Consider the following 55,866-nt stretch of genomic DNA (forward strand, 5'->3'; position numbering starts at 1 on the left):
AAGTTTTGATGTCACTGGCTCGCCTGGGAGACGGGCGAGACGCGTGTTCGTCGCCAGCGAAGACGGCTGTGGGCCCATGCCGTTACTGCCATGATGTGCCGATGAATACGACACCGGATGGACGGCCCATCCCCCCTGCGCATGCTGACGAGCGCGCCATGCTGGAGGCATGGCTGGACTTTCACCGTGCGACTCTCGCCCTGAAGTGTTCGGGCCTCAAAGATGATCAATTACGGCTTGCCGCAGCGTCACCGTCCTCGATGACGCTGCTCGGTCTCGTCCAACACCTGGCTGAAGTGGAGCGCAACTGGTTCCAGCGTGTATTCGCAGGTCAGGATGTGTCACCGGTCTTCGGGGAGAGCAACCTCGACGGTTTTGGGCTCCGGCCGGAACGAGGAATCGACGAGGCGATGGCTGCCTGGCAAGCAGAGGTCGTCCGAGGCCGTGAGCTGATCGCTGACGCATCGCTGGAGGACTCCGGCCGCCTGTCTGAACAGGAAGCGGGTCACGTCGGCGATCAGGGGGTCTCCTTGCGCTGGATCATGGTGCACATGATCGAGGAATACGCACGTCACAATGGTCATGCCGATCTCATCCGCGAGCAGATCGACGGAGTCACCGGCGCATGAGACGTGCTTGCGCGGTCGGAAGTACCGCGCAAGCACCCGGCTCCCGCTCTCAGCCGGCGGCGGCCTGCTCGGCCAGGGCCTTGGTGTGGGCGAGCCGGTAGGACTCGGTGCCGGTCTGGATGATGGCGCCGTTGAAGGTGAGCCGGTCGACGATGGCCGCGCAGAGCCGGGGGTCGGTGAACGTCTTCGTCCATTCATCTGGGGCTGGCACTTGTTCCCTCACAAGAGTTGCTGCTGCCACCTGGCCGTTTCCTGCCCCTGAGGTCGTCGTTGGTTCTCGCGGTAGCACCCTGGTTTTGAAGGTGCCGCCTTGACCGTTCAGGCCATTGAGCGAGAAACCGACGTGGCCTGACCCGGCTCCAGTTGTTACGCAGGCTCCTCGCCCGGCGGGATGAAGGCGTCGGCGCCATCCGCATCCTCGACATGCCCGTGGACGTCGACCGTGATGGCAGTCGCCCGGCCCTGCGACGTGATGAGCCAGGCCAGCACCTGTTCTGTCAGCGGCGCTCCTCCCGGACCCTCATCGTTCCAGTGCATCCGCCACCCTCCACCAGGGACCGCGGCCACGACCTGCTCGGCCCCGGCTCGCTGGTTTACCGGCAGGGCATCACCGAGGGCGCTCCCAACGCGGTGCAGGTCAGCGACCGGTTCCACCTGTGGCAGGGCTTGTCGAAGCGGGTTGGGGATGTCGCCGCCGCCCATCGCGGCTGTCTGACTGCCGCGGTGCCCGAGCCCGAACCGGCCCTGCCGCCGAGTCCAGCGGCGCCGCCCGACCAGGCTGATACTCCTGCCCGCCGCCACGCGAAGAACCTCTTCGAGGCGGTGCACGCGGTGACCGACACCGGCTGCTCAATCAACGCCGCAGCCCACCAGTTGGGCCTGAACCGGCGCACCGTGCGCAAATACGCCCGAGCCGCTACCTGGCAGGAATGCGTACGCGCGCACTGCCGGGAATTGGACCGAACCCACGGCCTGGTACGTCAGTTCGCCGCCATGCTCGACGCCCGCGACGCCGCCCCGCTGGCGGACTGGCTCGAGCAACTTGCGACCTCCCGTCTCCCGGCTCTGGCCAGCCTGGCCAAGGCCATCCGCGAGGACCAGCCCGCGGTCGTGCAGGGCATCACCACCCCGTTCAACTCCGGCGTCAACGAAGGCCGCATCACCGACCTGAAGCTCCAGAAACGGATCATGGCCGGACGCGCTGGGGTCCCGTTGCTCCGCCACCGCGTCATCCTCATGGCCCTGCTCCGACGCCGCTTCCCGTGACGGAGCGTCACCGGCGCACGGGGGCACACCCCTGCGTCACGGAAACCTTGCCCAGGGCCAGCTTAGGTCGTACGCCGACAGTGATGGGGGAGGCGTCCGCGGAGATGCGCAGCTCGGCACGCTGCGTTCGTCCCATTCCAGGTGCAGGAAGGGCGCCCATGGCGCCATTCCGCGCCTCGGAGACGACACAGAGGCCATGCGGGGGCCAGCGCTGGGGCAGATCGGCGGGCATCCGTTCGCAGTCCTCTCCCCGGTCCGCCCGCCGCCCTCCCCTGAGCAGGCGCAGTCCAAGAACGGTACGGTAAACGCGCGGGGCATGGGTGATCGCCGTATGGCCACAATCCCTTCGGGTGAAGGGGCCTTGACGAAGGCTCCAGCACCTTCGTGCCCTGGCTCAGCCGGTGGCCGAACAGCCGGGCATTGACGGCAACGAGGCCTCGCCCGTCAAAGTGCTGATGCGCCGACGGACCGCCGCGAGCATCTCGGCCCGGTCTTCCCTGATCGGGTAGTCGATCCGGTCGTAGCGCAGTTGGAGAGCGGCGGTGCGATCCGGAGACTTCAAGAGAACCAGGCCGAGGCTCCCTCCGGGCGTAAGGTCGCGGTGACCGCACAGCTCCAGCGGCAGACCATGGCGCGGGTCGGTCAGAGCCTGCACCAGTTCGGCGCGGCGCAGGGCTGTCTCGGAGTCGTGCTCGAGCTGCAGAATCCACCACTCCCCCTCGGTAGGGCCGCGCACATGCCGCGCTTGACCGTGGCGGCGTGGCGTCCGGCGCATGGGGCCGCGTAGTCCCTCGTCGTCGGTCCGTGGGCGCGGCCGACACGTTCGAGGAAATGGATAGGCCCTACCGTCCGGCTTCGGCCCCGAGTTCCGCCAGGCGGGTCAGGACAGGCAGAGCCGCGGCGATCGCCTGTCGCTCCGCGGGCGTCAGCTGGGCGATCAGCGGGATCAGGTGACGGCCCCGGTCCTCGTGCCGGGCCTGGCCGATCTTTCGGCCGTTGTCGGTGATGTGGACGAGGACGGCGCGTCCATCCGTCGGGTCGGGGCGGCGTTCCACGAGACCGTCGCGCTCGAGCCGGGTGACCAGCTGAGTGAGCCCTGGCTGGCTGATCTGCTCGGTTGTGACGAGTTCGGTCAGCCGCTTCGGACCGCTGACGGCCAGCGTGTCCAGCACGGACAGCGTCGTGAACGACAGCTTCTGCACCGCGGGAAGCCGGATGTAGTAGCGGTTGAAGTTCTCGATCGCTCTGGTGAGGTCACCGACATCCAAGTCGGTGTTGCTGTCAGCACGCTGAGTAGAAGTCACCCTGGAAATGTATCGCAGCCTTATATAAGCTCCTGATCGATCGCGTGCCGGAGCCTCGTCCAGGCGCACGGTTTGCATTGCACCGCGGCGCAACGGCGCGTCAGTGGACTTGTAGAGCGCTAGGTGAGGAACACGCCAATGACTGTGCGAATCGGCATCAACGGCTTCGGGCGCATCGGTCGCAACGTCTTCCGTGCGGCGGCCGCGCGGACTTCGGAGCTGGAGATCGTCGCCGTCAACGACCTGGGCGACGTGCCCACGATGGCCCACCTGCTCGCTTATGACTCGATCCTGGGGCGCTTCCCCGAGGAGATCACCGCCGAGCCGGGCGCGATCCGTGTGGGTGAGCGGACGCTCAAGGTCCTCGCCGAGCGCGACCCCGGCGCCCTGCGCTGGGGCGACCTGGGAGTGGACATCGTGATCGAGTCCACCGGCATCTTCACGAGTGCCGAGAAGGCGCGCTCACACGTCGAAGGCGGAGCGAAGAAGGTCATCATCGCCGCTCCGGCCAGCGGCGAGGACATCACGGTTGTCCTCGGTGTCAACGACGGCGCCTACGACCCTGAGCGCCACACCATCATCTCCAATGCCTCCTGCACCACCAACTGTCTCGCCGTGCTGGCCAAGGTGCTGCACGACGCCGTCGGCATCGACTGCGGCATGATGACCACGGTCCACGCCTACACGCAGGACCAGAACCTCCAGGACGCCCCGCACAAGGACCTGCGCCGGGCCCGGGCCGCGGGCCTGAACATCGTGCCCACCTCCAGCGGCGCCGCCAAGGCCATCGGCCTCGTCCTGCCGGAACTCGCCGGCCGACTGGACGCGTTCGCCCTGCGGGTGCCCGTTCCGACCGGCTCGGTCACCGATCTCACGGTCATCACCCGTCGGGGCACCACCGTGGACGAGGTGAAGGAGGCGTACGCGGCGGCGGCCTCGGGACCGTACAAGGGTTTGCTGTCCTACATGGACGCGCCGCTGGTCAGCACCGACATCGTGGGCGACCCGGCCTCCTGTGTCTTCGACGCCGGGCTCACCCGGGTGTCCGGCCCGCAGGTCAAGGTCGTCGGCTGGTACGACAACGAGTGGGGCTACTCAAACCGCCTTATCGACCTGGCACTGCTCATCGGGTCGTCTCTGTAGTTTCTCGCCGACCCGGCGTCCGTACCACGGCGCGCAGTGCACCCGACGCCACCGATGCCGTCGGTGTGCCCGGATGCCCGACGAATCCCCTGCACGACGCCGCGAGGACAGACCAAATGAAGGAACTTCCGACGTTACCGTTCGATAACCCATCCATACTCGGCATCGCGCCCAAGATGCGCGCACTGCAGCAGGAGGGGCCGATCACCAGGGTGCGGACCGCCGGTGAGGATGCCTGGCTGGTCACCCGCTACGACGAAGTGAAGGCACTCCTCTCCGACCGCCGACTCGGTCTCAGCGATCCCAAGCCGGTGCGGGCGGTCAAGAGCACGGCCAGAAGCACCATGATGGCGCTGATGGCCGGGGACGACTACGGCACCGAGGCCACCGAGCATCCGCAGATGCGCGAGCTGCTTGTGCCCCGGTTCTCCACGCGCCGGATGCGCCTGATGAAGACCCGGATCGAGCACCACGTGGACAAGCTGCTCGACCAGTTGGCCGCCAGCACTGCGCCGGCCGACCTGCACCGCGCGCTGTCGTTTCCGTTGCCGACCATGGTGGTCTGCGATCTGCTCGGCGTGCCGTTGGCCGACCGGGAGCGGATCGGGCAGTGGGCGAGAGGCACATTCGACCAGAGCGACAGCCGGCACTCGGTGAACACCTTTCAACAGGTTGTCGACTACATAACGGAACTGGTGGTGCGCAAGCGAACCGAGCCGGGCGACGACATCCTGTCCGAGCTGATCGCCGAGAAAGACGGCACACTGTCCACTGAGTACATCGCCCAATTGGGTTGCGCGGTGCTGTTGTTCGGCTACGAGACCACCATTGTGCGCATCGACATGGGCACCCTGCTGCTGCTGCGCAACCCGGCCCAGCGTGCCCTGCTGGCCGAGAATCCCGAACTCGCGCCGGCCGCGGTCGAGGAGATCCTGCGCCTGGCCGTCGGCGGCAAGGGATCCAACGCGCTGATACCCCGCTACGCGCACAGCGACATCACCGTCGGCGAGACAGTGATCCGGACCGGGGACGCGGTGATGCTGGCCATCGGCGCGGCCAACATCGACGACCGGGCGTTCCCCGCCAGCGACGTGCTCGACCTGACCCGGGACAAGCCCAAGTCGCATATGGCGTTCGGGCACGGCACCCGGCACTGCATTGGCCGCGTGCTGGCCCGGATCGAGCTGACCGCGGTGTTCGAGCGGCTGTTCCGCAGACTGCCAAACCTGCGGCTCGCGGTACCCGAGGAGTCGCTGCGCTGGCAGGAGCACCGGATCACCGGCGGATTCGATGAAATCCCCGTTACGTTCTAGTGGCATTGCATGAGCGAAACACAGCCGTCCACCATTCATGGTCATAGGTGGCACATACCGCAAGATCGAAGCCGTCGGCCCGCCCGGATGCTTGACGCTCCTTCCCCCACGCACAGTCACGAGGACAAGGAACCATGACGGACACTTTCAGTGACTACGTCGACTGCACGCCCCTTCTCGACGACCGTGAGGCCCTCGACCGGTTCTACGACGAGCACGGCTACCTCTATCTGTGCGGCGTTCTGGACCGTGAACTCGTGCGGACCGCCGCCGAGCAGATGCTCGAGGGCCTGATCGCACTCGGCCACGCCGCCCCCGGCACCACGCTCGACACCCTCACCATCGAGTCCTTCGAGGCGGTCGACGAAGTGGCGATGCACGACTACGTCAAGTACGACGACCTGTGGAACCACCCCTCGACCCTCAAGGTCTGGGAGAAGGTCTTCGGCGAGCCCGTCTTCGTCTTCAAGTCGACGACGATCCGCTATTACCCCTCCGCCGCGGGCTCCGCGGAGCCGAGCTTCCTGACGCCGCTCCACCAGGACGGCTTCTACATCGGCCCGAACAAGGATTTCCGCACCGCCTGGATGCCGTTGCTCCCGACGACCCGCGGCATAGGCGGCGTCGCCGTCGCCGACGGCAGCCACAAGAAGGGCCCGCGCGAGCACGTCGTCACCCCGAACTTCCGCCGCTTCGGCCACGCCGTGCGCGGTATCCCGCCGGAGGAGTTCGGCGTGGACGAGCAGCTGCTGTTCTCGCCCATGGAACCGGGCGACGTGATCATCTTCCACGCCTTCATGTGCCACAGGTCCATCCCCAACGTCTCGGCGAACCCGGCCGGCATGCGGATGTCGATGGACACCCGCATCCAGCCCGCCTCCTCGCCCCGCGGGTTCAACTCCCTGACCCCCTGGCCGGAGTCCGCGAAGGACGCCTCCAAGGGAATCCTGTCCAAGATCACCGGCACCCCCACCACCACCGAGTGATGTTGGCACCCCGCATCCGCCCCAACCGTCCCCCACAAACGCCCGGGTAGGCAGCGCATGACGAAACGCGAGGGCCTCCCCCCTCTCAAGGAGCCCAACGCGACCCCGGAGCCCTCGGCCGGTACGGAACCGGCCGTCGAGGGGCTCAGCGGCATCGCCCTCGTGGTGGTGCTCATCGGATACGCCCTGTCCATCGTGGACGCCTCCATCGTCAATGTGGCGCTGGCCTCGATCAGTGACGACCTCCACGGCGGCCCCGCCGCGCTGGAACTGGTGGTGTCCGGCTACGGCCTCACCTACGCCCTCGGCCTGGTGCTGGGCGGACGGCTGGGCGACGCCTACGGCAGACGGCGCCTGTACGCCTACGGGCTCGCGGCGTTCACCGCCACCTCGGCGCTGTGCGGACTCGCCCCGACCATCGAGTTCCTCGTTGTGGCACGCCTGTTGCAGGGTGCGGCCGCCGCCATGCTCGTACCGCAGGTGCTGGCGACGATCCAGGCGGCCACCGTGGGCCAGGCGCGCGCCCGGGCGATCGGCCTGTACGGCGCGACCGCGGCTCTCGGCATGGTCATCGGGCAGATCCTGGGCGGGCTGCTGGTCTCGCTGGACATCGCCGGGATCGGCTGGCGGTCGGTCTTCGCGATCAATGTGCCGATCGGAGTGGCCGCGCTGCTGGCCGTCCGGCGCGTCCCCGCGACCAGGGCCGACGCGAAGCCGGGCTTCGACCCGCGGGGCACCTTGCTGTTCGGTGTCACCATGGTCTGTGTCCTGGCCGTGGTCGTGGCGGGCCCCGACCTGGACTGGCCGCTGTGGCTGTGGTCGCTGCTCGCGGTCGCCGCGGTGGGGGCGCTGGCGCTGGTACGGGCCGAACGCGGGCTGGAGGCGCGGGGCGGCTCACCCCTGCTGTCCCCGTCGGTGCTGTCCCATCAGGGGATGCGCAGGGGGCTGGCGGCGATGGTGCCGTTCTCGGCCGGCTTCGGCGCCTTCCTGTTCGTCTACGCGCTGATCGCGCAGGGGCACTTCGGCTTCGACGGGCTCGAATCCGGCGGAGGGCTGGCGCCATTCGCCGTGGCGTTCTTCGCGGTGACGCTGTTCACCCCGAGGATCGCGGCGGCCCTGGGCGGCCGGATCGTCACCCTGGGCGCCCTCGTCCAGAGCGCGGGCCTGCTGCTGCTCGCGTTGGTGATCTGGCTGGGCTGGCCGCATCCCTCCCTGGCGCTCGTGCTCGTCGGGATCGGCTTCTACGGCGTGGGCGCGGCGCTGACCGGTCCGACGCTGTTCCGGATGATCCTCGCCGACGTACCGCCCGCGCAGGCCGGCATGGGCAGCGGTGTGCTGGTGACCAGCCAGCAGATGGCGACCGCGCTGGGCGCGACCGTCGGCGGAACCCTCTATGTCTCTCTGGCCGGCTCGCTGTCGACGGCGTCGGCGGCCGTGCTCGTTCTCGCCCTGTTGGGGTGTTTCTCGGTGACCGTTCTCGTGATCAGCCTGAAGCTCCCCGACCCCAACTGACACCCGCGCCCCTCGAACGGCGCGATCTGATCCAGACCTTCTCCTTGGCAACGGCGCGCCTTCCTTCGGCGTGCCCGCAGCAGAAGCGGAGACAACCAGGTGCAGTTACGACCAAGAACAGCTGTGGTGACCGGCGCGGCCAGTGGCATCGGCCTCGCCCTGAGCGCCCGCTTCGCGCGGGCCGGCGTCGGTGTGGTCATGACGGACGTCGAGGGCGACGGGGTGCACCGCCGGGCCGCCGAACTCGCCGCACAGGGCGGGGAGATCACGGCGGTGACGGCCGACCTGACCGACCCGGATGCGGTCGAACGGCTCGCAGACATGGCGTTCGACCGGTTCGGCGATGTCGATGTGGTGTGCAACAACGCCGGGGTCCTCGGGCCGGTCGGACAGCCGTTGTGGACGGTGCCGCTGGAGGAGATGCGGCGGGTCTTCGATGTGAACCACTGGGCGCACGTCCTGGTGGCCCGCGCCTTCGTCCCCCGGCTGATCGACAGCGGCCGTCCCGCCCATCTGATCCATACGGCCTCGATGTCCGCCTTCGTCGTCGGCGCGGGCAGCGCCGCCTACGCCGCCTCCAAGCATGCCGACCTGGCGGTCGCCCGCAGTCTGCGCGCGGACCTGCAAGGCACCCCGGTCCGGGTGTCGGTGTTGTGTCCCGGCCGGGTCGACACGCCCATGGTCCAGGGCCTTCAGGCCCCGCGCGGCGCGGGCGGTGACACCACGGTGAGCGCCGAGGAGGTCGCCGGACTCGTGTGGGAGGCCCTCGGGACCGACCGCTTCTACCTGTTCAGCAACTCCGACGCCGCGCTGCGGCTGCGCGACCAGTTCGACGACGTACGGCGTCATGTTTCCCTTCCGCCCCCTTCCCCCGAGGAGGAATTGTGGCCCGCACCGAAAGCGACGACCGTAGCGACGAAACATTAACCATCGACCTGGAAGCGGTGAGGGAGAAATACCGGCAGGAACGCGACAAGCGCAACGTCGGCCGCACCTACCAGTTCGCGCGCGGTGACTTCAGCCGCTACGCACAGGACCCCTGCACCGAGCGGCAGGAGCGCGAGCCGCTCACCGACGAGGTGGACGTCGCGGTGGTCGGCGCCGGTATCGGCGGCCTGCTGACCGGCGCCCATCTGCGCCAGGAGACCGGTCTGGACCGCATCCGGCTGATCGACGCCGCCGGTGACGTCGGCGGGACCTGGTACTGGAACCGCTTCCCCGGCGTCCGGTGCGACGTCGAGAGCTACATCTACATGCCGCTGCTCGAAGAGATCGGCACGGTGCCCACCGAGAAGTACGCGACCGGGCCTGAGATCTTCGCGCACCTCCAGGCGATCGCCCGCACGTACGACCTCTACCGCGACGCCCTCTTCCAGACGTCCGTCACCGAGCTGCGCTGGGACGAGGCCGCCGGGAAGTGGCTGGTGAGCACCGACCGCGGGGATCTGATCCGGGCTCGGTACGTGGCCATGTCGATCGGTCTGATGCACCGCCCCAAACTCCCCGGGCTACCGGGCCTGGAGACGTTCGCCGGGCACTCCTTCCACGCCAGCCGCTGGGACTTCGACTACACCGGCGGCGACAGCACCGGCGGCCTGACCAAGTTGCGGGACAAGAAGGTCGGCGTCATCGGCACCGGCTCGACCACCATCCAACTCGCCCCGCACCTCGCCGAGTGGTCCGAGGAGCTCTACCTCTTCCAGCGCACCCCGGCCACGGTCGACGTGCGCGGCAACCGGCCCACCCCGCCCGACTGGGCGGCGAGCCTGGAACCGGGCTGGCAGCAGCGCCGTATGGAGAACTTCCACGCCCTGACCTCCGGTATCCCGCAGGACGAGGACCTGGTCCAGGACCGCTGGACCCAGACCACGGCCAAACTGGCCGCCGCGATCCTGCCCACCGGCGACACCGGGGGCGACCCGAAGGAGCGGGCGCTGGCTGCCGAGCGGGCGGACTTCCTCAAGATGGAGGAACTGCGCGCCCGCATCGACAGCGTCGTGACCGACCCCGCGACCGCCGCCGCGCTGAAGCCGTACTACCGCGTGTACTGCAAGCGTCCCTGCTTCCACGACGGCTATCTGCACACCTTCAACCGGCCCAATGTGACCCTGGTGGACACCCAGGGGCAGGGCGTGGAGCGGCTCACCCCGGCCGGGGTGGTCGCGAACGGCCGGGAATACCCGGTCGACTGCCTCATCTTCGCCACCGGATTCGAGCACGAATTCTCCGTCCCGTACACCGACCGCGCCGGCTACGACATCGTGGGCCGGGGCGGCATAAAACTGTCGGAGAAATGGGCACAAGGGGCCCGTACTTTCCATGGACTTCAGGTGAACGGCTTCCCCAACTGCTTCATCCTGTCCAAGGTCCAGGCCGGTCGGCACGTCAACATCGCCTACATGCTGGGCGAGCAGACCCGGCACCTCGCGCACATCGTCAAGTGCGTCGAGAAGCGCGGCCATCAGGTCGTGGAGGCCTCGGAGGCGGGCGAGAAGGAATGGTGCGAGGAGATCCTGCGGCTCGCCTCCAACGACCTCGACTTCCTGGAGAACTGCACGCCCGGCCTCTACAACAACGAGGGAAACCCCGGCGAACTGCCCGCGCTCAATTCCAGTTACGGCGGCGGCTCGGTGGAGTTCGTGAACATTCTCAGGCGCTGGCGCGAGGCGGGCGATCTCGCCGGTCTCGAACTGCGCTGACCACCCCCACCCCTCTGCGAAAGGCGTCAACCCCCATGGACGTAACGCCGATACCCGGCGCCGCTCTCGGCGCAGTCGTGCACGGCGCCCAGGTCACCGGCGACATGGACAAGACCCAGTTCGAGGAGATCTGGGCGGCGCTCGACACGCATCTCGTCCTCGTCTTCCGCGGCCACAAGACCCCCTCCTACGAGGAGTTCCTGGCCTTCGGCCGCCGCTTCGGACACATCCCGAAGACCGGTCTGACCAGCGGCGCCCACCCCGAGCACAACGAGATCCTGATCGTCTCCAACCTGGTGGAGAACGGCCGCAAGATCGGCGTCGGCGACGCCGAGTGGATGGGCTGGCACACCGACTACTCCTTCCGCCCCCGCGTCTCCCAGGTCGGTTTCCTGGAGGCCGTGGAAGTGCCGCTCTCCGGCGGCGGGGAGACCCTCTTCACCGACATGTACGCGCTGTACGAGTCGCTGTCGCCCGAGGAGCGTAGGCGTCTGCACTCCTACCGGGTCCGCCACGCTCTGCGCACCGGGTACGAGGAGACCATCGAGGAGGAGCTCCAGGGCGAGGTGTCCCTCGGCGAGAGCACCGAGCCGATCCAGCCCGAGGACGGCACCTCCACCATCCACCCGCTGATCGCCCGCAATCCGCGCACCGGCCGCCAGTCGGTCTACGTCAGCACCCTGAACACCAAACGGATCGTGGACCTCGCCCCCGACGAGAGCCGCAAGCTGCTCGACGAACTGCTGTCGCACGCGGGCAAGCCCCAGTACACCTACGCCCACACCTGGCAGCCCGGGGACATCGTCATGTGGGACCAGCTCGGCACCGTGCACGCCAAACAGGCCTTCGACCCGGCCGAGAGGCGCATCATGCGCCAGGTCGTCAGCATCTTCGACGACCCGACCGAGCCCTGGCGCGCGGAGGTCGCCGCATGAGCACCGCTCCCGCCTGCCTGAGCCACAGTCGGGTCGCGATCACTCCGGCGCTGCGTGCCGCCGTCGACCGGCTCGATCACCGCTCACGTCACCAGGCGGCTTACCACTTCGGCTGGATCACCGCCGGCGGCGCGCCCACCAGCGCCGACGCGGGCAAGGCCGTACGTCCGGCGCTGGCGCTGCTGTCGGCCGAGGCGGTCGGCGCATCGCCGGAGGTCGCCCTGCCCGGCGCCGTCGCCGTGGAGCTCGTGCACAACTTCTCCCTGATCCACGACGATCTGATGGACGGGGACGAGGAGCGCCGTCACCGGCGCACGGTGTGGAAGCTGTGGGGCGCCTCCAGCGCGATCCTGACCGGTGACGCGTTGCTGGCGCTCGCCCAGGAGGTGCTGCTGGACTCCGGGCTGCCGACGGCGGCGCCCGCGGCCCGGCTGCTGGCCCGCACCACCCGGCATCTGATCCGAGGCCAGGTCCAGGACCTGTCCTTCGAACAGCGCTCGCACGTCACGGTCGAGGACTGCGTCGACATGGCCGCCGGCAAGACCGGCGCGCTGCTGTCGGCGAGCGCCGCGATCGGCGCCGTCCTCGCCGGGGCGCCGGAGGCGACGGTGGACGCGCTGGCGCTCTACGGCGACCAGGTGGGCCTGTCCTTCCAGCTCGTCGACGACGTTCTCGGTATCTGGGGTGATCCGGCCGTCACCGGCAAGCCGGTCCACTCCGATCTGCGTTCCCGCAAGAAGTCCCTGCCGGTCAGTCACGCACTCAACCAGGACGGCCCGCTCAGCGTGGAGCTGGCCACCTGGCTCACCACCCCCGGCGAACCCGACGAGGAGGAACTGCGGCGCGTGGCCGACCTGATCGCGGGTGCCGGCGGCCGGGACTGGGCGCTGGCCGAGGCCGCCCGGCGGATGGCACAGGCCGAGGACGCGCTGCGCGGCGTCGAGCTGGACGCCGGTGCGCGGGACGAACTCCTCGCGCTCGGACGGTTCGTCGTCGACCGCGAGGTGTGAGACCGGACCGGACCTGATCCCCGTACCCGTATCCCCTTCCTCCCCCTCATCAGAGCGCTACCCGTTCGGCTCCCACCCCCACCCACGTCAAGGATTCCCCCATGCCCCAGGATGTCGACTTCTACATACCCCTGCCGGGCCGGCAGAGCCCGGACCACGCTCGCGCCGAGGCCGAGCAGCTGGCCTGGCCGCGCTCGCTCGGGCTGATCAGGTCCGAGGCGGCGGCCGAGCGTCATTTGCGCGGCGGCTACGCCGATCTGGCCTCCCGCTTCTATCCGCACGCCACCGGCGCGGATCTGGACCTGGGCGTCGACCTGATGTCGTGGTTCTTCCTCTTCGACGACCTCTTCGACGGGCCCCGCGGCGAGGACCCCGAGGAGGCCAAGAGCCTTACCGACGCAGTGGCGGCCGCGCTGGACGGACCGCTGTCCGCCTCGGCGCCCCCGATCGCGCACGGGTTCGCCGACATCTGGCGGCGCACCTGCGAGGGCATGACACCGGCCTGGTGCGCGCGCAGCGCCCGGCACTGGCGCAACTACTTCAACGGATATGTCGACGAGGCGGAGAGCCGGTTCTGGAACAAGCCGTACGACTCCGCCGCTCAGTACCTCGCCCTGCGGCGGCACACCATCGGCGTGCAGCCGACGGTGGACCTCGCTGAGCGCGCGGGCCGCTTCGAGGTGCCGCACCGGGTCTTCGACAGCGCGGTGCTCTCCGCGATGCTCCAGATCGCCGTCGACGTCAACCTGCTGCTCAACGACATCGCCTCGCTTGAGAAGGAGGAAGCCCGCGGCGAGCAGAACAACATGGTCATGATCCTGCGCCGCGAGCACGGCTGGACCAAGAGCCGCAGCATCGGCCACATCCAGGGCGAGGTGCGTGCCCGGCTGGAGCAGTACCTGCTGCTGGAGTCCTGCCTGCCGAAGGTCGGCGAGATCTACCGACTGGACGCGGCCGAGCGCGAGGCCCTGGAGCGCTACCGCAACGACGCCGTGCGCACCGTGATCCGCGGTTCCTACGACTGGCACCGCTCCTCGGGCCGCTACGACGCCGAGTTCGCGCTCGCCGCCGGCGCCCAGGGCTATCTGGAGGAGCTCGGCAGCACCGCCCACTAGCAGCGCCGTACAGCTGTCAACAGACCAGCAAAGACGGGAAGTTGAGAACCGAATGTCTGACCAGACCACCTTCTCGGCGGGAGCGGCGCCCGGGGGGCTGCCCGTCGTGGGACACGCCCTCCAGATGATGCGTCACCCCGTGAACTTCATGACCTCGCTGTCGGCCCACGGGGACCTGGTCGAGATCAGGATCGGCCCCACCACGGCCTACGTCCCGACCCACCCCGAACTGCTGCGGCATGTGCTGACCAACGACCGCATCTTCGACAAGGGCGGCGTCTTCTACGACCGGGCCCGGGACATCGCCGGCAACGGCCTGGTCACCTGCCCGTTCGCCGACCACCGCCGCCAGCGGCGGCTGATGCAGTCTGCGTTCACCCGCTCCCAGCTCAAGCGGTACGCCGAGGCCATGCACGCGGAGATCGAGGCCACGGCGTCGCGCTGGCACGACGGCATGGTCGTCGACGCCTTCCAGGAGATGTACGGCATGGCCCTGCGCACGGTCGGCCGCACCCTGTACTCCACCCCCGTCAGCCCCGAACTGGCGGCGCAGGTGGAACGTTCCTTCGACGTCGTGCTCAACGGCCTGTTCCGGCAGATGTTCCTGCCGGCCTCGATCCGCCGGCTGCCTCTGCCCTCCCAGCGCCGCTACCGGAGCAACCTGGCCTTCCTGCACCAGACCACCCAGCGGCTGATCGACGACTACCGCAGCTCCGACACCGAGCGCGACGACCTGCTCGCCGCCCTGATCGCCTCCCGCGACGAGGACGGCGGCCGGCTGGGCGACACGGAGATCCACGACCAGGTCATCACCGTCATGGCGGCCGGCACCGAGACCGTCGCCGGCACCCTCACCTGGGTCTTCTACCTGCTCTCCCAGCACCCGGAGATCGAGGCCGCGCTCTACGACGAGATCGACACCGTCCTCGACGGCCGCGCCCCGCAGTGGGACGACCTGCCGCACCTCTCCCTGGCCGACCGGATCATCTCCGAGACGCTGCGCCTGCACCCGCCGGCCTGGCTGTTCACTCGCCTCACCGCCTCGGAGACCGAACTCGCGGGCCGCCGGCTGCCGGCGGGCTCGACCGTCGTCTTCAGCCCCGCCGCGGTCGCCCAGTACGAGGAGGCATTCGACAACCCCACCAAGTTCGACCCCGACCGCTGGCTCCCGGACCGCGTCGCGCCAGCCTCCCGCCACGCTTACGTGCCGTTCGGCACCGGCGCCCGCAAGTGCATCGGCGACCTGTACGCGCGCACCGAGGCCACCCTGGGGCTGGCCACCATCCTCGGCCGCTGGCGGGTGACCTGCGAGCCCGGCATGGACGTCCGCCCGGTCCCGCTGGCCACCGTCTACCACCCGCGCCGGCTGCGCCTGAGGCTGGACGCGCGCACCCCGCGCCGGATGACGTCCGCCGTCCCCGCACCGGCCGGAGGTGACCCGGCATGAGCGCGGGGAACGTCGTCCTGGCCCAGCCGCGCGGCTTCTGCGCGGGCGTACGGCGCGCCATCGGCATCGTCGAGCGGGCGCTGGACCTGCACGGCCCGCCGGTGTATGTGCGCAAGGAGATCGTGCACAACCACTACATCGTCTCGGAGCTGGAGAAACGCGGGGCGGTCTTCGTCGACAGCGAGGACGAGGTCCCGCAGGGCGCGGTCTGCGTCTTCTCCGCGCACGGCGTCTCGCCCGGAGTGCGGTCCGCCGCCGCGGGCCGGCGGCTCGAAGTCATCGACGCCACCTGCCCGCTGGTCTCCAAGGTGCACCAGGAAGCGACGCCACCACCCTGCGGGAGGCCATAGCCTGCGACGACGGCCCGACCGCCCTGCGCTTCCCCAAAGGCGCCGGCGGCGACGACATCCCGGCCGTCGACACCTTCGCGGGGATCGACGTCCTGCACCGCGGCGAGCGGCCCGACCTCCTCCTGGTCTCCGTCGGAGCGATGGCCGCCACCTGCCTGGAGGTCGCCGGCCGACTGGCCGCGCAGGGCCTCGGCGTCACCGTCGTGGACCCCCGCTGGGTCAAGCCGGTCACGCCCGAACTCGTGGGGCTCGCCCTCGAACATCGGCTGGTCGCCACGGTCGAGGACAACGGCCGCGTCGGCGGAGTCGGGGCGCACATCGCCCAGGCACTGAGCGACGCCGGAGCGGCCCTGCCGGTCCGTGTCTTCGGCATCCCCCAGCACTTCCTCGACCACGGCTCACGCTCCGACGTCCTGGAGGCCAGCGGTCTCACCCCCCGCCGTCTCACCCACGCGCTGCTGGAATCCCTGCCCTCCGGATGGCAGGCCCGGCGGGGAGCCACCGACTCCCTCGCCGTCGGCTGACACCGGGCACCCGACGGGCGGTCGGCACCCACCCGCACGGTGAGATCCCGCCGACCGCCCGCCGCCGCGCCCTGTCTCCAGGTGTCCAGCGTTTCCACACCCCTCAACGGCACACGGTCATCAGCCACCACCCGGTCCGCCCGGACCGGCCGACCCTCTTGGGGAACTGCCATGTCTGTCGCTCTCGGAGTGCCGACGGTGCCGCCGAGGCTGGCCCGACGACGTACCAGCCGTCAGATTCACGTAGGGACCGTACCCGTGGGCGGCGACGCCCCGGTCTCGGTCCAGTCCATGACCACGACCCGCACGTCCGACATCGGCGCCACCCTCCAGCAGATCGCCGAACTCACCGCATCCGGCTGCCAGATCGTCCGCGTCGCCTGCCCTACCCAGGACGACGCCGACGCCCTCGCGACCATCGCCCGCAAGTCGCAGATCCCAGTGATCGCGGACATCCACTTCCAGCCGAAGTACGTGTTCGCCGCGATCGAGGCGGGCTGTGCGGCCGTACGCGTCAACCCGGGCAATATCAAGCAGTTCGACGACAAGGTCAAGGAGATCGCGCGGGCCGCCAAGGACCACGGCACCCCGATCCGGATCGGCGTCAACGCGGGCTCCCTGGACCGCCGTCTGCTGGAGAAGTACGGCAGGGCCACCCCGGAGGCGCTGGTCGAGAGCGCGCTGTGGGAGGCGTCCCTCTTCGAGGAGCACGACTTCCCGGACATCAAGATCTCCGTCAAGCACAACGACCCCGTCGTCATGGTCGAGGCGTACAAGCAGCTCGCGGCTCAGTGCGACTACCCCCTGCACCTCGGGGTCACGGAGGCGGGCCCCGCCTTCCAGGGCACCATCAAGTCGGCGGTCGCGTTCGGCGCGCTGCTGTCCCAGGGCATCGGCGACACCATCCGCGTCTCCCTGTCCGCGCCGCCCGCCGAGGAGGTCAAGGTCGGCCTCCAGATCCTGGAGTCCCTCAACCTCAAGCAGCGCGGCCTGGAGATCGTGTCGTGCCCGTCCTGCGGGCGCGCCCAGGTCGACGTCTACAAGCTGGCCGAAGAGGTCACGGCAGGACTTGAAGGCATGGACATCCCCCTGCGCGTCGCGGTCATGGGATGCGTCGTCAACGGCCCCGGCGAGGCGCGCGACGCGGACCTCGGGGTCGCCTCCGGCAACGGCAAGGGGCAGATCTTCGTCAAGGGCAAGGTCGTCAGGACCGTCCCCGAGTCGAAGATCGTCGAGACGCTGATCGAGGAGGCGTTCAAGCTCGCCGAGCAGGACCGCGCCAAGGCGGTGGGCGAGTGAGCACACCGCCCACCGTCAAACAGCTCGACCGGGTCGTGATCCACTTCGCCGGTGACTCCGGCGACGGCATGCAGCTGACCGGCTCACGGCCCAGCCGGCCGGCTTCGGCAACGACCTGTCGACGCTGCCGAACTTCCCCGCCGAGATCCGCGCCCCCGCAGGCACCCTCCCCGGTGTCTCGTCGTTCCAGCTGCACTTCGCCGACCACGACATCCTCACCCCCGGCGACGCCCCGGACATCCTGGTCGCGATGAACCCAGCCGCGCTCCGGGCCAACCTGGCCGATCTGCCGCGCGGCGCCGAGATCATCGTCAACACCGACGAGTTCACCCGGCGCGCCCTGGCGAAGGCGGGCTGGGCCACCAGCCCGCTGCAGGACGGCACGCCGGTGGCGTACCGGGTGCATCCGGTGGCGCTGACCACGCTGACCGTGGAGGCGCTGAAGGACTCGGGGCTCACCCACAAGGACGCGGAGCGGGCGAAGAACATGTTCGCCCTTGGCCTGCTGTCGTGGATGTACCACCGGCCCACCGAGGGCACCGAGAAGTTCCTGCGCACCAAGTTCGCCAGGAAGCCGGAGCTGGCCGAGGCCAATGTGACCGCCTTCCGGGCGGGCTGGAACTACGGCGAGACCACCGAGTCCTTCGCCGTCTCCTACGAAGTCGCCCCGGCGCAGCGCGCCTTCACCCCGGGCCGCCACCGCAACATCTCCGGCAACCTGGCCCTCGCCCTGGGCCTGGTGACCGCCGCCGACCGCGCACAACTGCCGCTGTTCCTGGGCTCGTACCCGATCACCCCGGCCAGCGACATCCTGCACGAGCTGTCGCGGCACAAGAACTTCGGTGTGCGCACCTTCCAGGCCGAGGACGAGATCGCCGGGATCGGCGCGGCCCTCGGCGCCGCCTTCAGCGGATCGCCGGCGGTGACCACCACCTCCGGCCCCGGCGTGGCCCTCAAGTCGGAGACCATCGGCGTCGCCGTCTCCCTCGAACTCCCGCTCCTGGTCGTCGACATCCAGCGCGGCGGACCGTCCACAGGCCTGCCGACCAAGACCGAGCCGGCGGATCTCCTCCAGGCGATGTACGGCCGCAACGGCGAGGCCCCGGTCCCGGTGCTCGCCCCGCACATCCCGGCCGACTGCTTCGACGCGGCCCTGGAGGCGGCCCGGATCGCGCTGACCTACCGCACCCCGGTGTTCCTGCTCTCCGACGGCTACCTGGCCAACGGCTCCGAGCCCTGGCGCATCCCCGACGTGGCCGAACTACCCGATCTGCGCGTGGAGTTCGCCACCACCCCGAACCGCCCCGACGGCTCCTTCTGGCCGTACCTGCGCGACCCCCGGACCCTGGCCCCTCCCTGGGCGATCCCGGGCACGCCGGGCCTGGAACACCGCCTCGGCGGCATCGAGAAACAGGACGGCACGGGCAACATCTCCTACGACCCCGCCAACCACGACGTCATGGTCCGCACCCGGCAGGCCAAGATCGACGGCATCGACGTCCCCGACCTGTCGGTGTGGGTCGTCACCGGCGACGGCGACGCCCGGCTGCTGGTGCTGGGCTGGGGCTCGACGTACGGACCGATCACCGCGGCCGTGCGCGAGGTGCGCGCCGCCGGCGGCCGGGTCGCCACCGCGCATCTGCATCACCTCAACCCCTTCCCCGCCAACCTCGGTACGCTGCTGCGCCGTTACGGCCGGGTCCTGGTCCCGGAGATGAACCTCGGCCAGCTCGCCCTGCTGCTGCGTGCGCGGTTCCTGGTGGACGTGTGCTCCCACACCCAGGTCTCCGGCATACCGTTCAAGGCCGCGCAGCTGGCCGCCGTGATCAAGGAGAACGCAGAAGACACACAAGACGAAGAAGGCACGGAGGCCACCGGTGTCCACTGACCTCACGCTCACCACGAAGGACTTCAAGTCCGACCAGGAGGTGCGCTGGTGCCCCGGCTGCGGCGACTACGCGATCCTCGCCACCGTACAGGGCTTCATGCCACACCTGGGCATCGCGCGCGAGAACATCGTCTTCGTCTCGGGCATCGGCCGCTCCTCCCGCTTCCCGTACGACATGAACACCTACGGCATGCACTCCTTCCACGGCCGCGCCCCCGCCATCGCCACCGGCCTGGCCTGCGCCCGCCCCGACCTGTCGGTGTGGGTCGTCACCGGCGACGGCGACGCCCTGTCGATCCGCGGCAACCACCTCATCCACGCCCTGCGCCGCAACATCAACCTCAAGATCCTGCTGTTCAACAACCAGATCTACGGGCTGACCAAGGGCCAGTACTCGCCCACCAGCGAGCAGGGCAAGGTCACCAAGTCGACGCCGATGGGCGCCCTCGACGAGCCGTTCCGCCCGCTGTCGCTGGCCATCGGCGCGGAGGCGTCCTTCGTCGCCCGCACCCTCGACTCCGACCGCAGGCACCTGACGGACGTCCTGCGCCAGGCCGTCGCCCACCCCACCCCGGCACTGCCCTGGTCTAGATCTACCAGAACTGCAACATCTTCAACGACGGCGCCTTCGACGCCCTCAAGGACCCCGCCACCCCCGACGACGCCCTGCTGCGCCTGGAACACGGCAAGCCCTACCGGCTCTCCCCGGACGCCGACGAGATCGTCCACGACGCCGAGGACCCGGACCCCACCGCCGCCTTCGCTCTCTCCCGGCTCAGCCGCCCCACCCCGATCGGCGTCCTGCGCGACGTGCAGCGCCCTGCGTACGACCGGCTGATGGACGACCAGTTGGAGCAGCCGTCGCTGAGCGGGGCCGGGGCGACCTGGCCGCGCTGCTGGCCGGCAACGACACCTGCACAGTCGGGGCTTGAGCCCCGACGGGAACCGCACACCGACAGCGACACGAACAAAAGGAAGCACCCGTGACCTACGTCATCGCCCAGCCCTGTGTGGACGTCAAGGACAAGGCCTGCATCGAGGAATGCCCCGTCGACTGCATCTATGAGGGCCGGCGGGCCCTGTACATCCACCCGGACGAATGCGTCGACTGCGGCGCCTGCGAACCGGTCTGCCCCGTCGAGGCGATCTTCTACGAGGACGACGTGCCCGTGGAGTGGAAGGATTACCACAAGGCGAACGTCGAGTTCTTCGACGACCTCGGCTCGCCCGGCGGCGCCGGTGGCCTCGGCCCGGTTGAGCGCGACCACCCGCTCGTCGCCGGACAGCCGGTCCGCGCGGCATGAGCCAGGTCGGAGTGGATCGCCGGGCGCGGGTCACCGTCCGTGCGCCGGGCAAGGTCAACCTGACGCTGTCGGTGGGCCCCCGCCGCCCGGACGGACACCACGAACTCACCACCGTCTTCCTGGCAGTCGGCCTCCACGACGTGGGTGCGGATCGCCCCCGCACCATGGCTCACCGTCACCGTCCGGGGCCCCGGCGCCGCCGACATCCCCGCCGGCGACGGCAATCTGGCGGCGCGGGCGGTCCGCCTGATCGCCCGCGCCGCCGGGGTCGAACCGGCCGTCGCCGTCCACATCGACAAACGCATCCCCGTCGCCGGCGGCATGGCCGGAGGCAGCGCCGACGCGGCGGCCGCGCTGGCGGGCTGCGACGCGCTGTGGGGCCTCGGCCTCTCCCGGGAGGAACTGCGCCTCCTGGCCGCCGAACTGGGCAGCGACGTCGGCTTTCCGCTGTACGGCGGGGTCGCGCTGGGCACCGGACGCGGTGAACTCCTCACCCCGCTGGAGACCTCCGGCGCCGGGGCGTTCCACTGGGTCTTCGCGGTGTCCCCGCACGGGCTGGCCACCCCGGCGGTCTTCCAGGAGTACGACCGGCTGAGGCGGACGCGGCCCGCCGACTGCGAGCGGCCCGCGCCGGAGCGGGTGGCGGCGGTGACCGACGCGCTGGACAGCGGCGACGCCGCCCTGCTCGCTGCGGCCGTCAAGGACGCCAACGACCTCCAGGAAGCTGCCCTGTCCCTGCGCCCGGAGCTGGCGGACACCCTGCGGCTGGGACCGGAGCACGGCGCCCTGGCCGGCCTGGTCTCGGACTCGGGGCCGACCTGCGCCTTCCTCACGGAGTCGGCATGCGCGGCGGCGACACTGGCCACCGCCCTGTCCGCGACCGGCCGCTACCGCGACGTCCTCGTCACGGCCGGCCAGGCGGGCGGCTGTACGGCGGTCCCGGACTGAACCGAGGGCTGTCGAGGGCCGTAGCGGAGCGGTCCGGCGGGAATGCCGAGGGGCTGGTACCGGAGAGATCCGAGACCGGCCCCTCGGCGTTCGATGCGAGGCGTAGAGCTCAGGCCGCGGAAACCGCTCCCGCCGCGAACGCCTTGAGAAGCTGAACGGAAAATTCCTCAGGTCACGGGCATGCTGATGCGTTCGTTGGCCAGAGCTTGAGGTGAGCAGACGCTCGTCAGCCGGCGGGTGGAGGGTGACGTCGTGGCCGAGGGCCTTGAGCTGGCGGACCAGGTCGCGGGTGCGGCGGATGGGATCGATCAGGCGCTGGTGGAAGTCGGAACCGAGGTCTCGGTAGTCCGTGTCTGGGTCGTTGATCAGGTGCCAGGCGATGACGAGGATCGAGCGGGCGACGGCGACCAGGGCCTTCTTGCGGCCGCGGCGTTTGACGATGCGTCTGTAGCGGGCGCCGAGGAAGGTGTCGGTGCGTGAAGCGGCGGTGGCTGCCTCGCCGAGGGCACCCTTGAGCCACGGGTTGCCCCGGCCGGTGGGGCTGGCGCCCCGCTTGGCGCCGGACTGGGTTGTGAGCGGGGTGAGCTTGGCCCAGCTGGCGAGGTGGTCGGCGGTGGGGAACACGCCCATGTCCGGGCCGAGTTCGGCCAGCAGGACGTGAGCGATCGTGACGCCGACGCCCGGGATCTGGTCGAGGCGCTCGACCAGCGATGGTCCAGGGCGTGAGGCTTCCTCCGGGCCGGGCAGGTCACGGACAGCGCCGGTGATCTGTTCGGTAAGCCGGGCGATCTGCGCGGTGAGATGGTCGACGCTGTCCAGTAACGTCTGGCAGAGGAAGCCGTGATGGTCCTCGAACTGCCCGGTCAGGGCGTCGGTGAGGGCGGCCTTCTTGCGGACCAGGTTGCCGCGGGCAAGGTCGGCCAGGGCGCGCGGGTCGCGCTCACCGGCGATGAGAGCGGTGAGCATGGACCGGCCCGAGACCCCGGACAGGTCGGTGACTACGCTGGTCAGCTTGATCTGGGCGTCCTCCAGGACCTTCTCGACGCGCTGCTTGTGCCGGGCGCGTTCCTGGTTGAGAACCGTCCGCAGCCGGGTCATGTCGCGCAGTTGCCGCACCGGCTTCGGCGGCACGAACGACGGCCTGAGCATGCCGCGTTCGGTCAGCTTGGCCAGCCAGACCGCGTCCAGCTTGTCCGTCTTGGGTCGGCCCGGGACGTTCTTCACGTCGCGCGCGTTGACCAGCCAACACTCCAGCCGCGGGCCTCCAGGAGGAAGAAGTACGTTTCCAGTACGAGCCGGTCGCCTCCATCACCACCCGCGCGACGCCCTGGCACACCAGGCGGTCGCCCAGTTCCAGGATCGCCGCAGTGGTCGCCGGGACGTTCCACACCTCCTGCACCCGCCGCCCGGCACGACTCTCGTAGGGCAGGCGCATACACACCAATCCCGACGCCTTCGCGACGTCGATTGCCGCGACCCGTTCCACCAGGTCCTCGGCCCTGCCGAGTTCCTCCGGCTCCGGCACCGTCCTCACCTCGCTACCTCGCACGGACAAGCCAGGGTCGCGGCTGCCCGGGAGCGGGAGGGGACGTCGGAAAGCTGAACGGCGTACTGGAAGGCAACAGTGCATGGCCCCTCAGGCCGGCTCCGGCGTCAGACTGTGTCGCGGGATCGCTCCCCCAAGTTTCTGCCGACGTCAACGGACAGCCGCCGACACAATTTTCACGCCTGGCAAGGCGTCACGAGGAGAGATACGGCAACTGTGTCTGAGCCCTGCATGAAAATACGTTGGGGGATTATCGACTGCGTGGAACCTGCCGACGGGGTTGCTGCGTTTTAGTGAGCGTACCGACCCACACAAAGGCTCAAAGGGGGGCACATGAGGGAAACAGGAACGCCGCGTGAGGGACGCCGGGGCTCTTCTGGGGAAGGGGAGTTGCGGAGAGAGTCTCGGGACATCAGCGAGCTTCCCAAGGTCATATATGAAAAGAGCGTTGGGAGCACTCTGTCAGACAAGTACTCAGAAAAGGCGGATGTGGGGAGCATCGTGAAGATGGCCCGTGTGACAGATCGAACTACAGATCTGGCTTACGACGTCCCGCCTCTCGTCAACGAGCGAAGCGTTGTGCGCAGTGCGCTCCGGGAGCTCGCCAAGGAGCCGGTTCCGGTGACCTGCGCGGAAGCCAATGAGCGCGTCAAGCATCTCGCGATCAAGTTCTACCCTGTCGAGGAACAGGGTGAGCAGGTTGCAATCGCTGCTGTTTGTCCGACACGAGGAGACCAGCAGCGAAAAATCCCTGATCTTCCCTGGGATGCGGCGACAGTCGGGCTCACGGCTGAGTTCGGGGGGATTGATGCTGCCGCTATGGATGCCGTGCGAAGGGTGATGGCGGACAGGGAGGACTGGGTGTCCGGGGCCACCCGGTTTCTGGCCGGTTTTGCCCTCGTCTGTTTCATGCCCACGGCTGTTATCGGAATGACCACCAGTCTCATGGGTGATGCAGTCCGCAATTTCGACATGGGGGAAGAGCGGAAGGATACCGAAGAGATGAGGACGGACAAGGCTCGTGCAGATTTCTTCCAGGGGCTCGCGTTCAGTGCATTGCTTGGTCAGTGGGAGGACCTCCTGAAGGCCTGACAGGTCACGCCTCATGCCCGGATGGTGGTTGGAGCGAGGCGTCCTCGCTCCTACGGTGACGGCATGGGCAGGGACGGAGGGCCTCGGCTACGGCTGGTCGTGGTCAGAGGTCACGACTCCGGGCCGCGGTTGTGCCGTGGGTGCGGTGGTCCGCTGATGCCGTCGGCGAAGGTGACGGCCCTGTTCTGTTCGTCCGTTTGCCGGTCGCGGCACTGGCGGCGGATGCGGCGGGCGCGGGCGAGGACCGAGGCGGTGAAGGCTGGCGTGACGGCCAGCTACCCGGAGTGCGGGCGGCCCTGGACGGTTGGGGTCGAGCGCCCTGCCTCGGCAACGTACTGCTCTCCCCGCTGTCGCAAACGGGCCTGGCACAAGCGGCGCACGCAGCCGGGCGGCGTGTGAGACCGCGCATCCGGCTGACATAACGCGCCTCTCCGCACCGGGACGCACACCCTTTCCGGCGGCGCAAGGCGGTCGGATGGTGCGAAGTGACGGGCCGCCAGGGCGACTTGGCGGCATGGGCAGGGTGCCGCACCCGGGCCCGTGAGGGTGGTGTCGGGATGCCCGAGATGATCGGCAGTGTGACCCGGGAACGCTACGACGAGCTGGTCAAGCTGGGACGGGACTGGGTCGCCACGATGAGCGGCGCCCAGTGGCGGATCGGCGATGCGGCCCTGGAGATCGAGCCGATGCGCTCGTATGGGGGTGCGAATCCGTGCGGGAAGGACGACCTGTTCACCGTCAACGAGGCAATCCGGCTGTTCGCCGAGGACATCGGCCTGTCGTACTCCACTGTCCGCGACTACCGGTGGGTGTCCTCGCGTTGGCCGAAGAACGCCGGCGGGCGGACGTCTCGCACACCATCCACAAGATCCTTGCCAGCATCCCCGATGAGCAGGAGAGATTCGAGGCGGTCAACAACCCCCCGCCCAACCCGCGCGGCGGAGAACCGAGGTGGACGCACGACAGCGCGAAGCGCGTGGTGGGATGGAAGGTCGACTCCCCGGAGAGCGTCCAGGAGAAGGTGGAGGCCATCCACGACCTTGCCACCGAAGGCTCAGGAGGGTCACCCAGGCGCGGCGGAGCTGGCGCAGACGTTCGGGTCGATGGCAGTCGCTGCGCGGATGGAGTTCATGCAGTGGTGCATGCGCGTGCTCGGTGACCAGCTCGAAGACGTCAAGGAGTCGATGGACAGTCTCCGCCGCAAACTGCCCGACCGGTGACGTCCACCCGCTGGCATCGAGTGCTCGCCGTGGGGCCGTGGGAGATCAGTGCAAGTTGGTGGACTGGCCCGTCTCCAGGCCCGGGGCTCTTCCGTGACGGCATCAGTCGGGGAACTGGAGGAACGCCATCTGCACGCGCAGCAGATGGGCGTCAGGGGAGGTTTCTTCATAGCGGTCCATGACCTTCTGGTATCGGCTGGCCTCGAAGTCCTCGCAGGCCCTCTCGTGCTCGTCCAGGCCGCAGGCCAGGGCGAGTGCCGCGCCCTCGCGCAGGGCCTCCCGCTTCGTGGCATACACCCACACGTCCAACCGCCCGCCGCCGCTGTAGCCGCGGTGCGCCAGCGTCCAGACCGCGGGAGCCTGTGTGGTCTCCACCTGCCCGCCTGGCCGGTAGGGGCGAGAGGCGACCTGCTGCCTGATGAACCCCGAATAGTCGGCCACTTCGGCACGGTACTGCCTGCACCGTCACGGCTCGGGGATACCTCAGAAGGTTGCGCAGCAAGGGTGGTTCCGCGGCCCGCTGAGTGTCCGGCCGGCAGGCGGGTCCTGGCCCACGGCGGCCTCGTCGTCCGCGACGATCTCCAGGTTGCGGCAGGCACGGCAGACGTTGCCGACGCCGCCCATGCCATACGGCCAGGACCCGGTCCCGCAGTCTGACCGCAAGCCCGCCGATCGCATGGACCAGGGCCACGACGACGTTCTCCGGCGGGTGCGGCTACTTGTGAGGAGAAGCATTGAGCCGGGGTAGAAGAGCCGCACCCGACTCCCTTGACACACAGCACTTGTGGATACGCGCGTAAGCGGAAGTCTGCGCGCAGGCTCCGGGATGTCAGCCGCCTGGGGTCACCTGGTTCATCGGCAGCCACAGTGTGGTGTTCGAGGACGGGCCAGTGTTCGTCTGGCGTAGGCGGGTGAGTTCGGCGTCGGTCAGGGCCCGGTTCCAGACGCGGACCTCATCAATGCCGCCGGTGAAGAAGGCCCGGCTGTCCATGCGCTGGCCGATGTGCACCCCGAACGGCGAGTTGCGGCTGACCGATCCGGACACGTCCGCTGTGCTGAAGCGCCTGCCGTCGAGGAACAGGGTGAGCCGCCCGCCACCGCGGCGCAGGGCGAGGTGGTGCCAGCGGCCGTCATTGTGCGCGGAGGTGGTGCTGACGGAAGCCGACCGTACGATCGTCGCGCCGCTGCGCACCGTCATCACACCGCGCACCCGGTTGCTCGCCGGTTCGCCGCGCAGCCAGAACTGGGGCTGGCTGCCGCCGACGCCGCCCATCCACAGCAGCGGCTGCTCACCTGCCCGACTGGTATAGCGGAACCACAGGGAAGCGGTGAAGTTCTGGGTGCCGAGCGCGAGTGGGGGGCGGAACGGCAGGCGCACCGCGTCGTCGGCGCCGTCGAAGGCCAGGGCGCCACCGAACACGCCGGCTGTGGTCGAGGCCCCGCCCAGTACGCTCGCGCGCTGGGCGGACGGGGCGTGGTCGGCCGTGGCCGGGTCGGGGCCGCGGCGCGGTGTGAGCCATTCCTCGTTGAAGCGGGCGAAGCGGATCTCGTCGCGGGCGTCGACGGTGCCGCCCTCATACATCAGTCCCACCACGTCACCACCGATGTGCACCATGTCGGAGTAGCCCGACCAGTCCTGGGTCACGAAGGTGCCGCGGTCCACGCTCTCCCAGGTGCTGCCGCCGTCATAGGAGGAGCGGATCATCATGGCCCGGCGGCGGTCCGGATCGCCGGGGCAGGACAGCAGGATGCGGCCGCCCAGCTGCAGCGCCGAGCCCTGAACCTGCGGCGCGTAGAAGTCGGCAAGGGCCCGGAACCGGGTGGCGAAGCTGGCTCCGCCGTCCAGGCTGACGGTCTGGGTGCGGTGGCCGAGATCGGTGCCGTCCTCATCGCGACCGCTGACCAGGACGGCACCGTCGGTGCGCTCGGTGAGGGTGAGTTCGGACGGCTTCTGGCGGAAGGTGCCGTCGGCGGCGACGGGCCAGGAGTCGGTGGCGCCCCTTCGCCAGGTGGTGCCGCGGTCGTCGCTGACGATGAGGGCTGCGTGATTGGCGGTGACCCGGCTGCCGTTCCAGGTCTCGGCGTTGACGCCGAGGACCAGCCGACCGCGGTGGCTGCCGCGGGTGAGCTGGATCCCGTGGACGGGGCCGGTGGCGTACCAGGAGTTCCAGTTCGGGGGCATGATCTGCGCGCTCAGGTCACGCGGCCGGGACCAGGTGCGGCCGTCGTCGTCGCTGTACTGCAGATGAGGGCTGCGCTCACACGGCACAGCGCAGCTCGAGCCGTCCGCACTGGCCGGGTTGTGTGTCTGCGCCAGCAGGATCCGGCCGGTTGCCCGGTCCACGACCGGGGCGGGGTTGCCGTGGGTGTCACCGGCACCGTCGCTGACGACCCGCAGCGGCCCCCAGGTACGGCCGCCGTCCATCGAGCGTTTCAGCACGATGTCGATGTCCCCCGCATCCCCGCAGGTGCGATGACGGCCCTCGGCGAACGCCAGGAGCGTGCCCTGGCCGCTCTGCACGACCGCCGGGATCCGGAAGCACGCATACCCCGGATCCTGGGACACCTTGAAGATGACCCGCTGCTCGAACAAGGGTGCCGCCTTGGCGGGCTGGGCGCCGGCAGGGCCCGCGAACGCCGCCGCGGCCGCCATGACGACGCCCGCAGCGAGACCGGCCCCCAGACGTGCGCGAAGCCCCGACCGCATACAAGACCCTTCGATGTGACCGTTCATCCCGACAAACCACGCCCAACCTATGCACGACGGGCAGAATTTGACGTCAGAGACACGCCACAGAAGGAACATGGCGCACCACGCGACCAACCCCAGGGACATCCCCCTGCCGGGCACGCCTGCGCCGCGCCGATCATGAACGGACACCCCCCGAAACCGTCACCCGCCGCCCGCGAACACACTGCTCCAGCGTGACCCTCCGCCCGGCACAGTCCGGCGCCGGCCGGCAGAGGACGGGACGCGGGGGTGCCGCACGCCGGCGCGAGACCGGAACACCACACCCCCAGCACCCCGGCACCGGACAACATGTCCGCAGCACCCCGTCGGCCGTGCGGCCCCCGAAAACCAGCAGAACACACTGCTGCACGCCATGTAACGGGCGCGAACAGCCCCCGCAACACCGGGACATGCCATCACCGCCAGACAGTGCGGAACCGGTCAGTACCGCAACCACCAAGCCTCGCCAGGCTGGCCAGGCTGCGGCACAGGCTGCACAGCGGACAGCGGGAACCGGCACCGGCCGCAGCCACGGGCGGCTCTCCGGCAGCGATGAGCGTGAACGCAGGGGGAGTTGACGGCACACGTATGGTGGATAGGGAAACGCATCAACGCCCGCCCCGGGCCGTGAGCCGGGCGGGCCGAACGGGGGAAGAAAGGTGCGTGCCCGATGACAATCGGGCTCCTCTCCACGATTGCTGCCGTGTTCTACGGCGGCACGGTCTCCATCCTCGCCCTGACCGCGACCTTCGCTCCACGCCCCACGCTGCGGCGTGAAGCACGCAGCACCCTCGCCGTCCTGGTACCAGGAAGGTCAGCGGAACCGCAGCAGCCAGACCCCGCAGCAGCAAGCCCACACAACTGAACGGCCACAGCAAAACCACGCGGCCACACACAGCCCGACCGGCCAAGCCGCCAAAGGCACCCACCCCAACGGATACCCCACCCGCTGCGGATGCGGGCACGTTCCTTGCCCTGGGCGGCGAGCACGTCGAGGTGGCGGGCGCTGGCGTTGCGCCAGCGCAGGCAGCGGTGCAGGTCCCGGGTCTGCGCGGGATGACTGCGGTGGAGGGGAATCGGCCAGGGTGAACTGCCGCAGCGGGCCGACGTACGCCTCGACCGGGTTGGCCCAGGAGGCGCAGGTCGGGGGAAGCACAGCTCGACCTTGTTCTTCTCCGCCCAGCGGCGGATGTCCGCACCGGTGCGGGCGCAGAGGTCGTCCAAGATGACGCAGACCGGGGCGCCGTCGGGCCGGGCGGCGCGAATCGACTTCAGCGCCCCGAGGGTGTTGGCGCCCCTGCGGCGACGGCTGACGCCCCACAGACGGTCGTCGCCCATGGAGTAACAACCCCGTACCCTTCAAAAAGGCCCGATCGGGCACAAGCAGTGACCATAGAGCGGGAGATGGGGTCCGGCGCGAAGCAGGAACGCATCCGAAGCAGTCGCAGCGCGGTGAGGATGCGTGTCTCCAGGTGGTCGAGACAGACGTTCCACGCGGCCGCGGCCTGAAGCTGGTCGTCCGGGGTGGGGAGACATCGAGGAGTTCGTTGCGCTTGTGTTCGAGCAGGCACAGGTACTCCGACAGGGCATGCCGGTCTCCGCGCGCCAGGCGGCGACCTGCAGCAGAGCCAGCGGGAGGACACCGAGGGCGTCGGCGAGGCGGTCCGCCTCGGAGTCGTCGAGGACGTCCCCGGAGGGGCCCGAGCGACGCAGCAGTTCCTTGCTCTCCTCCCGGGTGAAGACGTCGACCTCGAGCGAGTGGCCCACCACACTCCAGCGCCGGCTGCGGGAGGTGACAAGGATGGTGCCGCTTCCACGTGTGGAGAAGCAGTCCTGGACACGCTCCGGACTGTCCGCATGGTCGAAGATCAGCAGCCAGCGCGAGTACGGCCACCCCTCCCGCAGCGCCTCGCGCACCCAAGGCCCCGCGATGTTGGCCTCGGCGCCGCCAGTCCGACCCGCAGGGACGCCACGGTGAACCGGGGCACGGAGGGCACGTCGGCCGTCTCGAACAGCTCGTCCGCGCCGAGCAGGACCGCTCGGTACCCCCCTGGACGTCCGCGAGCCGTGCGCGTACGTCGTGCAGCGCCCGGGCAGTGTTCCTGCGACGGGACGCGCCAATAACGCCTGGCGGATGTTGGGGCCGAACGTGAAGGCCAGGTCGGCCGCGCGCCCTCAACTCCCGGGCCCGTGAGGACGACACGCACGGTCGGGACCGGTCCACTTCGGGACGAGCACCAGACCTCAAGATATCTGTCGATTCGCCAACGCCCATCGGAGGGACGCTGAGATGGGATGGGGGCTGGGACAGCTGCGTGGCCGACAGCGAGGCAAGCACGTCATACTCGGTCGGCAAGAACGTATTCGTGATCAGGCCCCGGACCGGGCCGGTGGACCGGCAGGTCTCTGACCATGAGGGACAACTTCAAGGACAGGGACGTCGTCTGAAAGGCAAGCTGTAGAACGGGGCGCCATGTCCCGTACGATCGAACCGCGGAATGACGCGTAGAACTTGACGCGCAGAGGGCCCCGTCCCCGGGGGACGCTACCCCCCGGTTCCAGGGCCCTCCATCCGCGACACAGCCAGTGAGCCCGGTCGTTCGCTATTCGGCCGGGCTCACTGCTTGCCCGCCGCTACGACCCGCTCACGCCTCTCCTGTCAGGAGAAGTGCTGCACCACGAGGTTGACGACGCCCGCCAGCACCGGCGACCAGTCGATCAAGAGCTGCCGGATGAGCCGACGCCGTTCCCGGCGCCGCTCGGCGGCATCCTGGTCACCGTCCCCAGCGGTCGTCTGTCCTTCCATATGGACCTCCGTGGTATCCGAGGAAGCCCGGCAGGACCTGCTTGCCGGACCTTCACCAACCGGTCGGTGAAGTACGAGGCGGACGCCACGAAGGAACATCCCCTGAGCCGGGGTTGTGACTCCCCGGCCCTACGAGCCCACGCCTATTTGCTAGTTGAGGGGAGGACGTGCCAAGACTGGCAGCGGTCGCGGTGCGTTGCAACACGGACACAAGCCACGAAGCCGTGGTACCAGGGCCGCTCTTTTTCTGGCTCAACAGCCTTGTCGCCACCCTGCGGGTGAGTCGAAGACCCGCGGGATATGAGGGCATCGCACGCTGAGCACCAGGAACACCGCATGGAGGCCTTCCTTAAAGCTCACACTCCAGAGGGAAGAAGCACGCCCTGTCCTCCCCCGGACGGCTCCAGTGCGGATGGCTGTCCGCCGAGCGCCCCCGCAGCCGGCGCCACCTGTTGCGCCAGAGCCGGTGCCAGGCGGCCCGCTGCAGGCGCTCCAGTCTGCGCACCACCACCGGACAGTCCAGGACCAGCGGGATCGGGGAGGTCGAGTCGGACTCCTTCGACCACCACTCGACCGGCTCGTCCAGCAGCTCCCAAGGCAGGACGAATCCAAGGATCGCCGGCTGCCGCAGATCGGACCACTTCTCCCGACCTCCCCGCATCCGCCTGGTGCGCAGCTCGGCCAGCGAGCGCAGGAGCGGCCGCGCGCCTGCTCCGAGCCGATCCCCTGGGCTTCTCAACCAGCCTCAACCACAGGGGCATTGTCAGGGGCGGCCGGTAGCTGACCTGGTGAGCCACACGCAGGGCTTCCGGGTCGAGCTGGCCCCTGACTGTCAGACAGCTCTCTGCGTGAGCACGAAGCCGTGGATCGGCGACAGTCACGGCGGACATGAGTATCGATCCTGACGGGCAGTCCGATCTTGCTTCGTGCACGACGACACGGAGCGCACGACACGGAGCGCACGAAGTGGAGGTACCGAGTGCTCATCGTCGACACCGACGTCGTCCGGGCGGAAGGAACGCCAGCTGCGGGCCGGAAAGCTGACGTCTCCTGCCTGCGGGGCCGTGCTCGCGCCACGGGGACACCGCCGGAGATCCGCGATGATCTCCGGGGCCCGGCTGTTCGTACGTCCTCGCCGTTCACACTGCACAGGCTGTCAGATCACCCACATGCTGCTGCCGAAGATGCTGTGGCCGCGGCGGACGGACGCTGCCGAGGTGATCGGAGCCGGGCCGGAGACAGCAGCCCCGGGCCCGGGGCAACGCCAGGTCGCCGCCCATCTATGCCAGGCCGAGGGAACTCGAAGCGAAACGCGGAGGCTGGCTTGTCCCGGTGATCGACTTCGCCCCGGACGTGCCGAGATGGCGCCAGGTGTACGAGGTGGTCCGTCAGCGCTCCGGCGGTGGATGGTCGGTGACGGTGGCTGCGCGCCGCCACGGCGGCTCTCAGCCAGGGCCGCTTCCAGCCCGGCCCTCCACGACATGCCCGCACCCGATCGCCAGGCCAAGCCAGGATCTGGTTCGACTCGCTCGACAGGTGACCCCATGCGGCCGTCCCCCGACCACATCCGCGCCATCGGCGCGGCGTACCTCACCCGCTAGCCATCCGGGCGCGATGCCCTGGCTGCGCTCTTCGACGCTCTCACCGGCGACGACGACCCGACCAACCGCAAGACCTTCCCGCGCACGTGACCCGCAGCGCCATCGTCATCGACAGCAGCAGCCGGGTGCCGCACATCCGGCACGAACACAACGGGCAAGGCCCTCGCGCCCGGCGGCCACAACGAACCGGGCGACCAGAACCTTCCCCGTGCCGCCCTGCGCGAGCTGTTCGAGGAAACCGGCATCCCTCACGACGCCGTCGTCCCCCTCCCGGGCGCACGTGGACCTCCGCTGGTCCTTCCTGCAGCGGGCCCAACACGCGGTGACGCTCCAGACCGAAGAGGTCAGCGGCTTCGAGTGGCGATCCTTCGGGGACGCCGCCTCGCCCACCGTCCGCGCCAAGCTGGCCCTCCTCCGCCGCCCTATTCATTCCTGACACACAGTGACGGGAGTCCGCCGTGGCCGCCACCACAGCCTCACCGTCAAGCACAGCACCCCGCCACCACATTGCCGTCATCCCCTGCCGCTGGGGATCCTCCCGATTTCCGGGCAAGCCCCTGGCGCAGCTCGGGGGCAAGCCGCTGCTGTGGCACGTCCATCAGCGCTGGCTGGAGGCGAAGCGCCTCGACAGCATGGATCGTCGCCACCGATGACGAACGCATCGAGGAGGCATGCCACGAACTGGGCATCAAGTGCCTGCGCACCGGAGAACACCTCACCGGCACCGATCGCGTCGCGCAGTGCGCGGAGCGCCTGCCCGCCGACGTGTCCATCAACGTCCAGGGCGACGAGCCGTTCCTCTCGCCCGCCGCGATCGACGCCGTCTGCGAAGCTCTGGAGCAGCTGGCACCCGGAACGCTCGCGGTGAACGCCTACACGGAGCTGGATGACCTCGGTGCCGTCCTGGACCACAACGTCGTCAAGGTCGTCGTCGATACACAGCACAACGCCCTGATGTTCTCCCGGCAGCCGATCCCCCATCCGCGAGGAGACAGGCCGAGCTACCGGCGGCAGCTCGGGCTCTACGGCTTCACGGGAACGGCCCTCAGCCTTTTCCGGCACCTCCCGCAGGGGCCGCTCGAGCCAGCCGAAGGCGTGGAGATGCTGCGCTTCGTCGAACACGGTCACGACATACGGATGCTCGCCGTCGAGGACGAGGGAATGGCGATCGACACACCAGAAGACCTCGCGAGGGCCGCCTCGCTTGTTCCTTCTCAACCGATCCGGTGACCGGTCCGGTTCCGGTGCAGAGATCCGCCGCGCCCAACGTCCTGCCGACCCGGTGCCGGCCGTCGCGTCCGTCCGGCATACGGTGCTCGACCGTCCGCTCAAAGCGGACCGGTTCCACGTCCCCTACCACCGGCACCGCCACCCCTTCTGCCGCACCAGCTTGGTGCACCCCGGGGTCTTTGTACGCGACAGGGAAGCTGCTTCCGGCCGTGCTCAGCATCGACGTGGTCGAGGTGCACGGGTCCCTGTCAGAGCACCACATCGTGCGTGCTCGGCTCGGCGGCGGCGTCCTGGCGGAGATCCTCAACGCTCTGTCTCCCGGACTGTCTGACGCAGCCGTTGACCGAAGCCACCACCGTCACGAGTCGGAGGGCCCACCCGCCGGAGCAGCGGCACCCTCGGCGTTTTGGCCACCGCGGTTCAGAGCCTGGCCCTTTGTGCGGCAAGGGTCGGTGCATCGCACATGCTCCGCCGCACGCTCTACCGCAAGGTTCGAAGTCCGTCCGAAACACGGGTGTTCGAAATCCTGGCGGGGTCGTTAAACCTCATGACCCAGCCGCGACGAAGGGGGAGCCACGTTGACCTCGGCCGAAACTCACGAGCAGCAGGACACCGCGCCGCCGTTTCCACCGCCGGCGGAGATCACCTACAGCGGGCAGTATTCCGTCAATCCGCTCGCCGAGGTGTCCTTCCGGCGGATGTGCGCGCAGATCCCCAAGGTGCTGCGCAGGATCGCCCGGCTGTCGTGGCGGACCGACCGGCGTGCGGTGCAGCTCCTGCTGGGTTGCCAGGTGATCACCGGTGTCTCGGCCGCCGTCCTGCTGACCGCGACGGCCGAGGCCATGGAACCGATCCTCTCCGAGGACGCCGTCGCCGACCGGCTGCGCAGCGCCCTGCCCGCGCTGATGGTGGTGGCCCTGGCCGCCGCGCTCAGCCGCGGCGCGGGGTCGGTAGCCACTTATGCCGAGCGGCGGATCACTCCCCGGCTGACCACGGAGACGGACAGCGCCGTGGTCGAGGCGGTGTGCCGGGTCGAGGCCGCCGCGTATGCCGTGGACGGCTTCTCGGACCGGCAGGAGGCCGCCGAGATGGGCGTGATCCGTACGCACGTGATGGTCACCGACGCCCAGCGGTTCATGTCCGCACTGATCCGCATGATCACCGCCGGCGGCGTGCTGTCGGTGCTGAACGTACTGATGCTGCCACTGCTGTTGCTCGCCGTGCTCCCGGCCGGCGTCGGAGCCGTTCTGACCGCCCGGGTGGACTACGAGACCCACTACGCCAACGTGGCCGACCGCAACGTGCGCGGCATGATGCGCTGGTGGGCCACCACCTCGAAGTACGGCGACGAAGTCCGCGCCAACTCGATGACCGACTACCTGACCTACTGGTACCGCGCCCTGTCCGATCGCTGCGACCGCCGCACCCTCGCCGCCGCGCCGCGGACCTTGCGGATCTCCCTGCTGTCCTCGCTGGCCGGCGGCTTCTTCCTCGTCGCCGTCTGGGGAGCGCTGGCCTGGCTCGCCGTCAGCGGACGCATCGACCTCGCGGTCGCCGCCACTGCCGTCGTCGCCGTACAGACGACGCTCGCCGCCCTGTCACAGGTTGTCATCAACGGCGCCGCCGTCTTCCACACCAGCCTCTACCTCGGCGACATGCAGTCCTTCCTCGACGACGCCGCAGACCGCGCTCCCCAGCGCGGCCCCCGCACCGTGACCGGCCCGGTCGAGGAAATCACTCTCGAAGAAGCCGTCTATCAGTACCCGGGCAAGGACAAGCCCGCGGTGGACGGCGTGTCCCTCACGCTGCGGCGCGGCGAGATCCTCGCGATCGTCGGAGCGAACGGCTCCGGCAAGTCCACCCTCACCCGGCTGATCACCGGCATCTACCTGCCGGACAAGGGCAAGGTGGCATGGAACGGCACGGACCTTACCGAGGTCGCCCCCGCCACCGTGTGGGCGAACACCGGCCTGGTGCCACAGATCTTCGCCCAGTGGCCCCTGCGCGTGAGGGAGAACATCACCCTCGGCCAGCCCCGCACCCACGACGACACACCCGTGTGGGAGGCCGTCGACGCGGTCGGCCTGCGCGAGGCCGTCGATGACCTGCCTGCCGGCCTGGACACGCTCCTGGCCCGCGACATCTTCGGCGGATCGGAACTCTCCGGCGGCCTGTGGCAGCGCGTCGCCTGTTCCAGGGCCCTGTACCGCAAGCCCGGTCTGCTCATCCTCGACGAGCCCACCTCCCAGATGGACCCCCGCGGTGAACACGGCATCTTCGAACAGATCAAGGCCATCGCCGCCGACCGCATCACCATCGTGGTCACCCACCGCCTTGAAAACACCAAGATCGCCGACCACATCATCGTGATGGAACACGGCCGGATCACCGAACAGGGCAGCTACGACGACCTCATCCACGCCGGCGGAACCTTCGCCGAACTCCTGGAACTGTCCCAGGACCGCTGACCTGCCCCTACCAACCTGCAGGATCCGCGACTTCATCAGCAGTGAAGGCCGTTCGTCAGCAGTGCATCAGCAAATCCGCGGCTGCCTGAGCAACGGCTACGGTCGGCAGTTGTCGACAGGGGCTGTCCGACGGCTCTCCCCCGCGCGTTCCCGCCGGGCCGCGATCAGGGCCAGCACCCCGAGCACGATCAGTCCGGGTGCGCCGGAGACCGGATAGAGAATCTGCAGCGGCACGCCGATGGCGAGCAGATACCAGCCCAGCTGTGCCGGGAGCCTGCCGGTGTCACGGGCGATACGTTGGCTGAGTGTGCCCAGGGCGAGGAGGCCGAACCCTGCGAGGAAGAACCACATCTCGTACTCGCGCTGGGGGTTTCCGGGGACGGCGTTCCAGAACCCGTCGCGGGCCACATCATCGAAGGTGCTGGAGGCGATCAGGGCGACCGCGAAGTGCACTGCGGTCAGTCCCATCACCAGTCGGGGAATCACCCGGGTCATCGTCAGCTTCCTCGCCTCGTACGGTCCTTGACTCTGCTGATGGCACGGCACCGGTCCCGGCGGCGAGTGGCGGCGGCGACGTATGCCGTCAGCCCGCCAAGCGTCAGACACAGCGGCGAGTACAGAGCCAGGTCCCAGCGGGTGAAATCGGTCGGCCGACTGGTCAGAGCGGAGGAAACCAGACCAGCCGCACCCCGCAGAAGCAGCACGCCTGCAACGCCCCACGCGCCCTGATGCACCAGGCGACGCGGCCGAACTTGCGGGACCAAGTCGGCCCGGGCCGCGATCACATAGGACGCCGCCCCGAGCGCCGCCGCGACTGCGGCCGTCAACTCCGGTGCGGGCAGGTCGGCTTCGGCGACACCAACGACCGTACGGGCGAACTCGGCTCGGCTGGCCAGTGGCCAGGGAGAGAAGGTCCAGATCCCGTGCAGTGCCCCGACCGCGCCGAGGCCGACTGCGGCCGTCCCACCAGCGAGTTTCGTCAGCTTCATACTGCCCCCAGCCATGTCCGTACAGGCCTGTATGGAACGACCATACAGTACTGTACGGACATGGCTAGACGGCACCTCACCCCCCAGGACTGGTCGACTGCGGCGCTGCGCGCGATGGCACGCGGCGGAGTCGCCGCAGTGTCGGTCAACGCGCTCGCGGGCGAGCTGGAGGCAACACGGGGCAGCTTTTACTGGCACTTCAAGGACCGCGATGCGCTGCTGAAGGCCGCGCTGGAGGCGTGGGAACGGGACGACACCACGGCGCTGATCGAAGAGTTGGGCGATATCACCGACCCCCGGCAGCGGCTGACGGCCCTGTTCACCATCGCGCTGGGGCAGGAAGACATCAACGGACTGGAGCCGGCGATCGTCGCCCACGCCGATCACCCCGCCGTCGCCCCGGTCCTGCGCCGGGTCACCGAGCGGCGGATCGCCTACCTCACGGACCTCTACACAGACCTGGGCCTGGCCCCCGCCTCAGCCCGGCGTCAGGCAGTCGCCACGTACGCAGCTTTCCTCGGATGGCTCGAACTGCGCCGCTCCGCCCGCGACATCGTGCCCGAAGTCGCCGCCACCGGCGCCATCGCCACTGCCGCGCTTGAGCACCTCATCACCGGGCTGGCCCGACCCTCCATGCACCAGGCGGAGCCGGAGCAAAGCGCGCCACCGTCCCCGATGGCCGCGCCCGCCCGCGAACCGGAAACTGGTCAGCACTGACACGGTCCCATCTGCCTCCACTGACCGTGACCACCGACGATGCCGCAATGGCACAGGTTGCTCGTGATCAGCCACCTGGCCTTGGCTCATTGAGCCCGGATTTCGATGTTTCCCCTGCAAACAGTGCACACCGAATGGCGGACCCTACACAACCCCGACAGAGGAGCCGTTCATGATCACCGCCGAGAAACCCCTGCGGGACGGCCGCGCTGTGGTCGACTCCCGGGGTATGTACCTGCTGCACCTGCGCGACGCGAACAAACCCATTTGCGACCCGGGTACGTGGAGCATTCCGGGAGGCGACCGCGAGGGAGTGGCCTCCTGCCGGGAGGCAGTCGAGCGGGAGCTGCGGGAGGAGACCGGCCTGACCGTGCCGCTGGAGGAATTCACCGTCGTGGGCAGTGTCAGCCCACACGGAACGAAGGGCCGCATCCCGTTGCCCACCTGCGCGATGCCGACCCGTACGACCTGATCTACTCGGTCAGCGGTGTGCACTTCGCGGACCCGCGTCGGCTCCTGCCGGCACTGGCCAACGGGCTCCGGCCGGGCGGCGTTTCATCTTCAGCGCGCTGCACACCAACTCCCACGGCGCCGGCCCCTCGGCCGCCGTGGTCGCACGGCCCGAGATCCTGCGGCTGCCCGGCACCACCGAGGAGCTCCCCGGACACATGTGGGTCCTCACCCCAGAGCTGTGGAAGGACCTCCTCGTCGAGCACGGCCTCATCCTGGACCAGGTCACCGCGATCGACGCCCCGCAGCCGGACCACGCCCTGTCGTACCGGCTGTACCTGGCTCACCGCCCATAGCGGGTGCCGAGCCGTACCCGCACCAGTGCACCGCCCCCGCCCAATGCGGCACTCGGTGTCGGCGTGATCGTGCACGGCCTGGACGGTCTCCTGCCTGGCCGTCACCGGCGAGGTATCTGGGAGCCGGCCAGCGGGGCGGCGGAGCCAGGCGAGACCTTCGCCGAGGCCGCCGCACGCGAACTCGCCGAGGCAGCCCGTCTCGTGGTGGACCTCACCGACGTGCAGGTGCCGGGCACACTCTCCTGGACCGGGTGAGCGTGTCGTCCGAGTGACGATGCCCGTGCCCGTCACCCGCTGGTCCAGCGCCCCGCAGCAGCGCAAAGAGGCCATCGGAGCCTGGCATTTCTGGCCGCGAAACACCCTGCCCCGACCAGTGTCCGTTCCGAGCGCCCAGTACCTGACGGCACGGGACCCATCCCTCCCCCTCCACCACTTCCCCATCGCCTTCCAGCCCCACCACTCCCCCCGCCACGCCCCCTCCAGCGACGCCGGAGACGAACCTGCCGTATCCAACAGGAAACCATCACCATGACCGCACATCGCCCCCCCTCGCCGCCGTCCCTTCTCAAGGTCTTCGCACACCCGGACAACGAATCCCTCCTGGCCGGCGGCGTCCTCGCACAGCACGCTACCGACGGCGCGAACACCGCTGTCGTCACCGCCACTTGGGTGCCCGACGGTCACCGCGCGGCCGAACTCGCTGACGCCCTGGCAGTTCTGGGCTCCGGGTACCGAGGATGGTCGGCTTCACCGACGCCCGGCATCCCCGAGTCCGCCCCCACCGGCCCCGGCTGGTCGACGCCTCGATCGACGACGTGGTGGAACGGATCGTCGGACACATCCGCGACATGCGGCCGCAGCTCGTCGTCACCCACGCCGCCCACGGCCGCTGACCGGCCATCCCGACCACGTCCGCACCCACCAGGCGACCGTCCTCGCGGTGTACACCGCAGACCTCGAACACCTCTACAGCCCGACGCGGGAGCACCCCGGCAGCCCCAGGCCCTGTTACGCAGCCACACGCACCCACAGGGAGTGTCAACTTGACACACCGGCCAGCCGACTTGGAAGGATCCATGGTGGTCAACCTCCAACCCTGTCCCCCGTCGCGGGACCGACCTCACCCGCTGTGCACCTCCTGGGTACGGCGCAGGACGGCGTCCCGGCTGGAGTGGTCACGCTCGTGGCCCGCGGAGGGACTGCCAGATGCGTTCCGGCAGGGCTCGGGAAGCGTGGCGGAGGTCGATGGCGGGGTCGCCTGCCAGCCAGCGTCGGGCGGTTTCTGCGACGGGACCGATGAGGAGCATCTCTGTGAGCGGGTCGGGGAGGTCGACGACGCGTCCGGCTTGGACATGCGGCCGTAGCCAGGACAGGAGGCGCTCGATGCGGGGCGCCTTGGCCGCTGCGATTGCCGTCGTGTGGGCGGGGAGGAAGCCCGCGTAGGCGGAGGCGTGGATGAAGCGGGCTTTGGCCGGTTGCTCCTCGGCGAACCGCAGATAGGCGACGACCACCGCATGCACCCCGGTACGGGCGGTCCTGGTCCGCTCGAGCGAGGCGATCAGCGTGTCGAGCAGGTCGGCCATGCAGCGGCCGTAGAGGGCGGCGGCGAGTCCGTCGAAGCTGCCGAAGTGGTGGTAGAGGCTGCCCAGGCTGATTCCGCTGGTGGCAATCACGGCCTGCACCGTGAAGCCTTCGGGGCCCTTGTGCTCGTGGACCTCCAGAGCGGCGGCGAGCAGGCGCCGGGCGGTCTCCTTACCGCGCTGCTGCTTAGGCGACACCGGGCGCTCCGGACGGTGGCGGGGTCCGTGGCAGGCCGCTCAGGTCGAGCGCCTGCGCCCAGACCTGCTGCGCGAGTGCGACGTCGCGCGCCATGGGAGCCAAGGGTGTCTCCTTGTCGATGTGGAAGTACCGTCCGGTGGGATCCGTGACGCCCTGCGCCAGCCGGACGACGGGGGCTGCTCCGGTTCGCGGCGACTTCCACAGCAGTTTCATCGCCTTGAGTACGTAGCCGGGCACGCCGACCCGGTCGCCCAGCCCGGTGCGGATCACTCCGGGATGCACAGCGTTGATTCTCACCCCGGCCTCGCTCCAGTGTTGCGCGAACAGGGGAACCAGCAGCAGGTTGCACAGCTTGGTGTCCGCGTACGTGCGCAGAGGGTGGAAATCGGCGCCCGTGGGCGTGCGCTCCAAGTCCACGTGCCCCTTGGTGTACAGCCCGGCGCTGACCTGCACAACGCGTGCCCGGGAGGACACCAGTCGAGGCTCCAGGAGGTGGTTGAGGACGAACGGCGCAAGATGGTTGGTGACGAATGCCTGCTCAAGACCGTTCTCGCCGCGGAGCAGGCGGCTGGGCCAGATGCCGGCATTGTGGACGAGCACATCGATACGAGGGCAGGCGGTGAGCAGCGCCTGCGCTGCGGAGCGGATGCCGGAGAGCTCGGAGAGATCCCCGATGGCGAGGGCCACATCCGAACCGCCCAGGGTCCCGAGGGCCGAGCGGGCCATCTCACCGCGTTGCTGGTCGCGCGCGACGAGGACGACCCGGTAGCCCTGGCGCACCAGCTCTTGTGCGACGGCGTATCCGATTCCGCGGTTGCCGCCCGTGACAACGGCTGTCGGTGTCGAGCTCATGCGCTCTACCATAGAGGTCTCTATAACTAGATTCTAGAGAATCATTCTGGATCGCTTCATCCTTGGACCGGAGACCAGACGATGACCGCTGCCACCCGCGACCTGTTCGACCGCTACCACGCGTGCTGGGAAGCCCGCGACCCTGATCGGATCGCTGAACTCCACACGGTCGACTCGGTGTTCCATCTGCACTCGGGTCAGCCCCCCGCGCGCGGGCTGCCATCCGTGAGGCGGCGGCCGGCATGTTGGAGCATGTTCCCGACCTGACGTTCGAACTTGTCTCGCTTCGCGTCGGGGAGGACTTCTGGGTTGTCCAGTGGAAGGTGACCGGGACGTCGGCGTCCGGCGCCGGAGTCAACGTCGACCTCGCGGACTTCGTCCTTGTCGAGAACGGGGCGGTGAAGGAGAAGCACTCCTACGTCGACGGAGTGGCGATGCAGGCCGCGCTTGCGCCCGCCGAGGGTGCCTCCTGACTCACACCGACATGAAAGTCGTCGGGGTGGAGTGGTGCACGGCCTCTCCGTGGCAGGTTGCACGGTCGCGTCCACGGGCGTGCGAGGCCGGGGCACGGTGAGTGGCAGGCCCACGTAGCGAAGCGGTCGACTACGAGGGAGCCCGGGACGCGCCAGAGGACGCGGCTGCTACTTGGCCTTCGGGGAGGATCGGTCCGGCTTTTGGCGGTAGCGGTCAGTCTGCGCTGAGCTGGTTCGGAACGCGGCCGGAGGCGCGGAGTTCCTGTAGGTCGGGGATGTGGTTGTAGAGGGTGCCGGGGGTGGCGGTGTCCAGGCGTTCGTGCAGAGAGCAGAAGCCGATCTCGCGGCGGCGGAGTTCGCCGACCATGTTGACCAGGTCCTTGAGGGACCGGCCGTAGCGGTCGAGCGCGGGGACGAGGCGGCATGCGCATGGCGGTGGCGGGTGAGGGGGTGCTGGCCTTTCTTCGCGCTGGTGGTTGTCTGAAATTGGTCCTGCAGTGATCGTCATGGCGAGGGGTAAGTACCCCCGGTCAGTAGGCCAGTGCGGTCATGTGGTCGGGGTGGTGGGCGGCGACGTCGTGGGCGGCTTGGACGAAGGCGGCAACGGCTGCGGATCGCGAGGTCTCCGGCCAGGCGACCATGACCGCGCTGGGACTGAGGCCGGTGACCGGCCGGTATGCGATGTCCGGGCGCTGGTGCCGCTTGGTGGTGGAGAGTGACAGGAACGCCACCGCCTGGCCCAGCGCGACCACCTCCAGGAGTTGCTCGACGCTGGCCACGAGCGGCCCCTCAGGAGTGTCGGCCGGCGCCAAGCCTGTGTGGCCATCGCCTGCTTCCGCTCCGTCGCATCCTGTGTAGTAGGCGGTGGTGGAGGGGGCGGCCCCTTTCCAGCGTGGGATCGGTTCGCCCTTGAGGTCGGTCAGCCGCAGTCGCCGGCGTCCGGCCAGGCGGTGCGCGGCGGGGAGAACTGCCAGTCGCGGCTCGACCACGAGTGTCTGGGAATCCAGCCCTTGACCGTCGAACGGGCTGCGCAGCAGCGCTACATCGGCACGGCCGTCCCGCAGCATGGCGATCGGCTCTCCGCTGCCGCCGACGACGACTTCAGGCGGCGGCAGATGCGAACCCGTTCCCCGGTAGGCGGCGAGGATCTCCCGCAGCAGCCCGGCATCGCCTCCCGGCTTGACCGCCACGACGAGCTGGGGTGTCGGCTGACCGGCCCGGCGTGCACGCCGGGCCGCCGCGTGCACCGCGTCGACCGCGATCCGGGCCTGGTCGAGCAGCACCTGACCGGCGTTGGTCAGCCTCACCTGCCGGGTGGTGCGTGCGGCGGCGGAGCGGCGTGAGGACGGCCCGACGGGCGCCTTTCTGGCCGAGGACGGGCCGATTCCCTGGTGAGACCATGCCGCGCCGTCTCCGCCCGAAGCCTGCCGGGGTGTTTTCAACCTCCGCCGTGACGATCACTGGCCTCTTGTGTGGCGCCCATCCCCACGGGCCTTACTGGTAGTTGGTGGGCGCACAAGCCAAGACGGGCACGGGGTGAGCACTCATCTCGCGGAGTCAGCGTCAAGGGCTGAGCCGCAGGTCAGCCGGTGGTTTCCATCGCGGTTGTGTGCTCGTCGTGTTCACGCAGCATGCGCATGACGGTGGCGGGTGAGGGGGTGCTGGCCTTTCTTCGTACCGGTGGTGATGACGAGGCGTTTGGCAATGTCGCGCAGGCTCATCTCCTGCTCGCGCAGGTGGAGGGCCATGGACAGCATCGACTCGTCGGTGACGCCCGCGGACCCTGCCGCTCGGCCGGGTCGGCCCGTACCAACTGCAGGCCGCCATCGCGGCCGTGCACGACGAGGCCGAGGACACCGTCGCCACCGACTGGCCCCAGATCCTCGCCCTGTACGAAATCCTGCAGCGGTTCGGGCCGAACCCGATGGTTTCCCTCAACCGCGCGGTCGCCGTCGCCATGGTCCACGGCCCGGCCGCGGGACTCGACCTGATCACCGCACTGGAGACCGACAACCGCACGGCCCGCCACCATAGCCTGCTCGCCACCCGTGCCCACCTCCTTGAACTCCTTGGCGAACACGGGGCCGCGGCGGCCCCCACCGCGAAGCCGCCCGCCGCACCACCAGCACCCCCGAACGCCGCCATCTCAGCGCCCGCGCCCACCGCCTGGAGTCCCGCGCGTGACGCGCCGTGGCGACGGAGGGGTGGGCGCGAGCGCTGCCCCGCTTGAGATCGTCCGCCACCCTGTCGTCAAAGGATCGTTTGCCGACACTTGAGAGCCGTGGTGTCAGCGGCCAGGCATATCTTCGGCGGCGAGTCTGTCAGCGGCTGACGAGAAGGCCGTCCACCAGGGCCCGGAGCCCGTCCCGGTAGGTGTCCTCAGCGGTCAGCGGAGCCCAACGGTCTGCGGCCTGTGCCAAGCGGGGTAGCTCGCTCGGGTCGAGATCGGCGAAGACGTGCTCCCGGTAGGTCGCACGGTCATCGTCTGCGCGCCGTCGGGCCGCTGTTGTCCTGACCACGATCTCTCCGGCGGTGTAGTACCAGATCGCACGGTAGCCGTGCACGGCCCTGTCGAGGGAAAGGCCGCATTCGACCAGGCCGTCGACGATCTGCTCGACGAACCACAGCGCGCTCGTGGACAGCAAGTCGTCGGCGGTCAGTACCTCCACGATCCAGGGGCAGGCGGCGAGCGCCTCGTGGATTGCGGTGGCGGCCACGATGATCCGCTCGCGAGGGTGGGCTGGCAGTTCCGGTCGGCGCAGGGTCCGGGCGGCGTAGTCGTCCAGCAGGAGGACGAGCAGTTCCTCCTTGTCGCGGACGTGGTGGTAGAGCGCCATCGGCGTACTGCCGACTTCCGTGGCCAGCCGCCGCATGGTCAGCCGGTCCACGCCTCCCTCATCCACGATCCGGCGGGCTGTCTCAATGATCTCCTCGCGAGAGATACGGGGGGGTCGGCCCAGGGTTTTGCGCGGTGCGGACGGTTGCGGCATGCCCCCCATCATTCCCCAGGTGTCGACAACGGCGAACCCCGACGCTAACTTTTCTTACATGTATAAAAACTCTCGCGGGAGGCCCGGAGTGGTGCTGGCGGCTGCCGCCGTCGCCCAGTTCGTCGTCGCCCTGGACATGTCCGTGGTCAACGTCGCATTACCCGCGATCCGCACGGCGCTGGGATTCGCGCCGCTCGACCTGTCGTGGGTCGTGCACGTATATGCGCTCACGTTCGGCGGGTTCCTGCTGTTGGGGGGACGCGCTTGCGACCTGTACGGCCGGCGTCGGATGTTCGTGCTGGGGCTGACCGTCTTCGGGCTGTGCTCGCTGGTGGGCGGGCTGGCCCAGGATCCCTGGCAACTGATCGCCGCACGCGCCGGTCAGGGCCTGGGCGCCGCCGCAGCCGCGCCGGCCGCGCTGGCGATGCTCACCACCACCTTCACCGAAGGCCCCCAGCGCGTCCGGGCACTGGGGGTGTGGAGCGCGGTGAACGCCGCGGGCGGCGCGCTGGGCGTGCTGGCAGGTGGACTGCTGACCGAGTACGCGGGCTGGCGCTGGGTCATGCTGATCAATCTGCCCATCGTCGCGGCGGCTCTCGCGCTCATCCCCGCAGGGGTGCCCGCCGGGGCATCACCTGCCCGGCGCGAGAGACTGGACGCACTGGGCGCCGTCCTGGCGACAGGCGGAGTCGGGCTGTTGGTGCTCGGTGTCGTCCGCACCGACACCCTGGGCTGGGGCTCCCCGGCCACGTGGGCGACCCTCGCCGCCGCAGCTGTGATGCTGGGCATCTTCGCTTTCGCCGAGGCGAGGGTTGCTGCACCGCTGCTGCGCCTCGGCCTGCTGCGCAGCCGCTGGGTCGCCGGCGCGAACGTGCTGGTGTTCCTGGCCGCGGCCGGGCAGTTCACGGCGTTCTACTTCGTGTCCCTGTACATGCAGCAGGTCCTGGGCATGGGTCCCGCAGCGACCGGCACCGCATTTCTGCCCTTCTCCCTGGGCCTGGTCGCGGGAACCATCGTCGCTACCCGCGTCACCGCGTCCCGCACCCCCCGTGTATCCCTGGTGCCCGGCGCCCTGCTGGCCGCCGCGGGCCTGGCCTGGTTCGCCCTCATCAGCCCCGACGGCAGCTTCCTCGCCGACGTGCTCGGCCCGTCCCTCGTCACCAGCGTCGGTGCCGGGCTGGTCCTGGCTCCGGTTGCCGCCGCCGCGACCACCGGCGTCGCTCCGCGTGAGGCCGGCATGGCCAGCGGCCTCATGAACAGTTCGCGCCAACTAGGCGGCTGCATCGGCCTGGCTGCCCTGGCCACCATCGCCGCGCACCACACTGGCACGACCGCCGACCCCGCCGCGCTCAACGACGGCTACGCCCTGTGCCTGGCCATCGCCGCCGCCATCTTCGTGCTCGCGGCAGTCGTGGCCATCGGTGTACTGCCGCGCTGCCGAGCAGTCACCCCTGTCCCGCGATCCACCGGCCCCGCAGAGAACCAGTTGGAAGGAACTCCGTCATGACGACCACCACCGTCGACCTGTTCGCCTCGGCGCTGCATTTCCACCCCGACGGCGACGTCCGAGCCGTCGAACGGCAGATGACGAGCAGCAGCTCCGGCGCCTGGCAGATCGCCACGTTCCACGTGGAGACCAACGCCGACGTTCACGCCGACCACTGGGAGATGCACCCGGAGGCCGAAGAAGCGGTGTGCTGCCTGACCGGCGGCATCCGCCTCTACTTCCGTCCCGACGCGCCCGGCGGGACCGAGGGCATGGTGCAACTGCAGGCAGGCGCCGCTGTGATCGTCCCCCGCGGCCGCTGGCACCGCCTGGAACTGGACGCCCCCAGCGACCTGATGTCGATCACCCTCCGCCACGGCACCCGCCTCGAAAAGCGCACTGACACCCACTGATCGGAGGTGGCCCGGTAAAAGGGCTGCCGGGCCACCACGAACCTTGCCCGAGGGCTTGGCGGCGCCTGGCCCCGCCAGCACAAGGGTGTTCATCGCGCTTGCCGGGGACATCGCGCACCCAGCCGGCCCCACAAGATGACGAACGTGCAGCACAGCACAGTTGTCCACGGCGTCAGCTGAGCCCTCAGTCCGTCATCGCCCTGGAGCGGGGGCCGGTTCACCCTCGGGGGTGCGCGGCACGGGCACGGCGGCGGCGCGGGCGGTCAGGTCCAGGTCGAGGCGACGGTTCATGTCCAGCTCGAACCGGCCGTTGGGGTTCACGTGCGTCCAGAACAGCGGGGACAGTGCCCTCCGGTCCGCGTCAGTGAGGGTGTCGGCCCACTTCGGATCGGCGAGGACCTGCTGCACCGCGACCGATGCCCGTTGCGCAGCGCGGTGCGCGTGTCGCGGCCCTATCCGCGAGGACGTGACCTGGCAGGGCAAGGCCCGACAGGGCTTCGACCTCGACAGCTTCGACATCGACTGGGCCGCACAGCAGGTCACCTGCCCGCAAGGGCACCGCAGCGCCCGCTGGAAACCCCATATCGGCCGGGCCGGATATCCGCAGACCAACGTCTTCTTCGCACCCCCAGCACTGCATCCCCTGCCCGGTCCGCCAGCGATGCACCCGTTCGAAAACCGAAGCCCGCAAGCTCGCCCTGGGACCACGTGAGGAACATGAGGCGATCCGGCACGCCCGCCAGGCACAGCAGACCACCACCTGGTGGCTGCACTACTCAACCCGCGCCGGCATCGAGGCCACCATCGGACAAGGAATCCGCCGCTGTGGCCTACGCCGAACCCGCTGCCGCGGACTGGAGAAGACCCGAACCCAACACGTCCTCACCGCCGCCGCACTCGACCTCATCCGCGCCGACGCCTGGCTCACCGGAACACCACTGGCCACTACCAGGACCTCCCGCTTCACCCGACTCCGTTCCGCATAGCCGACGAAAATCACCAACAGTGTCCCGAAAGTGAGACAGGGCCGTTGAGGGTTCCGGCTCACTTTCAGTGCCGGAGTCACGGAGGGTCACCACTAGTGCGATCACGAACGGGCTCGCGCCGAGAGAAATGCAGTGACGGATTCGCTGATGCTGGTGGGTGCCACAATCCCGGCGATGGCCTCGCCCGGACATCACCGACGCAGTCCGGGCTTCGTACGCGGCGATCACGGCCGCTCCCCGGCCCTGGTCATCACCCCAGTCGGATCGGGCCGATCGGACCGCCGGCCACTGAGTCATGGCAAGCAAGGCATTGAGAGTTGGAGCAGCGAGTCATGCTCTGGTCTGCGGTCATGGCGTCGACCGCTGCGGCGAGGGCTTCCTTTGCCGGATAGGCCCGCCACTGGGAAGCGCCCACTCGAGCTGTGCGTGCCAGTGGCCGCAGCCACGGCTCCAGGCGGGGGAATCCCTCCGAGCAGGATCCTGTCTCCACCATGTAGACCCTCCCGTCGGCGTGGCGGGCCCAGCGGATGGGGAGCCTTCGGCCGGACTGCTGTTCAGCCAGGTGGAGCGCGGTCATCCGGTTCAGTCCGACACCGAGCAGGAGCACGGCGCCGTTCCGTTCGGCAAGAGTGCGCACTGGCCCGTACACGTCGGCCGGGCTCTGTGCCGCGACGAGTTCGGCAGCCTGTGGTCCGAGCGCGGCGAAGGAGTTGAGCGGGTGTCGGCCGCGCGTGGCCTCCCGACGGGCGATGAGCCGGGTTGGTAGTACTCCCATGCCCGAGTTGATGACGCCGCAGTCGACGGTGTAGTACGCAGGTGTCTCCGGCGATACCGTCACCTCAGGCAGAGTCGTGTAGTCAATGCCGTTGCGGGACAGGCGCATTGTGTCTGGCGGTGCGACGCCGAACTGAGGTTCGGTGAATGACGGGACGAGGACTGTGCAGCCGCGGGAGAGCAAGGCATCCAGGATTGCGTCCGCCCCGCCCTCCACAGGTTCGCCAAACGATCGAAGCGACGCATGTACCATGACTGGCTGGTGGGCCAACGCCAGTTCGTCGATCGTTGCGACGAGTTCCTTGGCAGTGATCGTCACGATGTCGCCTTTCTCGCTGTCCGGTGGACCATGTGAGTTGTGAGTGGCTCTGTTAGCTGGTGAAGCTCCTCAGGCGATGTGGCCTGCGTCTGGGACGTGACCGTTTTGTAGGTGATGGAGTGCCGAACGGGACGCCAGCGTTTCGGGGTGGTCATCTCCGAGCACCTGTCCACGGGCCCGCGCAGTTCTCTCGCACTCGGCCATCGCCTCGCTCCACCTGCCTTGTAGAGACAGGACCCATCCCAGCTCATGATGAACGGACAGCGTGTGGTGGTGGTTGTCTCCAAGTACCCGCAGACGGGCCTCGAGCAACTGCCGGTACATCGCCTCCGCCTCGGCGTACCTGCCGCGCTTTGCCGTGATCCACGCCAGTTCGTGGAACGTCGCCAGTGTGTGCGGGTGTTCCTCGCCGAGTTCCTGTCGTCGGATGCGTAGGACAGGCCGCAGTTCTGCTTCGGCCTCCTCCAAGCGACCCTGGTTGGCGATCGCCCAGCCAAGTTCATGTCTGGTGGTCAGCGTGTGGACGTCGTTCTCGCCGAGCAGCCTCTGACGAGAAGGCAGAACGCGCCGGTAGCCGCTCTCCGCCTCTCCCCACCGTCCCTGGGCGGCGGCGATCCAGGCCAGCTCGTGGCGAGTGTCCAGCGTTTCGGGATGGTCTTCCCCAAGCACCTGTCGACGCACGGCGTAAACCCGCTGGAACATGGCCTCCGAGTCGACCAGGCGCCCCCTGGTGGCTGTGTTCCATGCGAGGTGGTGCCGCAGTTTGAGGATCACTGGATGATGCTGGCCGAGGCTAGATCCACGGGTCAGAGCCAGACGGTACAAGTCTTCGCCGACATCGATGGCTCCGCTCTGCTCGATGGCGGCGCCAGTGGTGCAGACAGCTGAGATCAGCGCGGTGAGGGATTCCTGCGCGAGGCGCGGAGCAACGGTGTCCAGCATGGCGTGCACATGTATGCCGAGCAGTCGGAAGCGCGGCCAGTCGGCCGGCATGTACCAGCGCAGGCCAGAAAGAGCAAAGGTGATGAGGCGGACGGCGACGCGCCGGACGAGACGCGCATCCGGCTCGCCTGGGCGCGTGACCTCTGATGCCATGTGGATGCGATTCGTTTCAGCCATCAGCGGGTGGAGAACGACCGCCGTCTGCTGGCCGCACACCCGCACCTCGATCAGGCCCATTGCGTTCAGGCCGTGCAGCGCGTCCTCCACCAGCGAGTCTGCGTCTTCGTCGTTCCCGGCAGCGAAAGGCCCAGGGGCTTGTGGCCGGAGCACGCACGCGAGGCGGCGGGCGTCCAGCAAGTCGAGCGGGATAAGGGTGGCCGGGGCCCAGCAGGAGAGCAGACGCAGCAGTGCACGCGCATGCGGCACGCCGCGTCGCGCCAGGCCGTCCAGGGAGATCTCCCACGTCCGCATCACCACTGCGCGCGCCTCTGCCTGGGGGGCATCCAGTAACCGTGCCCCCTCACGGGTGTCGAGTATGTGGTGATAGTCGGCGAAGGTTCGCCACCGGGCAACGGGTGAATACAGGTAGGCTCCGGCCAGATGTAGCGCCAGTGGCAGCCCGCCCAGCCGCCGGGCCAGTCGTCGCGCCTCGGTCTCGTCTCCTGCCCCGGGGGCCAGACCGAGCAGTACTCGGGCGCCTTCGGCCTCGTCCAATGGTCCTATCCGGTACACCAGGGCGTGCCGCCCCCACGTTCGCTGCTCGGCATTTCGGCTGGTCACCACAGTCAGTCCGCGCCGTGACGGGCGCATCCAGCCCGTTCCGTCACTCACGGCTGCTGGGCCGCTCGGAAATCGGCCGCCGCCGTTCGGCTCGTTATGTCGATGCACCCCGGCAAGAACCTCGGGGTCGTCGGCGTTGTCGAAGATCAACAGCCATCCGGGGGATGCTCGCTCCAGCAGCGCCCAGAACCGGTCTGGAGCGTCCGGCGCCCCCGACGCCACCGCCTGTAGGTCCGCCGACGTAGCACCCAACTGCCGCATCACGGAGACCAGCCCGGCTGCAAGGCTCAGATGGTCCGCAGCCGAGACCCACCACACCCGTCTGGTCAAGCGTCCCGCCCTTCCTCTGCGAAGGGCGTGCTCAGCCAGCGCCGCCGCAACCGTCGACTTCCCGATACCGCCCATCCCCGCCAGTATCACGATCGCCACTGGCGGCCTACGCAGCCACTTCCGCAGCTGTGCCATCACCTCGTCACGGCCGTGCGTCTCGAACGGCAGTCTCCCTGTGGGCGGCGCCACCGACTCGCCGAATACGGTGGGCCCTGTCGGCACCGGACCCTGACGGTGCTCCAGAACTTGGGCCCGCAACTGCAGCCACGCCAACCCCAGCCCGGTGCACGTCCCCAACGTGCCTACGGCGCTCCACACCAGGCCCGCGTCCACAATTCCCTCCTGGGAGAGCACTCACACGACTGCGCAAAGCATGCTTTCAACCGTTCCCCTCCGCATGCACCCGCGCGAGGGCGCAATCGGGGGAGCGCAGGGAGCGCCTCGGAGCATCGAGTACCCGCTGCAGGGGATCGCTTCACCGCCACAACTGCGATCATGAACGGCCGTGGGTGATGCACTGCTCCACGACTTGTGGTTCCACCATGTCGAAGGTGTTGTGATTGAAAGCATCGTGCCCGACCGCGAGTTGGTGGTCGTACGGGCCCGCGCGTCAGCGGAGCGGGCGGTGTGCCCCGCCTGTGGGACGGCATCTGCCCGGGTGCACAGCCGGTACGTACGTCGGCTCGCGGACAGCGCGGTCGGCGGTCGACCGGTGGTGGTTGAGTTACAGGTCCGGCGGTTCCGTTGCCGAGAACGGGCCTGCCAGCAGGCGACGTTCGCCGAACAGGTGGAAGGGCTGACCTTCCGACACGGGAGGCGAAGCACCGGACTGCAGACGGTGCTCGAACGGGTAGCGGTGATGCTGGCGGGCCGGGCCGGCGCCCGCCTGGCGGACACACTCGGGGTCAGGGCGAGCCGGTCGACGCTTCTGCGGCTGATACGCCGCCTGCCTGAGCCCGAAGTGCACACGCCGCGGGTGCTCGGGGTGGACGAGTTCGCGCTGCGCAAGGGGCACAACTACGGCACGATCCTGGTGGACATCGAGACACGCACCCCGGTCGATCTGCTGCCCGACCGGGAAACCTCGACGGTGGCCCGGTGGCTCACCGACCACCCCGGCGTCCAGGTGATCTGCCGCGACCGCTCAACCGCCTACGCCGAAGCCGGGCGGCTCGGCGCCCCGGACGCGGTCCACGTCGCGGACCGGTGGCACATCTGGAAGAACCTGGTCGAGGCCGTCGAGAAAACGGTTATCCAGCACCGTGCTTTGCTGCGCGAGCCGGAGGAGCCAGGCCCGGTTCGTCCCAACCCGGCCGAACAGATCACAGATCTGGAGTCACGTTCCGCAGGCGAGCCACGGCAGTCCGGGCGCCTGTCCGACCGGGTGCGCGAGCAGCACGCGGCCGTCCACGCCCTGCTGGATGAAGGGCTCGGGCTGCGGCCCATCGCCCGGCGGCTCGGCCTGGCCCGCAACACCATCCGCCGCCTGGCCCACGCGGCCACCGCGGACGAGCTCCTGGTCGGCCGCTGGACCGGGCGGACCAGCATCCTCGATCCCTACAAGCCCTACCTGCACCAGCGGTGGGCTGAGGGCTGCACCGTCGCCCGCCGCCTGTTCGAGGAACTCCGCGAGCGCGGCTACCACGGCGGCGAGAGCGTCGTGAAGAAGTACGTGCAACGGCTGCGCGAAGCCTTCCCGCACGACGATCCACCCCGCAAAGCCCCGTCCGTGCGCGACGTCACCAGCTGGATCACCCGCCGCCCCGACCGTCTCGACGACGACCAGGAGCGGCAGCTCAAGGCGATCCTCGCCCGCTGCCCCGAACTAGACCGGGCTGCCGAACACGTGCGGGCCTTCGCCGAGCTGATGAACAACCGCCAAGGCCAGGACCTCGACCAGTGGATCGAGCGCGTCCAGGCCGACGACCTGCCCTCCCTGCACGGCTTCGTCAACGGCCTTGGCCAGGACCGCGCCGCGGTCGTCGCCGGGCTCAGCCTCAGCTACAGCTCCGGCGCCGTCGAGGGCCACAACAACAAGATCAAGATGCTGTAGCGGCAGATGTTCGGACGAGCCAACTTCGACCTGCTCCGCAAGCGGGTCCTCCTCGCAGCGCGAGGCCGTTCATGATCGCGCTTGTGGTGGCCCTCCGTGGCCCCGGCACTGAAAGTGATCCAGAACCACGATTCACGCGTCGCCGACAACCCACCAAGGCTCCGATGATGCCCGCCCCTGCTCCGATTAGGGCTGCTGCTGTCTCGCTGTCCACGAGGCGCATTGTGACGGACAGCTCATGCGTCAGTCCCGGCCGGATCGGCGTCCGGCCGGCGGCCCTGAGGACCTGACGCGCGCGCTGTACACGGATGCGGTCGCAGCGCAGCGCCGTTGACGCAAGACATGACGAAAGGTCCCGCGCGGCCGTGATGACCACGCAGGGGGCTTGTCGGCTATCGGCGGTCATTGAAGGCCTGTACCGGCGGGAAGAGTCCGCGGGGTACGTACTGAGTAACGCGCACCCACGGGTCCATCACCCAGAATCAGGCCAGTGGACCCCCGGGTTCGTCCTGAAGCACCTTCAGTTCTCCCGAACCCGCGGGGGTCCTGGGGTGCCTGCCGGTAAGAATGGTGTCACCAGCCGCAGGTGGCGCCGCTCACCTCAGGGGTAGGCGTGTGCAGAATGGTGGGCCGAGATGTCCAAAGGCATCGGAGACCGCACGGGCGCGTCAGCGGCGCTTCTTCGCCGCCCGTGGCGGCAGGCGGCACAGCTTCGCGCGGAGCCGCTCGACCTCCTCGATGTTGCCAGCCTCGACGAGGAGTTCTATCGCACGACGCCATGCCTGGCGCGTCTGGGCGAGCCGGCCCTGCATTGCCCGGACGTCACCGGTCCAGTGCAGGACACACGCCTCGTAGTACGGGCTGTTCCATGGGCGTTTGTACAGTTCCGCCGCGACATGTCCGTCCTTGTCGGCTGCGCAGGAGCCCGGGATGCGCTGCTTCGCCCGGTCGCGTTCAACTTGTGGAGAGGCAGAATTCCGAGGCGGCGTTGTTCAGGTCCCGTGGTCTGATTCTGTCCACCGTGTGACAAAGCGTGTTCGTCGACGTGCTCCGTGACTGGATCCGTCCCGGTCCTTCGGTTGCGGGCTGAAAGCTCCGGCTCGCCAACAGACGAGCTGGTCGGGTGGTTGGTTTCGGGGCTCCTGGTCGATGCTGTGCGCACGGCGGCCGCGGGCAGGTACGACGAAGTCATCGAAGTCCTCACGGATGAAGGTGATGGCAATCGGGCGTCCACTGTGGCTGCGTTGATTCTGGTCCTGGGCGGCGGCCAGGACGGCGAAGGGGCCTTGTGTGTGCTGGGATGGTTCGTGGTCATGGGTGTGAGCTGGAGGGTGTGAGGATTGCCTGGGTGGTGAGGTAGGCCTCCAGTGCCTTGGGAGCCAGGGGCGGGGAGTAGTAGAAGCCCTGGCCGTAGAGGCAGCCGAGTGAGTGCAGCCGCTGTGCTTGGTGGGGGGTTTCGATGCCCTCTGCGATCACGTCCAGGTCGAGAGCGTCTCCGACCTGGAGGATGGCCTGGATGAGGCTCGTGTCGACATCGCCGCCGCCTCGCAGGACGAAACTCTGGTCGATCTTGACGGTGTCGGTCGGCAGGTCGCGCAGGTAGGCCAAGGAGGAGTACCCGGTTCCGAAGTCGTCGATGGAGACACGCACACCGAGGTCACGCAGTGCGCGAATGTGGGGGGATGTGGTCTCGGCGTCGGTGACGAGGGTGCTCTCGGTGATCTCGAGGACCAGGGAGGCCGGGGGGAACGCGGTCTCGTGCAGGATCTGCCGCACAGTGTCGGGGAAGCGGTGGTCCTTGAGCTGCCGGCCGGAGATGTTGACGGCCACGCTCAGGGCCTCGGCTTTCGGGACGGTGTCGTGCCAGTGCCGGCCGTGGCGGCAGGCTTCGCGCAGTACCCAGGCGCCGATGGGGCGAATCAGGCCTGTCTCCTCAGCCACGGGCACGAACACCTCGGGCGGGGTGGGGGATCGGCCGCCCCGCTCCCAGCGCACCAGGGCCTCCACGCTGGTGACCTGTCCGGTGGGCAGGTGGACGACCGGCTGGTAATGCACGGTGAGTTCGTTACGGGGCAGCGCGTAGCGAAGATCCTGGGCGATACGGGCCCGGCTCTGCCGTCCCAGGCTCATGGTCGGCTCGAAGAGTTCCGCGCGGTCGCGGCCGCGTTCCTTGGCCACGTACAAGGCGATGTCGGCGTTGCGGAGAGCGTCGTGGAACGTGGTCGGTTCGGTGATGGCGACGGCGCCGATGCTGGCGGTGACGAAGACGCTGCGATGGCCAGAGAGCGCGAAGGGCTCCTTGAAGCGGTCCAGGAACCGCTGGGCGTACGTCTCGGCGGGGATCTCGCTGAGGTCTTCGGCGAGGACGGCGAACTCGTCCCCGCCCATGCGGGCGATAGTGTCGCTGCGGCGTGCTGCGCCCAGGAGCCGGTGGCCGACGGTGATGAGCAGCTCATCGCCGACCGGATGGCCGAGGCTGTCGTTGATGTCTTTGAATCCGTCGAGGTCGATCAGCAGCAGGACAGTGTTGTGGGCCGCCGCGGGGCGGCTGAGGGCGTGATCCAGCCGCTCGAAGAACAGTGGCCGGTTGGCCAGACCGGTCAGTGCGTCGTGGAAGGCCTGGTGGGTGAGCTGTTGCTGCAGCGAGGTCTGCTGGCGCAAGGCGTCCTCGGCCATGCGGGCCCGGGCGCCGGCCTGGTCGGCCTGGGCTTCGGCGAACCGTGCCAGGAGCGTGATGCGCACGACCAGCAACACGGTCAAAGCGGCCACGATGCTCGCGATGGCCATGGTGTGTGTGTCCTGCCCGCGCAC

General features: G+C 69.1%; 54 protein-coding genes and 9 pseudogenes (1 of these 63 only partly in view). 40 read left to right on the forward strand and 23 right to left on the reverse strand.

The annotated features are described in order from the left end of the window. The first annotated feature begins 101 nt into the window (after positions 1 to 101). On the forward strand, positions 102 to 629 hold the full coding sequence (locus tag H4N64_RS22635) for a DinB family protein (protein WP_186284250.1): 528 nt from the start codon (positions 102 to 104) through the stop codon (positions 627 to 629). Positions 630 to 678: 49 nt separating this feature from the next. Here H4N64_RS22635 and H4N64_RS22640 read toward each other — a convergent pair. Both H4N64_RS22640 and H4N64_RS22645 read right to left on the reverse strand, forming a co-directional pair. Further along, a pseudogene (locus H4N64_RS22640) lies at positions 679 to 822 on the reverse strand (ATP-binding protein); the annotation flags it as partial. 173 nt (positions 823 to 995) lie between these two features. Further along, entirely contained in the window at positions 996 to 1,166 is a 171-nt protein-coding gene (locus H4N64_RS22645) for a hypothetical protein (protein ID WP_186284331.1), read from the reverse strand. Between H4N64_RS22645 and H4N64_RS22650 the strand changes: the two genes are divergently transcribed. Continuing rightward, positions 1,161 to 1,895: a transposase gene (locus H4N64_RS22650; RefSeq protein WP_336246763.1), complete on the forward strand. Its 735-nt coding sequence runs from the start codon at positions 1,161 to 1,163 to the stop codon at positions 1,893 to 1,895. The two genes, H4N64_RS22645 and H4N64_RS22650, sit on opposite strands and share 6 nt — an antisense overlap. A gap of 394 nt (positions 1,896 to 2,289) precedes the next feature. Here the strand turns inward: H4N64_RS22650 and H4N64_RS22655 are convergent, their stop codons facing one another. Both H4N64_RS22655 and H4N64_RS22660 read right to left on the reverse strand, forming a co-directional pair. Then, positions 2,290 to 2,670, reverse strand: a complete 381-nt coding sequence (locus tag H4N64_RS22655) for a hypothetical protein (protein WP_260859884.1) — start codon at positions 2,668 to 2,670, stop codon at positions 2,290 to 2,292. Between the two features lie 67 nt (positions 2,671 to 2,737). After that, the gene (locus H4N64_RS22660; RefSeq protein WP_336246765.1) at positions 2,738 to 3,199 is read right to left on the reverse strand and encodes a MarR family winged helix-turn-helix transcriptional regulator; all 462 of its coding nucleotides are present in this window, start codon (positions 3,197 to 3,199) and stop codon (positions 2,738 to 2,740) included. A 138-nt stretch (positions 3,200 to 3,337) separates the two neighbouring features. On the opposite strand from H4N64_RS22660, the gene gap reads away from it, so the two are divergent. The 18 genes and pseudogenes from gap (at position 3,338) to H4N64_RS45305 (ending at position 22,152) form a co-directional block, all read left to right on the forward strand. Continuing rightward, positions 3,338 to 4,342, forward strand: a complete 1,005-nt coding sequence (gene gap / locus H4N64_RS22665; RefSeq protein ID WP_186284252.1) for a type I glyceraldehyde-3-phosphate dehydrogenase — start codon at positions 3,338 to 3,340, stop codon at positions 4,340 to 4,342. A gap of 116 nt (positions 4,343 to 4,458) precedes the next feature. After that, complete coding sequence (penM, locus tag H4N64_RS22670; protein WP_186284253.1) at positions 4,459 to 5,655, forward strand: pentalenolactone synthase; 1,197 nt, start codon at positions 4,459 to 4,461, stop codon at positions 5,653 to 5,655. Between the two features lie 134 nt (positions 5,656 to 5,789). Beyond that, positions 5,790 to 6,641 (forward strand): 1-deoxypentalenic acid 11-beta-hydroxylase, encoded by an 852-nt coding sequence (ptlH, locus tag H4N64_RS22675; RefSeq protein ID WP_186284254.1) that lies wholly within the window; start codon positions 5,790 to 5,792, stop codon positions 6,639 to 6,641. A 57-nt stretch (positions 6,642 to 6,698) separates the two neighbouring features. Then, positions 6,699 to 8,153, forward strand: a complete 1,455-nt coding sequence (locus tag H4N64_RS22680) for an MFS transporter (protein WP_186284255.1) — start codon at positions 6,699 to 6,701, stop codon at positions 8,151 to 8,153. A 126-nt stretch (positions 8,154 to 8,279) separates the two neighbouring features. After that, positions 8,280 to 9,080: a 1-deoxy-11-beta-hydroxypentalenate dehydrogenase gene (gene ptlF, locus H4N64_RS22685; RefSeq protein ID WP_336246767.1), complete on the forward strand. Its 801-nt coding sequence runs from the start codon at positions 8,280 to 8,282 to the stop codon at positions 9,078 to 9,080. Further along, complete coding sequence (gene ptlE / locus H4N64_RS22690) at positions 9,038 to 10,852, forward strand: neopentalenolactone/pentalenolactone D synthase (protein WP_336246769.1); 1,815 nt, start codon at positions 9,038 to 9,040, stop codon at positions 10,850 to 10,852. The genes ptlF and ptlE overlap by 43 nt, the downstream gene beginning before the upstream one ends. Positions 10,853 to 10,887: 35 nt before the next feature. Next, the gene (ptlD, locus tag H4N64_RS22695; protein ID WP_186284257.1) at positions 10,888 to 11,787 is read left to right on the forward strand and encodes a neopentalenolactone/pentalenolactone F synthase; all 900 of its coding nucleotides are present in this window, start codon (positions 10,888 to 10,890) and stop codon (positions 11,785 to 11,787) included. Beyond that, positions 11,784 to 12,797: a polyprenyl synthetase family protein gene (locus tag H4N64_RS22700; RefSeq protein WP_186284258.1), complete on the forward strand. Its 1,014-nt coding sequence runs from the start codon at positions 11,784 to 11,786 to the stop codon at positions 12,795 to 12,797. The genes ptlD and H4N64_RS22700 overlap by 4 nt, the downstream gene beginning before the upstream one ends. 101 nt (positions 12,798 to 12,898) lie before the next feature. Beyond that, complete coding sequence (gene ptlA / locus H4N64_RS22705; RefSeq protein ID WP_186284259.1) at positions 12,899 to 13,912, forward strand: pentalenene synthase; 1,014 nt, start codon at positions 12,899 to 12,901, stop codon at positions 13,910 to 13,912. A 52-nt stretch (positions 13,913 to 13,964) separates the two neighbouring features. Next, positions 13,965 to 15,359 (forward strand): pentalenene oxygenase, encoded by a 1,395-nt coding sequence (gene ptlI / locus H4N64_RS22710; RefSeq protein ID WP_186284260.1) that lies wholly within the window; start codon positions 13,965 to 13,967, stop codon positions 15,357 to 15,359. Beyond that, positions 15,356 to 15,682, forward strand: a pseudogene (locus tag H4N64_RS22715) (4-hydroxy-3-methylbut-2-enyl diphosphate reductase); the annotation flags it as partial. The gene ptlI and the pseudogene H4N64_RS22715, both read left to right, overlap by 4 nt. A gap of 119 nt (positions 15,683 to 15,801) precedes the next feature. Then, complete coding sequence (locus tag H4N64_RS45300) at positions 15,802 to 16,233, forward strand: transketolase C-terminal domain-containing protein (RefSeq protein WP_272491814.1); 432 nt, start codon at positions 15,802 to 15,804, stop codon at positions 16,231 to 16,233. Positions 16,234 to 16,404: 171 nt separating this feature from the next. Further along, positions 16,405 to 17,532 carry a flavodoxin-dependent (E)-4-hydroxy-3-methylbut-2-enyl-diphosphate synthase gene (gene ispG / locus H4N64_RS22725; protein ID WP_186284261.1) on the forward strand — a complete coding sequence of 376 codons (1,128 nt, stop codon included), beginning with the start codon at positions 16,405 to 16,407 and terminating at the stop codon, positions 17,530 to 17,532. Continuing rightward, positions 17,529 to 19,420: pseudogene (locus tag H4N64_RS22730) on the forward strand (2-oxoacid:acceptor oxidoreductase subunit alpha). Before ispG ends, H4N64_RS22730 begins: the two are co-directional and overlap by 4 nt. Continuing rightward, a pseudogene (locus H4N64_RS22735) lies at positions 19,410 to 20,352 on the forward strand (2-oxoacid:ferredoxin oxidoreductase subunit beta). Before H4N64_RS22730 ends, H4N64_RS22735 begins: the two co-directional pseudogenes overlap by 11 nt. Positions 20,353 to 20,403: 51 nt before the next feature. Next, complete coding sequence (gene fdxA, locus H4N64_RS22740) at positions 20,404 to 20,724, forward strand: ferredoxin (RefSeq protein ID WP_186284262.1); 321 nt, start codon at positions 20,404 to 20,406, stop codon at positions 20,722 to 20,724. Next, a pseudogene (locus tag H4N64_RS22745) lies at positions 20,721 to 21,672 on the forward strand (4-(cytidine 5'-diphospho)-2-C-methyl-D-erythritol kinase). Before fdxA ends, H4N64_RS22745 begins: the two are co-directional and overlap by 4 nt. Before the next feature lie 252 nt (positions 21,673 to 21,924). Further along, positions 21,925 to 22,152 (forward strand): hypothetical protein, encoded by a 228-nt coding sequence (locus H4N64_RS45305; RefSeq protein ID WP_260859886.1) that lies wholly within the window; start codon positions 21,925 to 21,927, stop codon positions 22,150 to 22,152. Here the strand turns inward: H4N64_RS45305 and H4N64_RS45310 are convergent. Continuing rightward, positions 22,093 to 22,896 (reverse strand): annotated as a pseudogene (locus H4N64_RS45310) (IS110 family RNA-guided transposase); the annotation flags it as partial. The gene H4N64_RS45305 and the pseudogene H4N64_RS45310 sit on opposite strands and share 60 nt — an antisense overlap. A gap of 655 nt (positions 22,897 to 23,551) precedes the next feature. Here H4N64_RS45310 and H4N64_RS22755 point away from each other — a divergent pair. Together H4N64_RS22755 and H4N64_RS45315 are read left to right on the forward strand one after the other, a co-directional pair. Next, positions 23,552 to 24,310 carry a hypothetical protein gene (locus H4N64_RS22755; RefSeq protein WP_186284263.1) on the forward strand — a complete coding sequence of 253 codons (759 nt, stop codon included), beginning with the start codon at positions 23,552 to 23,554 and terminating at the stop codon, positions 24,308 to 24,310. 805 nt (positions 24,311 to 25,115) lie between these two features. Further along, on the forward strand, positions 25,116 to 25,469 hold the full coding sequence (locus H4N64_RS45315) for a DUF6192 family protein (protein WP_336246771.1): 354 nt from the start codon (positions 25,116 to 25,118) through the stop codon (positions 25,467 to 25,469). A gap of 163 nt (positions 25,470 to 25,632) precedes the next feature. On the opposite strand, the gene H4N64_RS22765 is transcribed toward H4N64_RS45315, so the two are convergent. Both H4N64_RS22765 and H4N64_RS22770 read right to left on the reverse strand, forming a co-directional pair. Next, a complete protein-coding gene (locus H4N64_RS22765; RefSeq protein ID WP_186284264.1) occupies positions 25,633 to 25,971 on the reverse strand; it encodes a hypothetical protein in 339 nt (112 codons plus the stop codon). A 388-nt stretch (positions 25,972 to 26,359) separates the two neighbouring features. After that, entirely contained in the window at positions 26,360 to 28,237 is a 1,878-nt protein-coding gene (locus tag H4N64_RS22770) for a sialidase family protein (protein WP_186284265.1), read from the reverse strand. Positions 28,238 to 28,931: 694 nt separating this feature from the next. Between H4N64_RS22770 and H4N64_RS22775 the strand changes: the two genes are divergently transcribed. Next, a complete protein-coding gene (locus H4N64_RS22775; RefSeq protein ID WP_186284266.1) occupies positions 28,932 to 29,126 on the forward strand; it encodes a hypothetical protein in 195 nt (64 codons plus the stop codon). A 59-nt stretch (positions 29,127 to 29,185) separates the two neighbouring features. Here H4N64_RS22775 and H4N64_RS45320 read toward each other — a convergent pair. The 3 genes and pseudogenes from H4N64_RS45320 to H4N64_RS22785 form a co-directional block, all read right to left on the reverse strand. Continuing rightward, positions 29,186 to 29,611 (reverse strand): annotated as a pseudogene (locus H4N64_RS45320) (transposase); the annotation flags it as partial. 1,309 nt (positions 29,612 to 30,920) lie between these two features. Next, entirely contained in the window at positions 30,921 to 31,067 is a 147-nt protein-coding gene (locus tag H4N64_RS22780; protein WP_186284267.1) for a hypothetical protein, read from the reverse strand. A 349-nt stretch (positions 31,068 to 31,416) separates the two neighbouring features. After that, entirely contained in the window at positions 31,417 to 31,806 is a 390-nt protein-coding gene (locus H4N64_RS22785) for a VMAP-C domain-containing protein (protein WP_186284268.1), read from the reverse strand. Positions 31,807 to 31,993: 187 nt separating this feature from the next. On the opposite strand from H4N64_RS22785, the gene H4N64_RS46785 reads away from it, so the two are divergent. The 5 genes and pseudogenes from H4N64_RS46785 (at position 31,994) to H4N64_RS22800 (ending at position 36,366) form a co-directional block, all read left to right on the forward strand. After that, a complete protein-coding gene (locus H4N64_RS46785; RefSeq protein WP_418896281.1) occupies positions 31,994 to 32,668 on the forward strand; it encodes a DUF6431 domain-containing protein in 675 nt (224 codons plus the stop codon). Positions 32,669 to 32,948: 280 nt separating this feature from the next. After that, positions 32,949 to 33,104: a hypothetical protein gene (locus tag H4N64_RS45325; RefSeq protein WP_260859888.1), complete on the forward strand. Its 156-nt coding sequence runs from the start codon at positions 32,949 to 32,951 to the stop codon at positions 33,102 to 33,104. 22 nt (positions 33,105 to 33,126) lie between these two features. Continuing rightward, on the forward strand, positions 33,127 to 33,321 hold the full coding sequence (locus tag H4N64_RS46410) for a cytidylyltransferase domain-containing protein (protein WP_336246774.1): 195 nt from the start codon (positions 33,127 to 33,129) through the stop codon (positions 33,319 to 33,321). Positions 33,322 to 33,361: 40 nt separating this feature from the next. Then, positions 33,362 to 33,898: pseudogene (locus H4N64_RS22795) on the forward strand (cytidylyltransferase domain-containing protein); the annotation flags it as partial. Between the two features lie 578 nt (positions 33,899 to 34,476). After that, a complete protein-coding gene (locus tag H4N64_RS22800; protein WP_186284269.1) occupies positions 34,477 to 36,366 on the forward strand; it encodes an ATP-binding cassette domain-containing protein in 1,890 nt (629 codons plus the stop codon). A 96-nt stretch (positions 36,367 to 36,462) separates the two neighbouring features. Here H4N64_RS22800 and H4N64_RS22805 read toward each other — a convergent pair whose 3' ends face one another. Beyond that, the gene (locus H4N64_RS22805) at positions 36,463 to 36,861 is read right to left on the reverse strand and encodes a DUF6463 family protein (RefSeq protein WP_186284270.1); all 399 of its coding nucleotides are present in this window, start codon (positions 36,859 to 36,861) and stop codon (positions 36,463 to 36,465) included. Positions 36,862 to 36,863: 2 nt separating this feature from the next. After that, complete coding sequence (locus H4N64_RS22810) at positions 36,864 to 37,355, reverse strand: DUF3995 domain-containing protein (protein ID WP_186284271.1); 492 nt, start codon at positions 37,353 to 37,355, stop codon at positions 36,864 to 36,866. Between the two features lie 60 nt (positions 37,356 to 37,415). Between H4N64_RS22810 and H4N64_RS22815 the strand changes: the two genes are divergently transcribed. The 5 genes from H4N64_RS22815 to H4N64_RS46790 all read left to right on the forward strand — a co-directional run bounded on the left by H4N64_RS22815 (position 37,416) and on the right by H4N64_RS46790 (position 39,771). Then, complete coding sequence (locus H4N64_RS22815; RefSeq protein WP_186284272.1) at positions 37,416 to 38,072, forward strand: TetR/AcrR family transcriptional regulator; 657 nt, start codon at positions 37,416 to 37,418, stop codon at positions 38,070 to 38,072. A gap of 172 nt (positions 38,073 to 38,244) precedes the next feature. Further along, on the forward strand, positions 38,245 to 38,544 hold the full coding sequence (locus H4N64_RS45335; RefSeq protein ID WP_260859889.1) for an NUDIX domain-containing protein: 300 nt from the start codon (positions 38,245 to 38,247) through the stop codon (positions 38,542 to 38,544). Positions 38,545 to 38,680: 136 nt separating this feature from the next. Beyond that, positions 38,681 to 38,878 (forward strand): hypothetical protein, encoded by a 198-nt coding sequence (locus H4N64_RS45340; RefSeq protein ID WP_260859890.1) that lies wholly within the window; start codon positions 38,681 to 38,683, stop codon positions 38,876 to 38,878. A 3-nt stretch (positions 38,879 to 38,881) separates the two neighbouring features. Next, the gene (locus tag H4N64_RS45345) at positions 38,882 to 39,133 is read left to right on the forward strand and encodes an NUDIX domain-containing protein (protein ID WP_336246775.1); all 252 of its coding nucleotides are present in this window, start codon (positions 38,882 to 38,884) and stop codon (positions 39,131 to 39,133) included. Between the two features lie 482 nt (positions 39,134 to 39,615). Beyond that, positions 39,616 to 39,771, forward strand: a complete 156-nt coding sequence (locus H4N64_RS46790; RefSeq protein WP_186284273.1) for a hypothetical protein — start codon at positions 39,616 to 39,618, stop codon at positions 39,769 to 39,771. 282 nt (positions 39,772 to 40,053) lie between these two features. Here H4N64_RS46790 and H4N64_RS22830 read toward each other — a convergent pair whose 3' ends face one another. Further along, complete coding sequence (locus tag H4N64_RS22830; RefSeq protein ID WP_186284274.1) at positions 40,054 to 40,656, reverse strand: TetR family transcriptional regulator; 603 nt, start codon at positions 40,654 to 40,656, stop codon at positions 40,054 to 40,056. Further along, positions 40,646 to 41,509: an SDR family NAD(P)-dependent oxidoreductase gene (locus H4N64_RS22835; protein ID WP_222109282.1), complete on the reverse strand. Its 864-nt coding sequence runs from the start codon at positions 41,507 to 41,509 to the stop codon at positions 40,646 to 40,648. Before H4N64_RS22835 ends, H4N64_RS22830 begins: the two co-directional genes overlap by 11 nt. 242 nt (positions 41,510 to 41,751) lie before the next feature. Here H4N64_RS22835 and H4N64_RS45355 point away from each other — a divergent pair, with 242 nt between their 5' ends. Beyond that, a complete protein-coding gene (locus tag H4N64_RS45355) occupies positions 41,752 to 41,982 on the forward strand; it encodes a nuclear transport factor 2 family protein (RefSeq protein ID WP_260859891.1) in 231 nt (76 codons plus the stop codon). Positions 41,983 to 42,196: 214 nt separating this feature from the next. Here H4N64_RS45355 and H4N64_RS46795 read toward each other — a convergent pair whose 3' ends face one another. From H4N64_RS46795 to H4N64_RS22855, 3 genes are all read right to left on the reverse strand, one after another. Continuing rightward, positions 42,197 to 42,349, reverse strand: a complete 153-nt coding sequence (locus H4N64_RS46795) for a hypothetical protein (protein WP_418896282.1) — start codon at positions 42,347 to 42,349, stop codon at positions 42,197 to 42,199. Between the two features lie 163 nt (positions 42,350 to 42,512). Next, entirely contained in the window at positions 42,513 to 43,289 is a 777-nt protein-coding gene (locus H4N64_RS22850; RefSeq protein WP_186284277.1) for a LysR substrate-binding domain-containing protein, read from the reverse strand. Between the two features lie 315 nt (positions 43,290 to 43,604). Further along, complete coding sequence (locus H4N64_RS22855; RefSeq protein ID WP_260859892.1) at positions 43,605 to 43,739, reverse strand: hypothetical protein; 135 nt, start codon at positions 43,737 to 43,739, stop codon at positions 43,605 to 43,607. 20 nt (positions 43,740 to 43,759) lie between these two features. On the opposite strand from H4N64_RS22855, the pseudogene H4N64_RS22860 reads away from it, so the two are divergent. Then, positions 43,760 to 44,166: pseudogene (locus H4N64_RS22860) on the forward strand (RNA polymerase sigma factor); the annotation flags it as partial. A gap of 137 nt (positions 44,167 to 44,303) precedes the next feature. Here the strand turns inward: H4N64_RS22860 and H4N64_RS22865 are convergent. Then, positions 44,304 to 44,972 carry a TetR/AcrR family transcriptional regulator gene (locus H4N64_RS22865; protein WP_186284278.1) on the reverse strand — a complete coding sequence of 223 codons (669 nt, stop codon included), beginning with the start codon at positions 44,970 to 44,972 and terminating at the stop codon, positions 44,304 to 44,306. 58 nt (positions 44,973 to 45,030) lie between these two features. On the opposite strand from H4N64_RS22865, the gene H4N64_RS22870 reads away from it, so the two are divergent. Then, on the forward strand, positions 45,031 to 46,479 hold the full coding sequence (locus tag H4N64_RS22870; RefSeq protein ID WP_186284279.1) for an MFS transporter: 1,449 nt from the start codon (positions 45,031 to 45,033) through the stop codon (positions 46,477 to 46,479). Next, positions 46,476 to 46,871 carry a cupin domain-containing protein gene (locus H4N64_RS22875; protein WP_186284280.1) on the forward strand — a complete coding sequence of 132 codons (396 nt, stop codon included), beginning with the start codon at positions 46,476 to 46,478 and terminating at the stop codon, positions 46,869 to 46,871. Before H4N64_RS22870 ends, H4N64_RS22875 begins: the two co-directional genes overlap by 4 nt. 192 nt (positions 46,872 to 47,063) lie before the next feature. Here the strand turns inward: H4N64_RS22875 and H4N64_RS22880 are convergent, their stop codons facing one another. Further along, the gene (locus tag H4N64_RS22880) at positions 47,064 to 47,279 is read right to left on the reverse strand and encodes a Tn3 family transposase (protein ID WP_186284281.1); all 216 of its coding nucleotides are present in this window, start codon (positions 47,277 to 47,279) and stop codon (positions 47,064 to 47,066) included. Positions 47,280 to 47,337: 58 nt separating this feature from the next. On the opposite strand from H4N64_RS22880, the gene H4N64_RS44450 reads away from it, so the two are divergent. Beyond that, a complete protein-coding gene (locus tag H4N64_RS44450; protein ID WP_222109283.1) occupies positions 47,338 to 47,583 on the forward strand; it encodes a hypothetical protein in 246 nt (81 codons plus the stop codon). Further along, positions 47,510 to 47,857, forward strand: coding sequence for a transposase (locus H4N64_RS46800; RefSeq protein WP_418896283.1), 348 nt, complete (start codon positions 47,510 to 47,512; stop codon positions 47,855 to 47,857). Before H4N64_RS44450 ends, H4N64_RS46800 begins: the two co-directional genes overlap by 74 nt. A 250-nt stretch (positions 47,858 to 48,107) precedes the next feature. Here H4N64_RS46800 and H4N64_RS22890 read toward each other — a convergent pair whose 3' ends face one another. Both H4N64_RS22890 and H4N64_RS46415 read right to left on the reverse strand, forming a co-directional pair. Next, on the reverse strand, positions 48,108 to 48,950 hold the full coding sequence (locus H4N64_RS22890; protein WP_336246778.1) for an AAC(3) family N-acetyltransferase: 843 nt from the start codon (positions 48,948 to 48,950) through the stop codon (positions 48,108 to 48,110). Between the two features lie 69 nt (positions 48,951 to 49,019). Beyond that, positions 49,020 to 51,335 (reverse strand): tetratricopeptide repeat protein, encoded by a 2,316-nt coding sequence (locus H4N64_RS46415; protein WP_186284282.1) that lies wholly within the window; start codon positions 51,333 to 51,335, stop codon positions 49,020 to 49,022. Between the two features lie 256 nt (positions 51,336 to 51,591). Between H4N64_RS46415 and H4N64_RS22900 the strand changes: the two genes are divergently transcribed. Further along, on the forward strand, positions 51,592 to 53,055 hold the full coding sequence (locus H4N64_RS22900; protein WP_336246786.1) for an ISL3 family transposase: 1,464 nt from the start codon (positions 51,592 to 51,594) through the stop codon (positions 53,053 to 53,055). A gap of 668 nt (positions 53,056 to 53,723) precedes the next feature. On the opposite strand, the gene H4N64_RS22905 is transcribed toward H4N64_RS22900, so the two are convergent. Beyond that, positions 53,724 to 53,867 carry a hypothetical protein gene (locus H4N64_RS22905; protein ID WP_186284283.1) on the reverse strand — a complete coding sequence of 48 codons (144 nt, stop codon included), beginning with the start codon at positions 53,865 to 53,867 and terminating at the stop codon, positions 53,724 to 53,726. Positions 53,868 to 54,366: 499 nt separating this feature from the next. Then, a protein-coding gene (locus H4N64_RS22910; RefSeq protein WP_186284284.1) for an EAL domain-containing protein crosses the window boundary here: on the reverse strand, positions 54,367 to 55,866 show its 3' portion. The gene runs 861 nt beyond the window's last position; the window shows 1,500 of its 2,361 coding nt (coding positions 862–2,361); the start codon falls outside the window, past its right edge; the stop codon is at positions 54,367 to 54,369.

The organism is Streptomyces cupreus (genome assembly GCF_014257025.1).
Lineage (GTDB): Bacteria > Actinomycetota > Actinomycetes > Streptomycetales > Streptomycetaceae > Streptomyces > Streptomyces cupreus.

What these genes read in the sequence shown, in the direction of transcription:
- H4N64_RS45335 (WP_260859889.1), top strand. Translation starts at nt 38,245, where the DNA reads ATGATCACCGCCGAGAAACCCCTGCGGGACGGCCGCGCTGTGGTCGAC.
- ptlA (WP_186284259.1), top strand. Translation starts at nt 12,899, where the DNA reads ATGCCCCAGGATGTCGACTTCTACATACCCCTGCCGGGCCGGCAGAGC.
- gap (WP_186284252.1), top strand. Translation starts at nt 3,338, where the DNA reads ATGACTGTGCGAATCGGCATCAACGGCTTCGGGCGCATCGGTCGCAAC.
- H4N64_RS22755 (WP_186284263.1), top strand. Translation starts at nt 23,552, where the DNA reads ATGAGGGAAACAGGAACGCCGCGTGAGGGACGCCGGGGCTCTTCTGGG.
- ptlD (WP_186284257.1), top strand. Translation starts at nt 10,888, where the DNA reads ATGGACGTAACGCCGATACCCGGCGCCGCTCTCGGCGCAGTCGTGCAC.
- H4N64_RS22810 (WP_186284271.1), bottom strand. Translation starts at nt 37,355, where the DNA reads ATGAAGCTGACGAAACTCGCTGGTGGGACGGCCGCAGTCGGCCTCGGC.
- H4N64_RS22835 (WP_222109282.1), bottom strand. Translation starts at nt 41,509, where the DNA reads ATGAGCTCGACACCGACAGCCGTTGTCACGGGCGGCAACCGCGGAATC.
- H4N64_RS22655 (WP_260859884.1), bottom strand. Translation starts at nt 2,670, where the DNA reads ATGCGCCGGACGCCACGCCGCCACGGTCAAGCGCGGCATGTGCGCGGC.
- H4N64_RS22815 (WP_186284272.1), top strand. Translation starts at nt 37,416, where the DNA reads ATGGCTAGACGGCACCTCACCCCCCAGGACTGGTCGACTGCGGCGCTG.
- H4N64_RS22770 (WP_186284265.1), bottom strand. Translation starts at nt 28,237, where the DNA reads ATGCGGTCGGGGCTTCGCGCACGTCTGGGGGCCGGTCTCGCTGCGGGC.
- ptlI (WP_186284260.1), top strand. Translation starts at nt 13,965, where the DNA reads ATGTCTGACCAGACCACCTTCTCGGCGGGAGCGGCGCCCGGGGGGCTG.
- H4N64_RS45355 (WP_260859891.1), top strand. Translation starts at nt 41,752, where the DNA reads ATGTTGGAGCATGTTCCCGACCTGACGTTCGAACTTGTCTCGCTTCGC.
- H4N64_RS22780 (WP_186284267.1), bottom strand. Translation starts at nt 31,067, where the DNA reads ATGGAAGGACAGACGACCGCTGGGGACGGTGACCAGGATGCCGCCGAG.
- H4N64_RS22680 (WP_186284255.1), top strand. Translation starts at nt 6,699, where the DNA reads ATGACGAAACGCGAGGGCCTCCCCCCTCTCAAGGAGCCCAACGCGACC.
- H4N64_RS46790 (WP_186284273.1), top strand. Translation starts at nt 39,616, where the DNA reads ATGGTCGGCTTCACCGACGCCCGGCATCCCCGAGTCCGCCCCCACCGG.
- H4N64_RS46795 (WP_418896282.1), bottom strand. Translation starts at nt 42,349, where the DNA reads ATGGTCGGCGAACTCCGCCGCCGCGAGATCGGCTTCTGCTCTCTGCAC.
- ispG (WP_186284261.1), top strand. Translation starts at nt 16,405, where the DNA reads ATGTCTGTCGCTCTCGGAGTGCCGACGGTGCCGCCGAGGCTGGCCCGA.
- H4N64_RS22700 (WP_186284258.1), top strand. Translation starts at nt 11,784, where the DNA reads ATGAGCACCGCTCCCGCCTGCCTGAGCCACAGTCGGGTCGCGATCACT.
- H4N64_RS22865 (WP_186284278.1), bottom strand. Translation starts at nt 44,972, where the DNA reads ATGCCGCAACCGTCCGCACCGCGCAAAACCCTGGGCCGACCCCCCCGT.
- ptlH (WP_186284254.1), top strand. Translation starts at nt 5,790, where the DNA reads ATGACGGACACTTTCAGTGACTACGTCGACTGCACGCCCCTTCTCGAC.
- H4N64_RS22855 (WP_260859892.1), bottom strand. Translation starts at nt 43,739, where the DNA reads ATGCTGTCCATGGCCCTCCACCTGCGCGAGCAGGAGATGAGCCTGCGC.
- H4N64_RS22805 (WP_186284270.1), bottom strand. Translation starts at nt 36,861, where the DNA reads ATGACCCGGGTGATTCCCCGACTGGTGATGGGACTGACCGCAGTGCAC.
- H4N64_RS22875 (WP_186284280.1), top strand. Translation starts at nt 46,476, where the DNA reads ATGACGACCACCACCGTCGACCTGTTCGCCTCGGCGCTGCATTTCCAC.
- H4N64_RS22905 (WP_186284283.1), bottom strand. Translation starts at nt 53,867, where the DNA reads ATGCAGGGCCGGCTCGCCCAGACGCGCCAGGCATGGCGTCGTGCGATA.
- penM (WP_186284253.1), top strand. Translation starts at nt 4,459, where the DNA reads ATGAAGGAACTTCCGACGTTACCGTTCGATAACCCATCCATACTCGGC.
- H4N64_RS22870 (WP_186284279.1), top strand. Translation starts at nt 45,031, where the DNA reads ATGTATAAAAACTCTCGCGGGAGGCCCGGAGTGGTGCTGGCGGCTGCC.
- H4N64_RS22635 (WP_186284250.1), top strand. Translation starts at nt 102, where the DNA reads ATGAATACGACACCGGATGGACGGCCCATCCCCCCTGCGCATGCTGAC.
- H4N64_RS22645 (WP_186284331.1), bottom strand. Translation starts at nt 1,166, where the DNA reads ATGCACTGGAACGATGAGGGTCCGGGAGGAGCGCCGCTGACAGAACAG.
- H4N64_RS22775 (WP_186284266.1), top strand. Translation starts at nt 28,932, where the DNA reads ATGACAATCGGGCTCCTCTCCACGATTGCTGCCGTGTTCTACGGCGGC.